We start from the raw sequence: 54,493 nt of genomic DNA on the forward strand, positions 1-54,493 counted from the left end.
ATGAAGGGGATCAGGCGGGGTGTGCCGAACCGGTCGAGTGCCCAGCCGGAGGCCATCATGGCAAGGATGCTGACGACCGTGTAGATCGGAAACATCGCAACCAGTTCAACATGTTCGACGGCCTTGATCTCGGCAAAATGAACCTGGTGGAAGAAGAAGGCGGTGACGAAGGCGGAGGGGCCGAGAAGCGCCGGGATCATGAACCAGAACAGGAAGTGGGTGATGGTCTGGTGGCGGGTCCAGTGGCGGCCTTCCATGCCGAGGGACTGGTCGGACTGGGCCCAGGATTGCGGGGTGCGTTCCTGCCGAAGGAGCAGCAAAACAAGGGGGATTCCGAGGATCGCGATAAGTGCCGCGCCGCCCCAGAGCAGCCGCCAGTCATAGATCGCCATCAGCGCGACGAAGCCCAGCGGCAGCAGTGCCTCGCCCACGGCGAAGCCCAACGTGGCGACCGACAGGGCCTTGCCGCGGCTGGCGATGAACCAGCGGGACATGGCCACCACGGCGATGTGGCTGGTCATCCCCTGCCCCGTGAAGCGCAGTGCGAAGATCACCAGGATCAGCCCCCACCACACCGGGTTCAGCGCCATGGAGAGACACGCAAACCCCAGCAAAACAAGGATGATCGGCGCGAGGACCCGTACCCGGAAATGGTCGGTCAAACCGCCCGCCCAGACCATCACAAGGGCCGAGGCGGTGGTGCCCAGCGTGTAGATGCCGCCCCATTGGCCGTGGGAGAGATCGAAGGCTTCGCGGATGTGGCCGGCGAAGATCGAGATGAAGAAAGTCTGGCCGAAACTGCTGAGGAAGGTCAGCAGGACACCGGCGGTCAGCCACGGGGCGTTGTGGCGGAGGAAGGCGAGGATTGGCATGCCCTTTCGTCGCCCGAAAACGGGGGGAAGTGAAGCGAAATCGGCGAGCGGGGCGAATCAGGGGTTAAGACGCGGATTAACAAGGAAAATCCCGTATCGGTATCGCGTCGGTATAACGTCGGTATTTTGTCGGTGTTTTTGGCGGTGGTTGGCCGGGTTGATGTGGCGTGCGTTGGGGGGTGGCACGAGATGTTGTGCGGGGCGCAACGGGGGTTTCGTGGAGGGAGAGTTTCGTTCCGCCATTGAGTTTTGGCGCTCGCCCGGCGGGTGTGCGGTTCGAGGTCCCGGCTCAGGGCCGGGACGGGGCAGTGGTATGGGGGTGGGTTGGCCCCTGCCCTACGACGGCCGGGGTTTCTCCATCACGAGGAAGGTCATCATGCCGAGGGGCGGGATGGTCTTGCGGTCGGTAACGGAGAGGTCGTCGCGCAGGACGGTGTCGATGTGGAAATCGGAATGCCAGCCGAGCACGTTGGCAAAAGGCGCCGAGATGCGTTCGAGGAAGGCGAGCGGGCCCTTCTCGTGCACGAAGTGGTTGGTGATGACGATCCGGCCGCCGGGGGCGCAGACGCGGGCGATCTCGGCCATGCAGCGCTCGGGCTCGGGGACGACGGAGAGCACGTGCATCGCCGCGACGGTATCGAAGCTGTCGTCGGGAAAGTCGAGCGTGCGGGCATCCATCTGGCGGAGCGCCTCGACATGCGACAACCCGCGCGACTTGACCTTGGCGCGGGCCTTTTCGAGCATCTCGTCGGAGTAGTCGATGCCGGTCACCTGGCAGGCCGGGTCGTAGAGCGGCAGGGCCAGCCCTGTGCCCACGCCCACCTCGAGCACCCTGCCCGGCCGTTCGTTGATATACTTCACCGCGCGGCGGCGGCCGGCATTGGTGACCGCGCCGAAGGTGGCGTCATAAACCGGCGCCCAGCGGGCATAGGAGTTTTCGACGGCATTCAGTTCCATGTCAGCGCTTCCTTGTCAGGTGTCGGCGGGAGGCGGTAAGCGCCGCCCAGAGGACTGTGGCGAGGTAGATGCCGCAAAGGACGATCATCGTGACCCATTTGAAGATGAAAAACGCGCCCGCCAGCAGGATGAGCCCGGCGGCGAGCAGCACGGCATTGCCACGGGCAAAGGGCAGGCCCTTGAGCGAGAGCGTGGGGATGCGGCTGACCATCAGCCCGGCGATGAGCAGCAGGTAGACGCAGATCGCGAGGTCCGGCAGGATCGGCCGGTCGGTGAAGGCGAAGGCCATGAACATCGGCACCATGGCGAGCGTGGCCCCCGCGGGCGCCGGGATGCCGACGAAGCGGTTGCCATCGTCCGGCAAGGTGCCGGCGCGGTTGCCGACGTTGAACCGGGCGAGGCGGATGACGCAGCACAGCGCGAAGATCAGCACCACGATCCAGGAGAGCACACGCATTTCCTGCAGCGCCCAGAAATAGACGACCAGCGGCGGGGCGACGCCGAAATTGAGGAAATCGGCCAGCGAGTCGAGCTCGGCCCCGATCTCGCCATCGGTGCCGAGCATCCGGGCAACGCGGCCATCCAGCCCGTCGAGCACCACGGCGACCAGAACGAGCAGGACGGCAGGCCCGTAATGCGCCTCGAACCCGAGGCGGATCGCGGTCAGCCCGGCGCATATCGCGGCCAGGGTCATCAGGTTGGGCAACATCCTGATGAACAGCATTTCGCGTAGGGGTTTTCCGTGCCTGTGTGGCATTCAGTTCCGAATGTCAGCTTTCGATTGGCGTGCCGGTCTCTGCGATGACGGTTTCGCCGGCGATCATGGTCTGCCCCGGTTTTGCCAGGAGCCTTGCGCCCTCGGGCAGGTAGACATCGAGCCGTGACCCGAAGCGTATCAGCCCGAAGCGTTCGCCCCCGTTTAACCGATCGCCTTCCGAATTGAAACTCACAATCCGGCGGGCGACGAGGCCGGCGATCTGTACGGTGACGATATCGCGGCCGTCCTCCATCCGGATGACGAGGCCGTTGCGCTCGTTGTCTTCGCTGGCCTTGTCGAGCGAGGCGTTGAAGAACTTGCCCGGACGGTAGGCCATGCGGGTTATGGTGCCGCTGACCGGCGCGCGGTTCACGTGGCAGTTGAATACCGACATGAAGACGCTGACCCGTGTGAGGGGGGTGTCGGGCAGGCCGAGCTCGGCCGGGGGGATGCCCGGTTCGATGAGCGAAACAATGCCGTCGGCCGGGCTGAGGATGGCGTCAGGGCGGTCGGGGGGGTGACGTTCTGGGTCACGGAAGAAGTAGTAGCACCAGATGGTGAGGCCCACGCCGAGCCAGCCGAGCACGTCCCAGATGAGGAAGAGGACCAAGGTGATGGCCGCGAAGATCGCCACGAAGCGGCGGCCCTCGGGGTGCATCGGCTTGATGAAGGTGGACATCATGTTCATGGCCGGACCTTCCGGTTATGGGCGGGATGAAACACCGGTCAGAGCACGTAGCGGGAAAGGTCGGCGGAGCGGGACAGTTCGCCCAGGTTCGCCTCGACGAAGGCGGCATCGACGGTGATGCTCTCGCCGGCGCGGTCGGGGGCGGTGTAGCTGAGCTCCTCGAAGACGCGTTCCATGACGGTATAGAGACGGCGGGCGCCGATATTCTCGACCGACTGGTTCACCTCGGCCGCGATGCGGGCGAGCGCGGCGATGCCATCCTCGGTGAAGGTGACGGTGACATCCTCGGTGCCCATCAGGGCGGTATACTGGCGGGTGAGGGCGTTGTCGGTCTCGGTCAGGATGCGGACGAAATCCTCCTCGGTCAGGGCGCGAAGCTCGACACGGATCGGCAGGCGGCCCTGAAGCTCGGGCAGCAGGTCGGAGGGTTTGGCGATGTGGAAGGCGCCCGAGGCGATGAAGAGGATATGGTCGGTCTTGACCGCGCCATACTTGGTGGAGACGGTCGTGCCCTCGATCAGCGGGAGCAGGTCGCGCTGGACCCCCTCGCGGGAGACGTCGCCGCCGCGGGTGTCGGTCTTGGCGCAGACCTTGTCGATCTCGTCGAGGAAGACGATGCCGTTCTGCTCGACCGCCTCGACCGCCGTGCGGTTGACGGCCTCGTCATCAAGCAGCTTGTCGGCCTCCTCTCCGATCAGGATCTCGTAGCTTTCGGCCACGGTCATCCGCTTGCGGGTGGTGCGGCCGCCGAAGGCCTTCCCGAAGATGTCGCCGAGGTTCATCATGCCCATCTGGCTTCCGGGCTGGCCGGGGATGTCCATCATGCCCATGGGGTTGGAATTGTCGGCGATGTCGAGCTCGATCATGGTGTCGTCAAGCTCGCCGTTCTTGAGCTTCTTGCGGAACATGTCGCGCGTGCCCTCGCGGGCATCGTCGCCGGCGATGGCGGAGATGACGCGTTCCTCGGCATTGGCGTGAGCCTTGGTCTTCACGTCCTCGCGCATCCAGTCGCGGGTCTGGTTGATGGCGGCGTCGACGAGATCGCGGATGATCTGTTCGACATCGCGGCCGACATAGCCCACCTCGGTGAACTTGGTGGCCTCGACCTTGATGAAGGGGGCGCGGGCGAGTTTGGCCAAGCGTCGGGAGATCTCGGTCTTGCCGACACCGGTGGGGCCGATCATCAGGATGTTCTTCGGGTACACCTCTTCGCGCAGGTCATCGGAGAGCTGCTTGCGGCGCCAGCGGTTGCGCAGGGCGACGGCGGTGGCGCGCTTGGCATCCTTCTGTCCGATGATGAAACGGTCCAGCTCGGACACGATTTCGCGCGGGGTGAGGTCGGTCATGTGGGGCTCCTGTCAGAGGTTGGACGGAACGTAAGCACGGGGGGCGAAAACGCAAGCAAGTGTGTCGGGTTACGCCGATGGCGGCAGCCGGTCGAGCGGCAGGAAGGGCATGAGCCGGAGCAGCCGCGCGCGGATCTTTTCCCAGAAGGCGCCGAGGATCAGCAGGACGATGCCGAGCGAGAGGACGGTCGTGGGGGCGCCGTCGCCGCCGAGGACGGTGAAGGCCAGCGCCACCGAATAGCCGATCGCCGCCAGCAGGAAGGAGCGGCGGTCGATCACGATGGCGACCAGCGCGAAGAAGGCCAGCACCGCCATCAGCAGGATGTTGGAGCCGGCGGTGTCGCGGTCGAGCAGGGTGAGGGCGATGGTGTTGACCAGCGCCGGCGCCGCGACCACGTGCAGCCAGAAGCCGTTGGCCGAGCGGCGGGTGACGCGGTGCGGGTCGCTCATGTCGAACCACATCGCGACAAGGAACACGGCGAAGCCCAGGACCAGCGTGATGAAGGCGAAGGGGCCGCCCGCCGACAGGAGGAACAGGTCGTCGAGGCTGTCGGGCGTGCCGGCGGAGGTGGCGGCGAGTAGCATGGCCACCGCGAAGAGCCCGATGGCGATCATCGCCATGGCGAAGGGCACCCGGAAGCGGAGCCAGAAGACGAAGAGCGCAAGCGTGGCGAGGAATGTGGGGAGCGGCAGGCTGGAGTAATCCTCCTGCGCGAGCATGAAGATTTCCGAGAAGCTGGCCGCCAGCCCGCTGACCGCGTTGCCGAAGAAAAGGATCGACAGCGCGATGGCCGGGGCCACCATGCGGCGGCGGCGGATGAAGTATTCCGACAGGAGCCAGAGCACGCCCGCGCCGACGGCGGCCATGGTGATGACCTGCGTGCGGTAGTTGACGATCTCGGTCAGCATGGTGGCCGCGTTCACCGCGATCCAGCCCGAGGCGAGGATGACGAGGCCGACGACGATGAAGATCTCGTTGAAGCCCTTGAAGAGCTCGAACGGTTCATCACCCGGCGCCAGGTTCTCGCGTGCGCCCCGGCGGCTGTCGGCGAGGCTGGCCAGCGAGGCGGCCTGCGCTTCAGAGACGATTCCAGCCGAAACACCGGCGCGAAGATCGTCGCGCCCGATCATTTGCCGATGGTTTCCACGGTCAGGTTGCCATTGGTGTAGACGCAGATATCGGCCGCGATGGCCATCGCCGCACGGGCGATCTCCTCGGCCGATTTGTCACTGTCCATCATGCCGCGCGCGGCGGCGAGGGCAAAGTTGCCGCCCGAGCCGATGGCGGCGACGTCATGTTCGGGTTCCAGCACGTCGCCCGCGCCGGTGATCACGTAAAGCTGTGCGCCATCGGTGACGATCAGCATCGCCTCGAGCTTTTGCAGGTACTTGTCGGTGCGCCAGTCTTTCGCCAGCTCGACGCTGGCGCGCTGCAGTTGGCCCGGGGTGGCCTCGAGCTTGGCCTCGAGTCGTTCGAGGAGCGAGAAGGCGTCCGCCGTCGAGCCCGCGAATCCGGCGACCACGTCATAGCCGCCCGGGCTGAGCCGGCGGACCTTGCGGGCGGTCCCCTTGATGACGGTCTGGCCAAGGCTGACCTGCCCGTCGCCGGCCACGACAACCTCGTCGCCTTTGCGGACGGCGATGATGGTGGTGCCGTGCCAGCCGGGGAATTCTTTGGTCATGGGGGCCTCCGCTTTGTTCTCGGGGGTATATGGAAGGGGCGGGCGCGGGGTGCAAGGGCGGATCAGCCCAGCAGGTCGCGCGCCACCTGTTCGAAGATACGCACGCCGGGGGCGATCAGGTCGTCGGGGAAGTCGTAATCGGGGTTATGCAGCGCGGCATGGGTTTCGCCTGCGCCGAGGAGGAACATGGCGGATTTGGCGGTATGGCCGAAGCGGCCGAAATCCTCGGACGCGCGCCAGGGCTGGCCGGTGGTGTCGTGGGGAATTTGCAGCGTGTCGAGGGCGCGGCGCAGGAGGGCGGTGGCCTCTTGGTGGTTCTCGGAATGGAGGAAGATGTCTTCGAAACGATGCGACGCGGTGAGCCCGTGCTGATCGGCCGTTTGGGCAATGAGCGTGAGCGCGTCGTTTACGAGGTCGTCCATCCCGTCATCGGTGAGGGTGCGAAGCGTGGCGTAAAGCGTGGCCTCGCCCGGGGCGATGCCGAAGGCGGGCTCGCCCATGCGCAGGTGGGTGACGGTGACGAGCTTGAAGCCGGGCTGATCCAGCGTGCCCTGGCCGAGGGCTGTGAGGGCGGGCATGAGCGAGGCGACCGCGGCCATCGGAGAGGTGCCGCTTTCGGGGTTGGAGGCATGGGCGGATTTGCCGGTGAGGGTCAGGTGCAGCCCGCGCGAGGCGCAGTTGACCGGGCCCTCGGCCAGACCGATCGCGCCGAGGGGCAGGCCGGGCATGTTGTGGAGCGAAAAGGCGTAATCGGGTGAAACAGGGTCGAATTTCGGATCGGCGATGACCGCGGCCGCGCCGGCGCCGGTTTCCTCAGCTGGCTGGTACAGCAGCACGGCGCGGCCCTTTGCGGGCCGCTGGCGGGAGAGGCGGCGCGCGAGGCCGGTGAGGATGGCCATGTGCCCGTCATGCCCGCAGAGGTGCCCCTTGCCATCGGTTTCGGAGCGGTATTCCGGCTGTCCGGTCTCATGGATCGGCAGCGCGTCGAGCTCGCAGCGAAAAAGCACCGTGGGCCCGGGCGCGACCCCTTCGTAGATCGCCGCGATGCCATGGCCGCCAAGGCCGGTGATCAGCGCGTCGGGGGCGAAGGGCGACAGGGCGAAGAGGATACGCTTGGCCGTCGCCGCCTCCTCGCCCGAGAGTTCCGGCGTGCGGTGCAGGTCGCGCCGGAGGGTGATGAGCTCGGCGATATCGGAATTGGTCAGCGTCATGGCCCGTAAAGAACCACTCCCGCCGCCAAAAGAAAAGCCGCCCCCGTGCTTCTTCTGGCCGGAAATATCCCGGGGTCTGGGGCAGAGCCCCAGAAAAAACGGGCCGCCAAAAGGCGACCCGTCTCTGTCCAATCCGTAAAAGGCAGATCAGATGCTGTCTTCTATCCAGCTTTGCAGCGCGGCCTTCGGCGCGGCGCCGGCGCGGTTCGAGATTACCTCGCCGTTCTTGAAGATGAACAGCGCCGGGATGCCGCGGATGCCAAGTTGGGTGGCGGTGTTGGGGTTCGAATCGACATCGACCTTGGCGATTTTCACCTTGCCGCCCATTTCGGCCGAGATCTCTTCCAGCGCGGGGCCGATCTGTTTGCAGGGGCCGCACCATTCGGCCCAGAAATCCACCACGACGGGGATGTCGGAATTCTTCACTTCGGCGTCGAACGTATCGTCAGTTACGGCAACTGTGGGCATTTCGGTTCTCCCGGGAAAGAGGTGAGGCTTGGGATCGCAACCTAGGAAGCGGGACCGGGCGCGTCAAGGTATATGGGTGTTGCACAGGGCGGCCGTCACAAGATCGTGTGGCAGGTGCATGAGCTGGGCGGTTTGCGTCCAGAGCAGGGCCGTTCGGATTTCACGGTCGGGGTAGAGCTGTTGGAGCGCGTGTGCATAGGCGCCCATCTGGCGGAGGAGGCCTTCGGGGCAGGCCTCGGGCGTGGCGGGGACGATGGCGTTGGTCTTGTAGTCGATGGCAGTGACGTGGGTGGGGGTGACGATGAGCCGGTCAATGATGCCGTGGATGCGGGCGCCGTTCAGGGCGTCGAGCCGGGCGGTGATGGGCACTTCGAGCAGGGCGTCGGGTGTGAAGATGTCGGCCAGGGCGGGGGCCTTGAGGACGGTGCCGGCGGCGGTGGTGAGGGCGGTGAGCTCGTCGCCGGTGGCGGCGTCTTCGCCTTGCGAGAGGATGCGGGCCGAGAGATCGGGCCAGCCGTCTTCTGGCGTGCCGGCGAGGGTTTCGAGCAGCAGGTGGATCTGGCGGCCGCGGCGCTTGGCGGTGTCCTCGTCGAGACCGGCTTCGCCCGGAAGGGCCTTGGCGCCGCCGAGGTCGGTGGAGGGGCTGAGGGGGGGTGCCGCGACCTGGAGCTCGGGCGCCATTTGGGTGAAATGGGGTGGAACAGAGACTGTTTCGGTGTCGTCAAGTCGTTCGGTCTCGGTGGACGAGGAGGGCCAGTCGCCGATCTGGTAGCGGAGGCCGGGGCCGTGATCGGTCAGCAACGGCACCGCGCCGGTCTTCTCCAGCCCGGTGCGAACCTTGTCGTGCCAGCTGAGCCCGTCCTTGCCGAGATCACCGGCCGCCGCGACGATGAGCCATTGTTCGGCCCGGGTCATGGCGACGTAGAGCAGCCGGTCGCGCTCGGCCTGCTGGGCGAGCTTCGCGTCGTCATCGGCCGCGCGCTGGGCCGGGGGTGCGTCGGCGGCGCCCATGCGCCAGACGAGGGTGCCGCCGGTGGGTGCCGTCTGATTGCGATGCTGCAGACGCCATTGATTGGTGTCGGGCAGGATCACCACGGGGGATTCGAGGCCCTTGGCGCCGTGGACCGTCATCACCCGTATGCGGTTGCCGGCATTGTCCATCTGGCGCTTGATCTCGAGGTCGTCGGTTTCCATCCAGACGAGGAAGCCGGTGAGGCTGTCGACGGCGTTGCGTTCATAGGCGAGCGCCTGGCTGAGCAGGGCGTCGATGCCGTCTTCGGCCTCCTGCCCGAGACGGGCGAGGAGTTTGCGGCGGCCATCGTGGCGGATGAGGATGCGCTCGATGATCTCGTAGGGGCGGAGGTAGTCGGCCTGGCGGCGCAGATCGCCGAGGATCGCCATGGTGTCGGGGAACTCCGCGGCGCGATTGCGGAGCTCGGCCCAGAGGTAGTTTTCGACCCTGTTATGGGCCAATTCGTAGAGTTCCGCCTCGGACCAGCTGAAAAGCGGCGAGCGCAGGGCGGTTGCCAGCGCGAGGTCATCCTCGGGCGTGGCGAGGAAGGAGAGGAGCGCGGCGAGGTCCTTCACCGCCAGTTCCGCGCCGACCTTGAGCCGGTCAGCCCCGGCGACGGGGAGGCCCAGCGCCTTGCATTCGCGGATGACGTCGTGGAAGAGGGCCGAGCGGCGGCGGACGAGGATGAGGATGTCGCCCGCCTCGATCGGCCGGGCGGTTTCGCCGGTCTGGTCGGGGAGCGGCGTGCCGATCATGGCCTTGATGGACTGTGCCAGCGTCTTGGCCAGAACGCGGGCCGGATCGTCGGGCGCCTTGACGTCGACTGGGTCGAACCAGTCCGGGTCTTCCGGCTTCTCGGGCGCCTCGATCAGCGGCCAGAGGTCGACGCGGCCGGGCATCTGCTCCTTGAAGGCCGTGTGTCCGGAACCGTCACCGAACCCGCTGGATTCGTGATTTTCGAAGGTGGCGTCGACCGTATCCAGAATGGCGCGGGAGGAGCGGAAGGAGAACTCCATCTCCATATCCTGCAGCGGGGTTTCATTGTTCGAGAGACGCGCCGCGAACTCGGATTTCATCCGGTCGAACTCGCGCGGGTCGGCGCCCTGGAAGGAGTAGATCGACTGTTTCTTGTCGCCGACGACAAAGATGGTGCGGGGCGTGTCGGGGCGGGTGCCCTGGCCGCTGGTGAATTCCTGGGCGAGGCGTTCGATGACCTGCCATTGGACGGGCGAGGTATCCTGGGCCTCGTCGACGAGGATATGGTCGAGCCCGCCGTCGAGCTTGAAGAGCACCCAGTCGGCGACCTTGCGATCGGTCAGCAGGTCGCGGGCCTTGAGGATCAGGTCGTCGAAATCGAGCCAGCCGCGGAGGAGCTTGGCCTGTTCATAGGCCGGGAGGAAGACGCGGGCGAAGGCGTGGAGGGCGGCGGTACGGTCCTTGGCCTGAAGCGCGATACGCCGGGTGCGGGCGGTTTCGACGCGGGCCATGAATGGGTCCAAAGCCGTGATTAGAGACGCATTTGCTGTGCGGAAGCCCTGGGTCGGAAACGGCTGTTTAGAATGCTCCGGTGTCTTGGCGCAGAACGCGTTCTCGCCAGACTTAAGAAGAAAGACGTCCTCCAGCACGGCGAGGGCGTCTAAGCCGGGCGCTGTGACAGTGGCGAGTTTGAGGCCCGCTTTCTGGTCGTTCGATCCGCTGGCCGCCAGCGCCGCGCAGAGCGACTCCAGCAGGTCCATTTCGCCGCCAAAGAAGACGCTGGCGGCGATGCTGTCGCGGGTGGTGCCGGGGGGGAGGTCGAAGAGGTTCTCGAGCCATTCGTCGGAGGCGGGGGTCTCGAAAGCGGCCCTGTTGTTGACGATTTCCTGCGTCAGCTCGTCGAGCGTTTCGCCGGTGTGGTGGCGGGCGAGGGTGTAGAGCGTGTCGGCATGGGGGCCGGAGGCGAGGGCCTCGACGATCTCCGCGCGCAGAAGGGTGGCGGCGCGATCTTCCATCTCGGTGAACTGGGGGGTCACGCCGGCCTCGAGCGGGAAGCGGCGGAGGAGGGCGGAGCAGAAGGAGTGGATCGTCTGGATCTTGAGCCCGCCCGGCGTCTCGATGGCGCGGGCGAAAAGCTGGCGGGACCAGTTGAGCCTGTCCTCTGTGATCACAAAATCATGGCCGAGGGTCTGAAGCTCTTCGGTCAGGTCGGAATCGGGCAGCATGGCCCATTTGCCGAGCTTGTCGAAGAGCCGGTTCTGCATCTCGGAGGCGGCGGCCTTGGTGTAGGTGAGGCACAGGATGTGCTGGGGGTCGACCTGTTCGAGGAGGAGGCGGGCGACGCGGTCGGTCAGTACCTTGGTCTTGCCGGAGCCGGCATTGGCCGAGAGCCAGGTGGAGCGGTCGGGCATGGCGGCCCGGATCTGGCGCAGGGTGGCTTCGTTATGGCGGGTCATTGGCCCACCTCCCGCGGGTCGGGGTCGTCGGTGATGTCCCATTCGCCGAAGCGGGCGAGCTGGTCGTAGTCTCCTGTGTCGGCGGTACGTTCCGGGGCGCGGCGGGAGGTGTAGCCGAGGTCGGGGGACATGTAGCGGGCGATCAGCTCGCGGAACTCGTTCCAGACCTTTTCAGGCGGTTCAGTGTCTAGTGGCGCCGGTTCCTCGGGCTTCCCGCTGCCAAGGCTGATGAAGGTGGCGCGGGCGACTTTGGCCGGGGCGATGGGAGCGAAGCCGGATTGGGTGGCGATGGCGGCGGAGAGGAGGAGCTGTTTGTCGAAATGCTTCTGTTGGTCTTTCGAGGGGGCCTTGCCGGTCTTGTAGTCGTAGAGGTGCAGGTTGCCGGCGGGGTCGATGTCGATCCGGTCGGCCTTGGCGGTGAGGCGGAAGTCGAGCTCGGGGATATCGGCGGCGCCTTTGGCCTCGAGCGCGGCGGGCTGGGCGAGTTGGCGGCGGGCGTGTTCGCCCTCGATGAAGGTATCGGCGGCGCGTTCGAGCTTGGCCTGCCACATGGCGCGGGTGTCGGCCCAGGGGACGGCCTCGGCCAGCACGGTGGCGGTTTCGGCGATGAGACGCTCGCGGGTGATTTCCTCGGGGGTGTCGCGGGTGGCGAGGATGAAGCGTTCGAGCGCCTCGTGGATGACGGTGCCGCGGAGGAGGGCGTCGGGCACGCGCATCAGCGGGTCGAGCGGTTTGAGGCGGAGGACGTGGCGGGCGTAGATGGCGTAGGGGTCGCGGATCAGTCTCTGAATCTGCGTAACAGAGAGCTGTTTTGGGCGCGCGGCGGTGGGGGGCCTGGGCGAGGGGCGGGTTTCGGCGGGGGTGGTGCCGGGGTCTTCGAAGGCCTTCGCGAGGTTGAGCCAGTGCCGGCCGCGTTGGCGCATCTGCTCGAGCGCCGCCCTGCCGCCCTGCTCGGGGAGGCCGGAGAGGAGGTTCTGCAGGCGGTTGAGCCAGCGGGAGGGCACGGTTTCGGTGTCGTCGGAGCGGATCGAGCGGGTGATCCAGACTTCGGGGGCGAGGAGGGCCTGCTGGAAGTCGTGCGCGGCGAGGCCGATGCGGCGTTCGGGGAGGAGGAGGCCGGCGGCGGCGCGCATGTCGCGGTTCAGCCAGGGGTCGGGGCTGGGCGCTTCGGGCCAGCTGCCTTCGTTGAGGCCGGCGAGGATGAGGAGGTCTGCGCCCTGAACGCGGGCCTCGAGCGTGCCCCAGATCCTGATGAGGGGGTGGGCCTTGAGGCTCTTGCGGACGTCGCCGCGGGAGAGGATGGCGTGGAACAGGGTGGCGTAGTCGCGGGCGTTGACGGCGCCGCCGTGGGGGGCGTTTTCGGCGAAATCAGAGACTGTTTTCAGGGCTTGCGCGCCATCGTCGTCGGCCCAGAGCTTGCCGGTGGTTTCGCCGCCTGCGCCGCGGGCGATCTGTTCGGCGAGGGCGATGTGGCGGGTGGTGCGGTCGTCCAGCGCGACCTTGCCCGGGAGTTCCTTGTCGGTGAAGCAGGCGATGAGCCAGGCGGCCCAGGGTTCGGCGTGGGGATCCTTGGAGGCGGCGGCCCAGGCGTGGAGGTCTTGTGCGGTCGGGTAGGGCGGGCCGTGGCGGCGGATGTGGAGCTCGAGCTCGCGGGTGAGGCGGAGGTGGGGGCCGCGATCGGTGCCGGTGTGGGTGAGCGGGTGCTTGAGGAGGGTGAGCAGCGCCTCGGCGGAGAGGGGGAGGTGGAAGAGTTCGGCCACGTGGCGGAGGAAGCGGCCGACCGGGGCGAGGTGGAGGGGCATGCCGGCGCTGTCGTCGGGGAGGATGCCCCAGCGGTCGAGCGAGGCGGTGACCTGGCGGCTGAGCGTGCGGTCGGGGGTGATGAGCGCGGCGCTTTGCCCGGTTTCGGCGGCGTCGCGGAGGCGGAGGGCGATGGCGAGGGCCTCGGCGCGGGGGGAGGGCGCTTCGAGGAGGGTGACGGGGGCCATAGCAGGCTCTATTCCCGCCAGGTTCGGCCCGTCGCGGCGCCATTGGTCGGTAATGGGCGCCGGGCGGAGGGCGAGGGAGACGAGGCGGTTGCGCGCCGGGCTGGCGGGGGTGTCGTCGGACCAGTCGGGGATGTCTGAGGGGGAGAGGTCGAGCGCCTGGAGGAAGGCGGCGAAGCGGTATTGCGGGTGGTCTTCGGAGGTTTTCGGGTCGTTGAGGCGATCCCACACGTCCGGGGGCTTGTCGCGGTCGAAGCCGGGGAGGATGACCGCGCCCTGGGGCAGGCGGGCGACGGTTTGCATCAGGAGCTGCGTGGCGCCGCGCGAGCCGGTGGAGCCGGCGACGATGATCGGGTGCTGGGGCGGGTTTTCGGCCCAGAGATCGGCGAGGGTTTCGACGACGAGGCGCTGGCGGGTTTCGACATCCGGCAGGGTGGTGGCATCTTCGAAATAGTGTCTGACAATGCCCAAAAAGGCCTGGATGCGGGCCCAGTGGCCGGATTGGTCGGTGACGTCGAGCGCGGCGATCGTGTCAGGGGAGACGCCTTCGCCGTGCATCTCGTCCATCAGGCCGGCGAGGCTGTCGGCGAGGTCGTAGAGGGCGCTGCGGGGGGCGAGGTCGGGCTGGGCGTCGAGGAGCCTGGAGACCAGTTGCAGGAGTTCGAGCCGACGGCGGAGAGGCGAGACCGGGTCGGGGATATCGGCCATCAGGGCGTGTTCGCCGAGGTCGGTGACAAGGCCGATGCGGGGGAGCAGGCTGGCGGGGCCTTCGTCGTAGATCGAACGGATGCGGCGGGCCATGCGGCGGGTGTTGACGAGGAGGCGGGCGTGGGCGAGCGCCTCGGGCGGGTGGCCGGCGGTGCGGGTGGAGAGGCCGCGGACGAGGGCCGCCGGGAAATCCACCCCGAGCGGGACGGCGAAGACGCGGGGGGTGGTGGACGGCTCAAACATGGCCGTATTGAAGCATGTCCTCGGCCAGTTCGATACCCTCGGGGCGGCCCACGTCGCACCATTTTCCGGGGTAGGTGGTGGCGAAGAGACGGTTGGATTCCAGCATCACGTCCCAGAGGCGGTTGAGGGAGAAATGGGCCTCGGGGATGGTGGCGAGGTCGTCTGTCTTGACGATCTGGAGGCCGGAATAGATGGCGCCGGGGCCGCGGCGGGCCGGGCCGGTGCCGGTAAACTCGAAATCGCCCTTGCCGGTGTGGCCGACCGCGTTCTCGCGGGGGATGCAGAGAAGGAGGCCGTCCATCCTGTCGGGATCCCAGGCCCTGGCGAGATGGGCGAGCGGGTTGGGGCCGGACCAGACGGCGTCGGAATTCATGGTGTAGACGGGACCGGGGCCGAGAAGCGGCAGGGCGTGGCGGAGGCCGCCGCCGGTCTCGAGGATGTCGGGCTGTTCCTCGGAAAACAGGATGTCGGTATCGGAGAGGTATGACCGCAGTTGATCGGGCCTGTAATGCAGGTTCATGACGATACGGGTGACGCCCGCGTCATGGACGAGGCCCAGCGCGTGATCGATCAGCGGCTTGCCGGCGACGGGGATCATCGGCTTGGGCCGGTCCGCGGTCAGGGCGCCCATGCGGGTGCCGAAGCCCGCCGCGAAGATCATCACAGGGAGGGGATCGTCGCGCATTTGTCTTTCAGCCTTTGGAGGATGTCGGGGCTTGGGGCGGGGAGCGTGTCGAGCATCGGGCGGACGGGGGCGAGGGCCGGGTGGGCGAGGTCGCGCTGGAGGAGGGTCCAGACGCGGGGGATCATGTCGACATACCATGCCTTGCCGTCGCGGACGCAGAGGCGGGCGAAGACGCCGAGGATGCGCAGGTTCCGCTGGGCGCCGAGGAGGTTGTAGGCGGTGCGGAAGCTGTCATCGTCCTGCCTCGTGGCCTCGATGTAGCGGGCGAGCATGGCGGCTTCGGTGGCCTCGGCCACGTCGCGGCGGGCGTCCTGCAGGAGGGAGACAAGATCGTAGGCGCGGTGGCCGATCATGGCATCCTGGAAGTCGAGCAGGCCGACGCGGGCGGTGCCGGAGCGGTAGGGGAGCCAGAGGAGGTTCTCGGCATGGTAGTCGCGTTGGATGAGGACCGATTGGGCGGTGTGATCACAAAGGAGCTGGTGGAAGGCCTCGCGGAAGTGCTGGCGGGCCTCTGGGGCCTTTTCGCCGGTGGCGGCGAAGGCGTACCAGTCAAAGGCGAGGGCCGCGAGATCGGTCATCAGGGGCGGATCGTAGGGGTCGAGACCGGCGGGCGGGTCGTTCTCGTGCAGCTCGGCCAGGAGGTCGGTTGCGGTGGAGTAGAGACTGTTTTCGAGCTCGGGCGAGGTTTCGAGGACGCGGGCATAGAGGGCGTCGCCGAGGTCTTCGAGGAGGAGGAAGCCGCTGGTTTCGTCCTGTTCCAGAATCTCGGGTGCGGAGAGGCCGAGGCCGGTGAGATACTGCGCGATCCGGACGAAGGGGCGGATGTCTTCGCCCTTTTCGGGGGGTGCGTCCATCAGGACGGCGGTGCCGGTGTCGGAGGTGAGCCGGAAGTAGCGGCGGTTGGAGGCGTCGCCGGCGAGGAGGGCGCATTGCGCGGCGGACCAGCCGGCCCGGTCGATGAAGGCGTCGATCAGGTCGGAGCGGTCAGACATTGGCGAGGCTTTCGAGTTTGGCAGGCCACTTGGCATCGGTCCAGGTGAAGGTGAGGGTTCGGACATCCTCGGCCCCGGGGGCGGTGAAGGTGATGGTCAGCGCGTCGGGCGGGGTGAGCGGGCCGAGCCGGTCGGGCCATTCGATGAGGCAGATCGCGTCGGTGAAGGCCGCGGAGAGCCCCAGCTCCTCGATCTCGGAGGTGTCGGTGAGGCGGTAGAGGTCGGCGTGCCAGAGCTCGCCGGGCGTGGCGTGGTAGGTCTGGACGAGGGTGTAGGTGGGCGAGGGCACATCCTCGGGCGCGTCGAGCAGGGAGAGGATGGTGGCGCGGGTGAAATGGGTCTTGCCGGCGCCGACATCGCCGGCGAGCAGGATGGTGTCGCCGGGGGCCAGGTGCTGCGCGAGCGTACGGGCGACGCGGCTGGTCGCATCGGGGCTGTTGCAGGTGAGGGTAAGAGGCGCGGCGGACATGGGGGGAAATTACACGCGCCGCCGCTGCCTGCAACAGCGATCAGGCCGGGGGCAGCTCCGGTATGCGCATGGGCGAGACGGAGAGCATGGCGAAGCCGCCGGTGAGCGGGGCGAGTTCGAGTTCGACCTGGCCGGTGGCCGCGTCGCCCGCGTGGCCCGAGAGCGAGGTGTGGCCCGAGCCGGCGAGGAGCTCGGCCCAGAGGGCGTCGTTCGGGTAGAGTTTGCGGCCCTTCTGCACGAGCTCTTCCAGCGTGATCTCCTTGAAGGTGTCGTCGACCACGGCGAAGCGGTCGCGGAAGGGCTGGTTGCAGAGGATGAGCGTGCCGTCGGAACCCAGGACGGCGATGGCGTCGTCGAGCCGGTCGAGCACGGCCTGGCGGATCTCGAGCTGGCTTCGGGTGCGGCGGGTGAGGGAAATCTCGTCGGTGATGTCCTCGAACAGGAAGGCGATGGCGCCGTCGGGGTGGGGGCGTCCGGTGACCCGGTAGGTGAGGCCGCAGGTGAGCGACCAGGCCTCGGCATAGTGGCCGCCCGCGGCGGTTTCGATCATCTCGTTGATCTGGGCGCGCCAGGAGGCGTAGTTCTTGGGCTCCGGCAGGACCTGGCGGTCGCGCAGGCGGTCGAAGAAGTCGAGCAGGCCGGGCCGGGCGCTGAGGAATTCGATGGGCAGGCCGGTGAGATCGACCAGCGCCGGGTTGAAGAGGGCGAGGCGCTGGCCCCGGTCGAAGACGGCGAGGCCGGTGGCGAGGTCGGCGAAGGTCTTGGTGAGGGTCTGGATGAAGCTGCTGCGCATGGCATCGGTGTTGACGAGGTCGGTCACGTCGGCGGCGTAGAGGATGCGCTGGTTGCCGGCGCCGGTGAGCGTCAGGTTGATGTGCCGGGACTGGCCGGTTCCGGGATCGGTCAGGGTAACGGTGTCGGCGCCTGCTTCGTCCGGGTGGCTGGCGGCGTGGAGCAGGCGGGCTTCGTCGGCGTCGGAGAATTCCTGGAACACCGCGTTGCGCCAGGCGATGTTGCCGTCGCGATCGAGGGTGCAGATGGCGATGGGTGCCGTTTCGGCGGCCTTGCGGAGGAGGCGCTTGGCGGCGAGGCGGGTGAGGGCGTCGTGCCAGTCGGCGGGCGATGGCAGGGCCGGGTCGATGAGCGTGATGCGGTGGCCCTGGCGGATGGCGGCGATGGTGACGACGGCGGGATCGTTGCGGTCCTGAGACGGGTAGGTGGTGATCCGGCCGGCCGAGATCGGCGGCAGTTCGGTGGGCAGGCCGGGAAAGCGCGGGTCGAGCCAGCGGCGCAGGTCGGGCCATTCGGTGACGCCGGTGAGCGGATCGTCGGGGCGGCCGGACGGGCCGGTATCGTGGTCGATCAGGACGCCGTCGCGGAACAGGAAGAAGTTCGTCGCGCCGCGGCCTGACCTGCGTTTCGTGCCGGACCTGCGCCGGCGCCACATGGGCCACCGGGCCACCGCCCACATCACCAATCCGGCCGTCAGCCCCGAAAGCATGACGGCGACCGGCATCCCCTGCACGATGCCCTGCATCCCCGATCTCCTGTCTTCCCCGGATCAGGGTTGCGCAAGTCGGTTAACGGGAGGTTAACAGATTCAACCTTTGGCCGAGTACCGTGGCGTCATGCCCGGATCGGTTGGTTCTCTCCGAGCGGCAGGCCGGGCAGCGTGTCGGAGGCGATGGCGGCGCGGGGCCAGCGGACCTCGACGAAGGCGCCGGTGCGCTGGGCCCGGTCGAGCCGGTGGCGGAAGCTGTCGCTGCCGTTGGCGAAGCTGAGATCGGCGCCGGAGCGTTCCAGCAGGGTCTTGGCGATGAAGAGGCCCAGCCCCATGCCTTCGTATTCCGGGCGGCGCGGGTCGCGCCCGCCGCCGCGCCGGCGCATCAGCGGGTCGCCGATCCGGCCCAGCAGGTGCGAGGGGTAGCCGCGCCCGTCATCCATGATCCGCACGGTGACCTCATCATCGGACCAGAGGGTTTCGACCCAGACATTCTCGCGGGCGAAATCGACCGCGTTCTGCACGAGGTTTCGCAGGCCGTGGATCACCTCGGGACGGCGGAAGATCTCGGGCTGGAAGGCGCTGCTTCCCTCGGCGGGGGCATGTTCGAAGTGGATGAACTTGCCACGGTCGATATGCGGGTCGGCGGCCTCTTCCACAACGGCCGAGAGCGGCGCCCTGCGCAGGTGCAGGTCATCCTTGCCGGCGCGGCCCATCGAGCGGAGGATGTCGCGGCAGCGGTCGGCCTGTTCGCGGATCAGCAGCGCGTCGGCGCGCAGGTCGGGATTGTCGTCGAGCTCCTCTGCCAGTTCGGAGCTGGCGAGCTTGATGGTGGCAAGGGGCGTGCCGAGTTCGTGCGCCGCCGCCGCGACCACGCCGCCCAAGTCGGTCAGCTTCTGTTCGCGTGCCAGCGCCATCTGGGTGGCTTGCAGCGCCTCGGCCATGGCGCGCATTTCCGAGACGATCCAGCGGGAATAGACCCCGAGGAAGATCACCGCGATGACGATGGCGAACCAGTTGCCGAACAGGAAGATCTGCGGCACGCGCAGCAGGAACCCCTCGGCCGTGCGCAGGGGCAGGTGGAAGGGGATGAGCAGGGTGACGATGAGGATCGACATCACCCCCAGGAGGAGCGTCGAGCGTGACGACAGCGCCGAGGCCGACACGGTGACCGGCCCGACGATCAGGATCGAGAACGGGTTGTGCAGCCCGCCGGTGAGATAGAGCATCAGCGCCAGCTGCAGCATGTCGAACAGCACGACCAGAAAGGTCTGGGACTCGGTCAGGCGCTTGTTCTCGGGGAAGACGAAGCCGGCGACGAGGTTGGAGATGACCGAGGCGCCGATGGCGAGGTAGCACAGCCCGACCTCGAGTTCGAGATTGTAGAGCCGCTGGGCGACGATCAGGGCCGAGATCTGGCCGATGATCGCCCACCAGCGGAGCAGAACCAGCGTGCGCAGCCGGATCCAGTTGTCGCTGTCGCTCGTGTCGGCCGGGGCCGTTCGATGTTCCGCCATGGGAGACCCGGAGGACGTTGCAGTTTCCACCCGCGATGTTAGATGTGCGGCAACGCGAAAAGAACCCCGGAAATGAAAGGGTCTCCCATGACACGGATCATCGCCATCGGCTCTGCCGTCGTGCTGGCTGTTCTGCTCGGTGCCATCTACTGGATCACGAAGCGGGGCGATGGGGGCGACCAGTTCGCGCAATGCCGGGGCGGCAATGTCGCGGGCGGTGCGGGGGCCATCGGCGGGCCGTTCGAGCTGGTGAGCGAGACCGGCGAGACGGTGACCGAGAAAGAGGTGATCGACCAGCCCGCGCTGATCTATTTCGGCTATACCTTCTGCCCGGATGTCTGCCCGATCGACGTGGCGCGCAATGCGCAGGCCGTTGATATCCTTGAGGAAAGAGGCGAGATGGTGAAGCCGGTCTTCATCTCGGTCGACCCCAAGCGGGACACGCCCGAGGTGGTCGACGACTTTACCGCGAACCTGCATCCGCGGATGCTGGGCCTGACCGGATCGCCGGAACAGGTCAAGGCGGCGAGCCAGGCCTACCGGACCTATTACAGCGCCCATGACGACGAGGATGACGAATATTACCTCGTCGATCACTCGACGATGACCTATCTTGTCCTGCCGGAGACCGGGTTCGTCGATTTCTTCCGCCGGGATGCCTCGGCCGAGGAGATGGCGGACCGGGTGCAATGCTTTCTGGACGCCGGCTGAGCCCGGTGCGATGGTTTGACGCAGCGATTGGCGGGCGATAGAGATGGTCGCCACGCCGGGCGCGTTCACGGGAGGGACCGAATGGCCGAAGATCAGCGTGACATAGGCGAGGACAAATCCCTGTTGCTCGTCGATGACGACGAGCCGTTCCTGAAACGGCTGGCCAAGGCGATGGAGAAGCGCGGCTTCGAGGTGGAGACCGCCGGTTCGGTGGCCGCGGGACAGGCCATCGCCACGGCGCGGCCGCCGGCCTACGCGGTGTGCGACCTGCGGCTGGAGGATGGCAACGGGCTCGACGTGGTGGAGACCATCCGCGAGAAGCGGCCCGATGCGCGGATCGTGGTGCTGACCGGGTACGGCGCGATTGCCACCGCCGTGGCGGCGGTGAAGATCGGGGCGACGGATTACCTGTCTAAGCCGGCGGATGCGACGGATATCACCAACGCGCTTCTGGCGACGGAGGATGAATTGCCGCCACCGCCCGAGAACCCGATGAGCGCCGACCGGGTCAGGTGGGAGCATATCCAGCGGGTCTACGAGCTGTGCGACCGGAACGTGAGCGAGACGGCGCGGCGGCTGAACATGCACCGGCGGACCTTGCAGCGGATTCTGGCGAAGCGGTCGCCGCGCTAGGGCCTAGAGGTCGAAGCGCTTGGAGACGCGGTCGACGGTTGCGCCGCCGGGCAGGGGCACGTTCTTGCGGATATCATAGGTCTCGAACCCGCGGCTTTGGTAATAGGCGAGGCCGCCGGTGTTGTCGGCGCGGATCGTCGCGTTGATCCAGCTGTAGCCGAGGGATCTTGCCGCGTCGCGCGTATGCTCGAAGAGGGCGGAGCCGATGCCGAGCTTGGCGCGGCCGATCTGAACGAAGGTGGCGATATCGCAGGCCTCCGGCGGCAGGCCGTCCCTGGGCTGGATCCACTGGAAGCCGAGGACGGTGCCGGTATCATCCTCGGCGAGGTGCCAGGCGGCGGCGCCGGGCGCGGCCTGCATCCAGTCCTTGAGCATGGCGGAGGTCACCGGGTCGGTCATTGCCGTGGTGCCGCCGGCGGCGATGATGGCGTTCAGGAGGTCGGCCATGGGCGCGGCGTCGATCGGGCCGGCGGGGCGGATATGGATCATCCCATCTCCCTCAGCAGTTCCGCGTGGCGGGCGGTGTAGGCGGCGCGGGTTTCGGTGGGCGGCCGGAGGTGGATATGGAGGCCGTCGGTCATGGCGGGGTCGGGCTTGCCGAAGAAGCGGTTGGCCTCGGGTTCCGAGAAGCCGGCGATCTGCGTGGCTTCCATCCAGGCGCTGATCTTGTCGGCCTTCTTGATCTGTTTCTTGACGGTGACGGGAATCGCGGCGGGCAGGCCGAAACGCAGGTGGACGGCGGCGGCAAGGCGCTTGTCGAGCTCGTCATAGCCGGGCCCGACGGCGGCCTTCACCGGCGAGATCATGTCGCCGATGACGTATTCGGGCGCATCGTGCAACAGCGCGGCAAGGCGCCATTTCGCCGGGGCGGAGGGGGCGAGCCGGGCGTAGAGCCGTTCGACGAGCAGGGAATGCTCGGCCACGGAATAGGCGAAATCGCCCAGGGTCTGGCCGTTCCAGCGGGCGACGAAGCTGAGCCCGTGGGCGATATCCTCGATCTCGATATCGACCGGGGTCGGGTCGAGCAGGTCGAGCCGGCGGCCCGAGAGCATCTTTTGCCAGGCGCGGGGTGTGGCCACTTGGGTCTCCGGTCAGGTGGGTGAAATGCGGGCAGTCATAGCGGCGGGACGGTGAATTTGTAAAGTCTTGCACAGTCGGTCCGGACGCCGGGGGATTCCCGCATTGCCCGCGTGGGAACCGGGTGCTATCTGGCGTGCGACTGTCGGATTTTTAAGGAGCCGCCACATGGCAAAGGATTACCTGGTCAAGGATATCAATCTTGCCGCCTACGGGCGCAAGGAACTGGACATCGCCGAGACGGAGATGCCGGGGCTGATGGCCCTGCGGGAGGAATATGGCGAGGCGAAGCCGCTGAAAGGCGCGCGCATTGCCGGGTCGCTGCACATGACGATCCAGACCGCCTGCCTGATCGAGACGCTGGTGTCGCTTGGGGCGCAGGTGCGCTGGGCGAGCTGCAACATCTTTTCCACGCAGGACCACGCGGCGGCGGTGATCGCCGAGGGTGGCACGCCGGTCTTCGCCGTGAAGGGCGAGACGCTGGAGGAGTACTGGGACTACGCCGACCGGATCTTCCAGTTCGAGGAAGGTGGCGCGAACATGATCCTCGACGATGGCGGGGATGCGACGCTCTACGTTCTCATCGGCGCCCGCGTCGAAGAGGGCGAGACCGACCTGATCGAGAATCCGCAGAGCGAGGAGGAGCAATACCTCTTCGCGCAGATCAAGAAGCGGATGAAGGAAAGCCCGGGCTGGTTCGTCAAGCAGCGGCACATGATCAAGGGGGTGTCCGAGGAGACCACCACGGGTGTTCACCGGCTGTACAAGATGATGGAGAAGGGGCACCTGCCGTTCCCGGCGATCAACGTGAATGACTCGGTGACCAAGTCGAAATTCGACAACAAGTATGGCTGTAAAGAGAGCCTCGTCGACGGCATCCGCCGCGCGACCGACACGATGATGGCCGGCAAGGTGGCCGTGGTCTGTGGCTACGGTGACGTGGGCAAAGGATCGGCCGCCTCTCTGCGCGGTGCGGGCGCTCGCGTGAAGGTCACGGAGGTCGACCCGATCTGCGCCCTGCAGGCGGCGATGGACGGGTTCGAGGTGGTGACGCTGGAAGACGTGGTGAAATCGGCCGATATTTTCATCACCACGACCGGCAACAAGGACGTCATCCGGATCGAGCACATGCGCGACATGAAGGACATGGCGATCGTCGGCAATATCGGCCACTTCGACAACGAGATCCAGGTGGCGAACCTGAAGAACCACAAATGGACCAACATCAAGGACCAGGTGGACATGATCGAGATGCCGAGCGGTGCTCGGATCATCCTGCTTTCCGAGGGGCGCCTGCTGAACCTCGGCAACGCCACCGGGCACCCGTCTTTCGTGATGAGCGCGTCGTTCACCAACCAGGTACTGGCGCAGATTGAGCTTTGGACCAAGGGCGATCAGTATGACAACAACGTCTACATCCTGCCCAAGCATCTCGACGAGAAGGTCGCCCGCCTGCATCTCGAGCGGATCGGCGTTAAGCTGACCGAGCTGCGGGAAGATCAGGCGGATTACATCGGCGTGAAGCCGGAAGGGCCGTACAAGCCGGAGCACTACCGCTACTGAGCCGCGGGTGCGGAACGGAAAAGAGCGCGCTGCCGGAAACGGCGGCGCGTTTCGCGTTTCAGTCGACCCGGCACGACCGCGGGAGCGGGGGAGGCGTTCTTGACATTTCGGCCCCGGTGCGCCGTGACCGATCGCAGGGTCCGGGCATTGACAGGCCGGTTTCGGGCCGCCCGCGGCCGCGCGGGAAAGCGGCGAGGTTTCATAGGGTTGTCGGCTGTGCGGCGAAACCCGTTGCGGACCGCGCGGACGGGGCCGGTTTCGGACGGGTTGCGGCGTTGCATCAACAGGACTTACCGATCGGGCTCAAAAAATCTGTTTCAGGCGGGAACCTGCCTGTCGGAAGTTGGTCAAATGGCGCACAATCGCCGGAAAAATGCTGGATGGGCCGGCACGTATAGGCGACGCCCAAACCCCTCCTATCTCGATTTGCACGTTGTGTGAGAAAAGGAGGCACATCATGACCCTGAGTAAGTTTCTGACAACGGCCGCTGTGGCCGCGCTTCTGACGGGCGCTGCATCGGCGCAGGACACGACCACCGACACCGGCACCGACATGGGCACCGGCACTGAATCCACCGGCATGGCCGATACCGGCACTGGCATGACCGACACCGGCACGGGCTATGCCGAGAGCAATGCAGCCGCCCAGGCGCCGCAGTCGCTTGAAGAAATGACTGTCGGCCAGGTGATCGGCCGTTCCGTCGTCGACCCCGAAGGCAACACGATCGGCGAGATCGACTATGTGATCGAGCAGCCGGAAGGTATTGCCGGGGTGATCGGCATTGGCGGCTTCCTTGGTCTTGGCGAATACACCGTCGCCATCCAGATGGAAGAGTTCGAGTACTCGCCCGAAGAGGCGACGTTCATGCTGGACACCGACAAGGAGACGCTGAAGCAGCGCCCCGAGTTCGATGAATCGAACGCCGAAAGCCTGCCGGATGACACGCAGATGGCGAGCATCCTGCCGACCGAAGACGAAACCTCGGCCGAGGATTCCTCGGACATGAGTTCGGATTCGGCCGCTTCGACCGACACGGAAACCGACACCGAGACCGAAGGTGCCGCCGCCGATACCGAGGCATCGGATGATGCAACGGAAGAAGGCGCCGCCGCCACGGAGTCGGAAGACGCGACGGAAGATTCTTCGGCCGATACCGGCGCTGCTGATGCGACGGAAGAAGACGCTGCCGCCGATACCGGTGCTGCCGATGAAGCCACCGAGGAAGAAGGCGCGAGCGCCGAAGATCCTGCGGCTGATGAAGAGCAGGACGCTGCTGCCGGCGAAGATGCCGACGCGGCAGAAGAAGACGCAGCCGCAACGGAAGAAGTCGAAGAAGAGACGGACGCCGACCAGTCGTAACGACATGGTCCGACCGAACGAAAGGCGCCGGGGCGAGGCCTCGGCGCCTTTTGGTGTGTGTGGGTATCCGGTGCTTGACGGGCAGGGCGCGCCGGCGTCTGATCGGGGCGGGAGATGCCGTTCCGGCAGGAGGGCCGATGCGAATCCAGTCCCTGTTTCGGGCAATAACGGCCATTCTGGTGGCTATCCTGGTCGGCAGCCTGCCGGCGTTTGCCAACCCCACCATCAAGGAAGACTGGGAGACCTACCCGGTCGATGCCACGACCGCGCCGGAGATCCTGCGCCAGATGGAGGAGCGCGGGCCGGACGGGTACTGGGCCTACGCGCGGTGGTACGTGCGCTGGAGCGAGGCGTGCGAGGTGCGGCTGAGGATCGAGTACACTATGCCGCGGCACGTCAACCCGGCGCTTCTGGACGAGCCGCTCAGGCTGAGCTGGGAGAAGATGGTGGTGGCGCTGGGCAAGCACGAGGCGCAGCACGGGGCGCACGGGGTGGGCGCCGCCAACGAGCTTGTCGACGCGGAATGCCACGACGCGGACGCGATCGTCGCGCGTTGGTCGGAGCAGGACCGGATCTATGATCGCGAGACGGATCACGGGCGGTTCGAGGGGGTGATCTTTCCCCATCCGGAGGCCTTGGCCGGGCCGAAAATCTCGGGTGGCGGGCCGGGAGACCCGGTGGCGCAGGGCCGGCGGCCGCCGAAGTGAGCCACGCGGCCCGAGGATTTTTCTTTGTACGTATGCGAACACTCGCTATCGTTGTGGCAGCCATTGAGGGCTGCCAAAAAAACCTTTGAAGGCCGGCGCGGGCGCCGGTGAATTCGGGAGACATATTATGGGACGTCGTGACGAACTGATCGCAACCTATGCCGAGGACCTGCGCAGCAAGTGCGGGATGCAGCCGGACATGGACCTGTTGACCAAGGTGACCATTGGGTGCGGGCCGGCGATTTACGATGCCGACGCCTCCACCGTGGCCGCGGGGCAGGAGCATGAGCTGGAAACGGTGAAGGACAATTTCCTGGTCAAGAAGCTGGGGCTTTCGGACGGGCCGCAATTGATGGATGCGATCCGGCAGGTGATCGAGACCTATGGCGTGTCGGAGCGGAACAAGTACCGGGCGGTGGTGTATTACATGCTGACCAAGCATTTCGGGAAGGAATCGGTTTACGGCTGAGGTCGGGCCGGTTCGGATCTTGTGAAAGCCCGCTCGGTCGAGCGGGCTTTTTGCGTTGGCGCGCTATCTTTGGGCCATGAGCGTGACGAGGGAGCGGATTGCCGAGGAGGTCGTGCGGCTGTGCGAGGCGCGCGGGCCGGGCAAGACGGTGTGCCCGTCGGAGGTGGCGCGGGCGCTCGAGGCCGGTGAGGCGGCTTGGCGGGCGCTGATGCCGGAGGTGCGGGAGGTGGCCGTGGCGCTGGCCCGGGAGGGGCGGATCGCGGTGTACCGGAAGGGGCGTGTCGTGAGCGATCCCGAGGCGGGTGGGCCGATCAGGCTGGGGCTGCCGCGGGGGTAGCCGGGGTCATTGCCAGCGGCTGCACACGCCTTCGGAAATCAGGAGATTGCCGATGTCGCGCCCGTCGGCGAGGTGGCAGGTGCCGACCTCGCGGTCATGGGAGCGTTTGCCGGTGAGATTGCAGGCCAGCGGCCCGGCACTGGCTAGGCGGAGCATCACGCGGGTGGCGCGTTCGCCGTCGGGGGTGCCCTTCTCGGCGCAGTCGAGATTGGCGATGCGGACGGGCACGCCGGAGATTTCCACCGTGTCGCCGTCGCGCACCCTGGTGACGGTGCCGGCGATGCGTTTCCCGGCCAGCGCCAGTCCTTCCTCGCGCGAGACGGGGCGGATACCTGTCATGGCGTTGCCGCCGCGCAGCCCTTCCGGGCGGGTCCGGGTGTCGTCTGTTTCCTGAAATGCCGGGGGCGTGTCCTGCCGTGGTGCGTACCACGCGGAGACATGGGGGACCGTCATCAGGGCCAGCCCGACCAGTATGGCCGATCGGACCGAGTAAATGATGCGCCCCAATACGGAACCCGGGCTTGGTCGGAACAGGAACAACATGCGGAAGAGGGTAGGTTACCTCTTCGGCAAAAGTATGGCCCGGTGCGGAGATTCTTGCGTTGATTGAGTGGGTTGAGAGGCGAGGACGCCGGATTCGCGACTTGCGCGAAGGGGATCACAACCGTAACAATCAGAAGGTATAGACAAACAACCATTGGGGCAACGGCATGATTTTCCTGAGAGTTTTGATGCTATGGGCCATTGCGGCGGGTGCGCTGGCCCTGCCCGGAGAGGCGGAGGCGCAGCGGCGGCTCGACCTCGATCCGAACCGGCATTACGTGATGATGCTCTATACTGGCACGCGCGATCCGATTCTGCAGCACGGGGTCTTTTGCAAGGCCCGCAACGGGGAGGTGCCGCTGACCGCGTCGGCGCATTTCGCCATGTGCGGGCAGAACGAGATGTATGCGCTTGGCGCCCCGTCGACGGGCACGCGGTACCTGGACCATGACGAGTTCATCGGCAGCGCGTCGCTGATGACGCTGTTCTACCGGACCCAGCCGCTGTTCGGGCGGATGTTCCTGCGGGGGATCCGGGGCACCAGCTACGGCCCGCGGAACGGGGGTGCGGTGCTGTTCTTCGATTCCAAGCCCGGCACGATCACGGTGATCCCGGTGAAGCGGCAACCGGCACAGGAGGCGCTGGCCAAGGCGCGCGAGGCGCTGGAGGTGCATGGCTATGCCGACGTGGCGGACCGGTTCAAGCTGGAGCTGATCCGGGCGGCGGTGGTGACCTGCGGGCAGAAATCGGGGCGGGCGGCCTGTGTATTGGGGCAGGAGGTGCCCTATCCGAAGATCGTGATCGTGCCAATCATCATTCCGCTGCCGTTCTGAGGGGGTGATCGGGAGGAGCGCTGATACGGGGATTGCGAGTGCGCGGTGGCTTCGAGGCCAAACCTGACCTATCGATGATGTATTGAACTGCTATTCCTCCCTGGAAAGCGTTCTTCCGAAAGCCTCAATTGCGGGCAAAGACTGCCTTCGCCAACTCCAGTTTGCTGCAACATGGCTCCAAAAAGACCGTTCAGCATTCTTTGCGAAATCCGAGAAATGCTCTTCGGACTTGAAAAGCACTGCATCCGGCTTTGGTTTATACTGAACGAAGGACTGTGCCAGCTGTTCTTCGGCCCATGCGATGTCGTCTTGGTGTCTCTGGCAGATATCTTGGAGTAACTCAGGTTCGATCCCGAACTCATGGGTGCCAAAACTCAAGACTTCCCGACGGCCAAACGAAATCCTTGCGCGCTGGTAAAACGACAAGTTGCCTGCATTCAGCCTTCTGTTCCATAACTGTTGAACGGCTATCGCTTCGGCTGACTGTGCTGTGTTGTGCCTCTCATTTCCGGCACTATCCACGCGAACGCCAAGACGCTCCGCGAAATCCAGAACGACATTGCCATCAGGGAAACGAGACGGATCATATGCGACCAAAGTGACATTTTCGGCGCCCAATGCGTCAATCCAAGGCTGAAATCTTTGCCTGTAATGCGGAGAAACAAGTTCAAGGTCGAACAAGTAGTCCGAAGATTGCATGCATTGCTGCAAAGAACTGACCATGTAGTCCTCTGGCGCTCTGACATAGGCGATGAAGTGAACTTCATCGAAATGGGGCCTCAAGAACTTCAAAAGTTCATCCCGGCCATCCAGTATCCTGAGGCTGGAAAGATACTCTGACGATATCAGGACATCGCGCGTATTGCTTTGCAGGAAGGCTTCAAAATGCTCTGCAAGATTTCGCGCCTTTCGATGAAATTGTTTGGGGATTTGTCGGGCTGGTACCGACTCCAGGCGGTCCTTCCCGTCCTCGCCGAACAAATACTCTATTGCAAAATTATGATTGCCCAGGATCAACGGGGCATAGACAAAATCGGGTGAGCTGGATTCAAAAAAGGTTTCCTGAATTGCGGTTGAACCGGTTTTCGGCATGCCACCATGTAGAATGCACTTTTTTCTCATGTAGGAATCCAATTATCGGGAGATTTACGCCGCGTCGGTACTGAGCCGAGCCATGTCCTCGGTCAGCGCGCTCGCATCAGGTTTGGGATCGGCGCTCTGCACGGCCACGTCGAACGCCTCGTGCTGCGCGGCCCGATTGGCCGTCTGCACGTCCTCGGGAAGGAGGGTCAGATCAAGGGATCTGAGCGCGTCAAACATGACCATTCCCTATCAGAACGGCCCTGTTTTTGCACCGCATTTGGCAAAATTATTGTTGGCCTGAGTTACTCTGCCGCACCCGTGATGATGCCGGAAAGGGTCACTTTTCCAAAGGTATGCGCAGCTTGACAGCCGAGGCGGAGAACAGGCCAAGCACGCGCCAGGGTGGACAGGCGGGTGGCTTGAGGTTCGAAAATCTCGCCCGATCTGTCTTTATGTAAGGATTTTCATTGGGGAACTGGTGCCGCTGAAGGGACTCGAACCCCCGACCCCATCATTACGAATGACGTGCTCTACCAGCTGAGCTACAGCGGCCCCGTGGGGCGGGGCTATAGCACCGGGACGGGGGCGGGGGAAGCCCTAATTTGCGGCTTTTCGGTCCTCTTCCGGGGTGGGATCCTCGACGATTTCGGCGTCGGCGATCTCGGTGTCCGAGGGGGTCCCGGTGGCGTCGGGCGCGGGGTGCGTTGTGTCCTCGCGCGAGCGGTCGTCGAGGGAGCCGACGATGAGGGGCAGCATCTCGACCCCGGTGGAGCTGGAGACGGTGGCCGCCGGGGGCGAGCGCCATGTCAGCGTGTCGAAGGACTGGCAGTTTTCGCAGGCCGGCACCCATTGCGCGTGGATGTGGTGGCAGTTGTCGCAGACCCATTGCGGGCCGCGAGGCGCGGCTAGGGCACGGGTGAGCCAGCCCTTGACCACCGCGTCGGAGGAGCCTTCGCCGCGTTCGATGGCGGCCATCAGGGTGAGGGTGCGGGCATCCGGGTCGTCCTCGGCGAGGGTGCCCAGCGCGCGACGGGCGGCGGGGAAATCCTCGGCCGCGATGTGGAGCTCGGCCTCGACCAGTTTGGTTTCGCGGTGGTCTGGGTTGATCTTGAGCAGCTTGGCGAAGCGCTTGAGCCGGTCTTGCGGGGTTTCGCCCGGCTCGATCTCGGCGAAGGCGGCGGCGAGGTCGGGGTGGGGCTGGGCCTCCCATGCCTTGCGGATCACGCGGGAGGCGTAGCGCTTGGAATCGGTGCGGATGTAGCTGCGGGCGGCCATGACGGCGGCGGGGATCAGGTCTGGCGAGAGGCGGTTGGCCTCGATCGCCTGTTCCTTGGCGGTGATGTCGTTGCCCTCGTCGAGGATGTCCTGCGCCTCCGATAGGGCCAGCACGGCATCGCGGCGCTTGTGCACGTCGCGCGGGAGGGAGCCGTATTTCAGCTTGGCGCGGAGGGTGTCGCGGGCGCCGGACCAGTCGTGTTTCTGGGCCTGCAGCTTGAGCAGTGTATCCTGCACCTCCTCGTGGCGGGGTTTGAGGGCGAAGGCGGTCTGGGCCAGTTTCAGCGCGGTGTCGGTGTCGCCGTCGGAGAGCTTCTGGCGCATGATGCCGCGGACGCCGACGAAGCGCGTCTTCTCGTTGGCGAGCAGGCGCTTGTAGACCTCCTCGGCCTTGCGGCGGTCGCCCGCCATCTCGGCGGCCTGGGCGGTGATCAGGTTGGTGAGCGCCGGCTTGCGGAGGTAGCGTTCGGCGCGGTTGGCCTTGGCCATGGCCACGTTGCCCTCGCCCGAGGCGAGCGCCATCAGCCCCTCGGAAAGCGCGCGGTAGCCTTTTTCCTGCCGGTTCCTGTCGAAATAGCGGGAAATCGCGGTTTCATCGCCGTTGATGAAACGCAGGACGGCGATGAGCAGCGAGGCGAGCTTGAGAAGCAGCCAGATTGCCAGCATCAGCAGGATCAGGGCGATCACCGCGGTCAGGGGCGTGAGGTTGAATTCCTGCCCGGCCATGACGATGCGGACACCGCCCTCGAGTTCGAGGAGGTAGATCGCGGCGAAGCTGGCGCCCGCGACGAGGGCGACGAAAACCGCGATCTTGATGATGGACCATAGCATTGGCACGCGCCCTTTCGGTGTCAGTTCAGTTCTTCGCTCAGTTGCTGTGCCGCCGCGACGGCCTCGAGGCGGCGGGCGGCCTGGCCGGCCCAGTCGGAGAGTTCGGCACGGGCCACTTCCGGCAGCGCCTCGATCTCGGCCAGCGCGTCGGTGAGGCGGCCGGCATTGGTGGCGGCCTCGGCGCGGGAGAGGATGGCGTCGGGGTCGTCGCCCTCGCGCGGTTCGAGCGAGCGGGCGCCGAGCTGGGTGCGGATGAAGGCCGAGAGGCCGCCGGATTCACCGGCCTCGGCAGAGGCGTTGCGGGCCGCGGCCAGTGCGGCGCGGGCGGCGTCGGGGAAGCTTTCCTGAAGCTCGGGCAGGGTGGCGACGCCGCTGTCGGCGCTGCGAGTGAGGGGCTCTGGCACCTCCATGCCGGTTTCCTGCAGGTCGGCCAGCGCGTCGGCATAGCCGCCGCCGGCGTCGAGCGCCGTCAGGATGCGGGAGAGGGCGGCGCGTTTCAGGGTGGCCTGGGCGGTAGTTGCGGCCTCGGTCTCCATGTCCTCGGCGCGGGCGACCATCTGCTCGATCTCGGCGCGCTGGGCGGCCATGGCGTCTTGCAGCTTTTTCAGCTCGGCCTCGTAGGCGGCGGTGGCGGCTTCGGAGGCGCCTTCGGTGAGGGGGCGGGATTCGACCTCGTCGAGGCGGGCGGAGAGGGCGGAGACGGACTCGCGGGTCTCGGCGAGGCGGTCGGAGAGGGTGGTGAGCGTGTCCTGCAGCTCGGCCTGGCCCTGTTCGAGGGCGGAAAGGTCGGGGCCGTTCTCGAGCTGTCCGGCAAGCGCGTCGAGGCGGTCGGACTGGGCCTGGAGGGACTCGTCTGTTTGAGTCCGGTAGGTGTCGAAGGCGGAGGTGTCGGCGGGTTGGGCGAAGAGGTAGTAGGCCGCGCCGAAGCCGATGGCGCCGGCGGCCACGCCCCCGAGAAGCATGGGGAGGAAGCCGCCCTTGCGGACGACGACCTGTTCCGACGGGGTCGGTTTGCCGTGCGGTTCGGGCCTGGTTTCGGTGGGCGCGTCGCCGGTGTCGCCAGCGGTGGCCATGGCGGCGGTGTCCTCGCCCCAGGGGCCGCTGTCGTCGGCCGGGGATTCGGTGGTGCTGTCGCCTGAAGTGGCGGGCTCCGGCGAGGCGACCTTGGCGCCACCGAGGGGTTTGGGCTCGGGCGTGGCGGGTGTGTCGGTGGCGTCGTCGGCCTTCGGCGTGTCGGCATCGTCGACCGAGGCGGAGAGGGCCGCCGACCCTTCGGAGGTATCGGCCGGGGATTCGGGCGTGTCTTCCTTCGGGTCCGGAGCCGCGATTGCCTCGCTCGTCTCCGCCGCGTCCTTGTCGGACGTCTTGCGTTTCGAAGACGTTGTCTTTGACGTTGTCTTTCTCGCCACCTGTCTCACCCCTGTCGATTGTCCGGTGTGTCGGGTCTTGATGTGACCTTACTTTGCCGGATTTCCACTCTCAACCCGGTAGGGGGCTTACGCAAGGGCTTCGACGGCGTCGAGCATCGCGTCGGCGGTGGGGGCGGCGGCGATGGCGATATGCTGCGCGCGGTGGGGCGGGACGGTTTCGGCGACGGCGGGGCTGATGGCGGCGATTTTCAGCCGGGCTGTCGCCGGGGCGGCGTCGAAGAAGAGGCGGGCGCTGCGGGCGGAAAATAGCGGGGCGATCACGGGGGTACCGGAGGCGAGCAGGGTTTGGGCGGCGTCGGAGAGGGGAGTGGCAAGCTGGCGGTAGACCACCAGTTCATCCGTCTCTATCCCGGCCTGAGAGAGGGATTTCGCCAGATCGGCGGCGACATGCTCGCCCCGGAGGTAGAGCAGTTTTCCGCCGGGGCGGTCGGCGATCAGCCGCTTCAGGAGATGCTCTGCCGTGCCGCCGCCGTCGATGGCGTGAAGCCCTGCGCGTTCTGCCGCCGCGGCGGTGCCGGGGCCGACGCAATAACAGGCCTGGCCGCTGGCGTGATGGGCAAGCGCCGGCAGGGCGTGGGCGGAGGTGAGGATCAGGACGTCGGATGCGCTGATCTGTCCCGGGGCGGGGGGGAGATGGTCGATCTGAAGGATGGGGGAGACGAGGATCTCGGCCCGTGCGCCCAGCCTGTCGCGCAGCCTGGCCGCGAATCCGCTGGCGGAGGGTTCGGGCCGGGTGATCAGAATCGTGTTCGCCATGCCTTGCCCGGAGTTGTTTGCGCACCATACTGGTGTTAACCGCCGATGGATCAACGCGCAACGGGCCGGCCGATGGATAAATCTCTGACAATTCTGGGGCTGGAAAGCAGCTGTGACGACACCGCGGCGGCGGTGTTGCGGGTGGCGCGGCCGGGCGAGGCGGAGATCCTGTCATCGGTGGTGTTCGGGCAGGCGGAGCTGCATTCGGCCTTTGGCGGGGTGGTGCCGGAGATCGCGGCGCGCGCGCATGCGGAGAAGCTGGATATCTCGGTGGAACAGGCTCTGACACAGGCGAATACGCGGCTTTCGGAGGTTGATGCCATCGCGGTGACGGCCGGGCCGGGGCTGATCGGCGGGGTGCTGTCTGGGGTGATGTGCGCCAAGGGGCTGGCTGCCGGGGCGGGGGTTCCGCTGGTGGGGGTGAACCACCTGGCGGGGCATGCGCTGACGCCGCGGCTGACGGACCGGGTGGCGTACCCTTACCTGATGCTGCTGGTGTCGGGCGGGCATTGCCAGTTGCTGATCGTGCGGGGGCCGCAGGATTTTTCCCGGCTGGGCGGCACGATCGACGATGCGCCGGGCGAGGCGTTCGACAAGGTGGCAAGGTTGCTGGGCCTGCCGCAACCGGGCGGGCCGGCGGTGGAGCGGGAAGCGGCGAACGGCGACGTGGCGCGGTTCCGGTTCCCGCGGCCTTTGTTGGATCGGCCGGGGTGTGACATGTCGTTTTCGGGGCTGAAGACCGCCGTGCTTCGGGCGAGGGACCAGGTCGTGGCGGAGAAGGGCGGGCTGACCCGGGCCGACCGGGCGGATCTGTGTGCCGGGTTCCAGGCGGCGGTGGCGGATGTGCTGGCCGAGAAGACGCGGCGGGCGCTGGAGGTTTACGCGGAAGAGGCCGGGGAGGCGCCGGTGCTGGCCGTGGCTGGCGGCGTGGCGGCGAACGAGGCGATCCGGGGCAAGTTAGAGGCTGTTTCAGCGGAATTCGACACGCAGTTCGTGGCGCCGCCATTGCGGCTGTGTACCGATAATGCGGCGATGATCGCCTATGCCGGGGCGGAGCTGTTTTTCGCCGGGGTGCGGGATGACATGACGCTGGCGGCGCGGCCGCGCTGGCCGCTGGATGGCGCGAGCCCGACGATGCTGGGCAGTGGCAAGAAAGGGGCGAAGGCATGATCCGGGTGATGGGCGCGGGCGCGTTCGGCACGGCGCTGGCGGTGTCGCTGGCGAAGACGGGCCCGGTGACGCTCTGGTGCCGGGATGCCGAGCATGCGCGGGAGATGCGCCGGGACCGGGAAAATGGACGACGCCTGCCGGGGGTGACCCTGCCGGAGGAGATCGCGATTGCCACGGGCGAGCTGCCGGCGACGGATGTGGATGCGACGCTGCTTTCGGTGCCGATGCAGAAGCTGCGGGCGTTCTGCGAGGACAACCAGCGTTTGCTGAGCTCGGGCGGGCCGTTGGTGGCGTGCTGCAAGGGGATCGAGCTGTCGACGGGCAAGCGGCCGACGCAGGTGATCGAGGATGTGCTGCCCGGGGCGATCTGTGCGATCCTGACGGGGCCGTCCTTTGCCGATGACATTGCCAGGGGGCTGCCGACCGCGCTGACGCTGGCCTGCGAGGGGGAGGCGACGGGCGCGGCGCTTCAGGAGCGGCTGACGACGCCGAATTTGCGGCTCTATCGCAGCACGGACGTGATCGGGGCCGAGCTTGGCGGGGCGTTGAAGAACGTGGTCGCCATCGGCTGTGGCGCGGCGATGGGCGCCGGGCTTGGCGAGAGTGCGCGGGCGGCGTTGCTGACCCGCGCCTTTGCCGAGATGAAGCGGGCCGCGGTGCAGATGGGAGCCGAAAGAGAGACGCTTTCGGGGCTTTCGGGGTTCGGTGACCTGGTGCTGACCTGTACCTCGGGCCAGTCGCGGAATTACCGGTTCGGGGTAAGCCTCGGGAAGGGCGAGGATTTCGAGCCGGGGGTGACGGTGGAAGGTGCGGCAACCGCAGAGGCGGTGTGCCATCACGCCGAGAGCGCCGGGCTCGACCTGCCGGTGATGCGGGCGATCATGTTGCTGGTCACCGGCCAATTGCGGGTGGAACAGGCAATGGATATGCTGCTGTCGAGACCCTTGAAGGAAGAATGAATGCTGATTGCCCTGATTGCCCGCGACAAGCCCGGCGCCCTGCAGACCCGGACCGACAACCGCGAGAAACACCTCGCTTACATCAAGGAGACCGGCGTGGTGAGCCAGGCCGGGCCGCTTCTGAATGAGGGCGGGGAGATGTGCGGATCGCTGGTGATTCTCGATGTCGAGGACATGTCGACGGCGGAGGGCTGGGCCGAGAACGACCCCTATGCCAAGGCGGGCCTTTTCGAGAGTGTCGAGCTGATCCCGTGGAAGAAGGTGATCTGAGCGATGCGCTATTGGCTTTTCAAGTCCGAACCGTCGACCTGGAGCTGGGATGACCAGGTGAAGAAGGGCGACGAGGGCGAGGAATGGGACGGTGTGCGGAACTACCAGGCGCGGAACTTCATGCGCGAGATGGAGGTGGGCGACCGGGGGTTCTTCTATCACAGCCAGTCGGAAAAGGCCGTGGTGGGCATCGTCGAGGTGATGAACGAGGCGCATCCCGACAGCACGACCGATGACGAGCGCTGGGAATGCGTGGACATCAAGGCGGTGAAGCCGGTGGAGCGGCCGGTGACGCTGGACATGATCAAGGAGGATCCGCGGCTGGCGGAGATGGTGCTGGTGAAGAACTCGCGCCTGTCGGTGCAGCCGGTGACGGAGGAGGAGTGGACCATCGTGTGTGAACTGGCCGGGGTGAAGGCCTGACGGAATCACGTATCCGGGGAGGATCGGATGGGATATCTGGGTGTGCTGGTGGCGGCGGTGGCCGCCTATGCCTTCGGGGCGGTGTGGTACATGGTGCTGGCGAAACCGTGGGTCAGGGCGGCCGGTGTCGAGACCGACAAGAATGGCAAACCGGTGAACGCCTCGAACCCGATGCCGTATATCGTGGCGTTCGGCTCGGCGGTGCTGGTGGCCGGGATGATGCGGCATATCTTTGCGCTGAGCGGCATAGATACGGTGGACAAGGGTCTGGTTTCGGGCCTGGGGATCGGGCTTTTCCTGGCCAGCCCGTGGCTTTTGACCTGTTACAGCTTCGGTGGCCGGCCGTTCCGCCTGACGCTGATCGACGGCGGGTACGCGACGATCGGCAGTGCGATCATCGGCGTGGTTCTGACACTGATCTGAAGGGTCGAGCAGATTTTACGGAGGGTACCGACCGGATCGCGCGGCACCCTCCGTCACCCCCAGTGCTCCCACAGCACCGCACGTGTATCTCGAAGGTCGCGGCCATCCTGGCCTGTGACCGGACCTTAGGCCATTCCGGTGCGCGAAGGCAAACGGCAAGTGCCTAGAATCCATCTCAAATCTGCGGGTGTGCCGGGAGTTGACGCCGCAAAGGTTAATCGCCAAAACTTTATCCGTTAAGCCGCCGGTAATACGCCCCGGGCTATGCCTGTCGTCGGGTGAGAGAAAAGGTGGTGAAGATGAGTGCGTCTGGCAACAATGCCGCGCCGGTCATCATCAAACGGAAAAAGATCGTCAAGGGCGACGGGCACCATGGTGGGGCCTGGAAGGTGGCGATAGCATTTTCCTTTAGCCTTTTGGCGCTTTGCGCCAGTGAAACGTCCCGCCCCCCGCGGGAGACGGCCTCAAGCTGTCTTTCTGACATGTGCAGCAGGCGTTCCGGCCTGCCGCGCCACCCTCACTGGAATGCAGGGGCAACATGGCGCCGAGGTGCTAATGGAGTGCTAAGCCGCGCCGGGCATGTCCGGTGGATTTGACACAAATCGGCTCACGCCCGTTTCTCGACCTTCCGCACCACGGCGCCTTCGATCGTGTGCCTGCGCCCGGATTCGTCATAGGTGTCGAAGGAATGGCGAAGCTGCCGAAGCGCGGCCATCCGGCCCGCGACCTGGCGAATCCCCTGTAACGCGCCATCAAGCAGGGTCTGGTTGCGCATGACCTTGCCCCGGATATCCTCGAGGTCGGGCTGCTGTTCCGGTTCGAGCGCGTTCAGGGCGTCGATCAGGTCGGTCTTGTGGCCGAGCAGAACCGCCATCTGGTCAAGGTCGCCCGTCAGCAGAGCAGACCGCTCCTGTTCGAGCAGGTCATCGAGGGCGTGCAGTATGTCGGTTGCGGTTTCAGGTACCATCCGTCTTCTCCGTCATTGCGTTGAAGAAGTGTTCCGCCAGGCCGATTCCGCCAGCGCGGACCATCCGTTCGGCAATCGCCTCTCGGTGGAACGAGGCAAACTGATCCTCCCCCGCGCCGCCCGAGAACGTGCTGACCTGTGTGCCGAATCCCGCGGCCTTCAGCATTTCCGACAGAAAGCTTGCCTCCAATGCCATGGCGGCCTTCCGCGCGCGGGTATTCTCGGCCGACAGGTCGTTTCCGTGGCCCGGCCGGACAGGGGTAAGTGATGAAATTTCCGTCACCCAAACGCCTCCAATTCTATGCAACTCGGGGTCAGTTTGCGGGGAAAGCAGTAAACATTCGGTAACCGGCATCTGTCATGGTCCCCCCGATCGCGGAAGAAATCCCGGAGCATGCGAATGTTTTCCACATTGAACGATTCCATTCTGAAACTCGTCCTGCCTGGCGGCGGGGCGGCCGGGCCTGACGGGATCCGGGCGGCGGCGGACCGGTCTGTAGAAAGGGACTTTCGCGAGGTTCTCGGAAGCCTGGCGCGGGCTGCGGGGCGTGAGGGAGCCGGGCCGGGCGGGACCGGACCGGTCGAATCGGTCGGAGCCGGGGAGGCGGCAGACGAGGGCGATGTGGCCGAGGATGCGGAGGACGCGGATATTGACGAGAATGTTGTACGGTCAAGCGACGCGGACGGGACACCTGATGCCGAGTTCGGTGAGGACATGTTGCGGTCGAGCGATGCCGGCGACGAGGATGGAGTGTTTCAGGGCCGCGTTGGGCCCGGGCCGGACGACGGGGCCGAGGGCGACTCGGACCTTGAGGCCGCGGGCCGGCTGAATTCAGGCCCGATCGATCAACCGGTTGTGCGCTGGTCGGACAAGGATAACAACGACTTTCCCGCCCCGCGTATCGACCGAGACGTGGCGGATCGCGACCGGGGATCGGGCCGCAGTTATCCTGCCGTGGAAACGGCTGAAATGACGTTCGCCGGCACAGGAAGACGTGCTGAGCTGGCGCCGAGCAATGCGGCTGCGGAGGAAGGGGAAACCGGCCGCAAGGCGGCACGGTTGGATCCGGGCCCGGGCGAGGCGCGTCTGCCGCTTGGTGTGGTTGACGCCGCCACCGCCGCATCAGGCCGAGAGGCGCAGCGGGTTATCCCGACCCGGGAAGGGCGAGCGCCACTCCCGACGAAACGGATGATGCCCGAGCAGGCCGTTCTTCCGGTTGGCGCCACGCAGGGTGCTGCAATTGCCGCGGAACGGGCCGCAACCCCGGATGCACCAGGGCCGCTGCATGGTGTTCGTGGCGACGTGCCGACCGGTTCGGGCGAGCAGTTCTTCGGAGCGCCACGCGGGCCTCTGACACCGGCAGATGCGGATGGTTCCGGGCGGGTGCACGTCGAGACGGGATCTGGTCAGCCCCGGTTTGCCGGTTTGCCGGGGGAGGGAGATCAAGACAGGACCGCGCTGCCCGAAGCGCGGGGCGTGGAGCGCCGAACCAGGCTCGAGAGCCCCACGGGCGCCAGTTCTGCGGGTGAAAGCCTTCCGCGTCCGGAGGGGCGGGGTGCCACGGGGATTCGCGTGGAAGCTGGATCGTCGAGAGAGGGCGACAGGCTGATCCTGACCGGGCGAGGCGGCGGCGATTCGACAGAGCGGCCGGTGCCCGAATCGCGGAATGAGCCGGCCGGGCCTTTTGTGCGAAGGTTCGATCCTGCGGACTGGGGGCGTCAGACCCCGTCCGGGCCGGTGGCGGATTCGCCGGGACATGCTGCATCGGAGCATTTGCCTCGATCCGGGGCCGCTGCGGTGCAAGGCGAGGCACGTGTCGGCAATGGTCGAGATGGAACCGAAGTACCGGCTTTGCCGTTCGGCCGGCGCGGGGAACCGTTGATGCGTCAGCAAGGCGAGCATCTGGCCGCGCCTGCTCCGGGAAAACGGGAGGCGGCACCGATTTTCGCTTCCCTCGATCAGCGAGGGACGGGCAGCGCCCCCGTGAACCAGACCAGACAACCGGTCGCCGTCTCCGTTCCTGTTGCGGAACCGGCGGGAAAGACCGGTTTGGTCAGCGAGCCACGGATACCGGCGTTGCCGGGGCAGAACGGGATCCGGCCGGCCTCGCGAGATAATGCGCCGTCCCGATCTTTGGACGGACCAGCACCCCGAGACGTAAGGATCATCCCGGCAGGGCCCGTGCCGCGCGATGCCCCCAGCACCGCCGGACCGAGCGTGGTCAACCCTGTCCTGCGGTCGCTTGGTTCCACGGCAGAACCAGACAGGGAACCGGCGGCCCAGGTTCACGGGGAGGCGCCGACGGTAATGCGCGCAACTGCGGTCACGCCGGGCACTCCGCCTCCGCCGGCCCCGACGCAGGGCACGCCGCCTCAGGTGATGCAGGTTTCGGCCGCGATCCGTGGCGGTCTGGAAGGGTCAGTCGACATTCACCTCAACCCGGCCGAACTGGGCAAGGTGCGGATCCTGCTGACGCCGTCGGAGACCGGCATCCTGGTCAATGTCATGGCCGATCGGCCCGAAACGCTCGACCTTCTGCGACGTCACGTCGACCTGCTGGCACAGGATTTCCGCGACATCGGTTATGACGACGCCTCCTTCTCCTTCGGTGCCGGAGGGCAGGGCGAGGCCGGTGGCCAGCGAGAGCATGCACTGCCCGAACGGGAAGAGGCGGGACGAGACGATGCACATGAGCCGGTGGAGCCACCGGTCGGCCCCGGCGGGCGAATGTCGGGTACCGGCCGGATGGACCTGCGCGTTTAAGAGGGGTTAGTTCTTTGGATATTCAACCAACATCGGGATCAGCGGGTCAGACGGGCGGTTTTGCTGCCGGAGGAGCGCCGTCATCGGGCGGGGGTCTCATCAATTCCGATTTCGAGACCTTCCTGATGATGCTGACGGCCCAGATGAAGCATCAGGACCCGCTGAATCCCGTGGATTCGACGCAGTTCGCGACCCAACTTGCGACGTTCTCCAGTGTCGAGCAGCAGGTCCGCACGAACGAGCTTCTGACCGCGCTCGGGGCTCAGATGGGTGCGCTGAGTGTTTCTCAGCTTTCGGGATGGGTGGGCATGATCGCGAGGGCAGAGATGCCGGTGCATTTTGATGGCCAGCCCGTCACGATAAGCACGCGCGCGGCTGACCTTGCAGACAGGGCGGAACTGGTGGTCAGGGACGAGTCCGGCACAGAAATACAGCGCCTTCCGATCGACCCGGGACGGCAGGAGCTGGACTGGGCCGGTGTCTCTGACAGCGGCGCACCGCTGCCGGCCGGTATCTACGAGCTCTCAGTGGACTCTTACGCGGTGGACGAACTGATTGCGAGTGACGGGGTCTTCGTTCATGCGCGAATCGTCGAGGCGCGCAACGAGAATGGCCGGCCGATCCTCGTCATGGAGAGCGGTCAGGAGGTCGCGGCGGGCGATATCGTGGGTCTCAGACAGGCCCAATAGAACCGCGAAGGGCATAAAAACGCGCCAGAACCACCCATGGCAGGGGGCAATGGCGTTGTATTTGTGCATTACATCGCCGATAGCCGGAGAAGGGCCTTTATCGGTCCGCCCACTTGAAGTAAAGATGTTCTGAACGTAAGTTTCACCCATGGGGCGTAATGCCCCGAAAACGTTTTGGAGATGGCTATGACGAAATTCATGACCCTGATCGCTGGTGCCGCCCTGGCGGGCGCGACCGCGATGCCCGCCTTTGCGAATGATCCGTTTGTGTCGTCGCAAAGCGGTGAAGACAACAGCATCAACACCGAAGGTGCTGTGGCACTCGGTGCGGCCGGTCTTGCCGCTGCCGTCATCATTCTGAACGACGACAGCTCGTCGTCGTCGAGCTCGGGCACGGGCGGCGCCTTTACCCCCGGCGGCAGCTAAGCCCAACAGTCTGTACAATCGAATTTTGAAAGGCGGGCCCACTGTGGCCCGCCTCTTCCGTTTCCGGGGTGCCGTGTTGGCCGCCGCTACCGGAGCAACTGGAACGTGGCGAATCCCAGGGTGGGGCCAACCCATTGCCGTGATTGCAGGATACGGCCGCTGTTGCTGACTAGGAAGAGATCGACAAACTGACGGTTCTGGGCGACGCAGCTCGAGAACATTTGCAGGGCCGGCTGGCGGACCTGGCCGTATTCGACGAATTTCTCAAAACCACGGCTGACGACGCAGCTTGTCTTGGCCTCGATCTCCTGATGGTTGCCGTCGAGGTACCGCTGGGTATAGAGAACGGTCCCTTCCTCGCGGCGCGAGACAAGGGCCAGCACGCCATCGACATCCGCCGACATCAGATCGGGCGGAATGGCCCGGGTGGCGGTGATGATGCCGTTCTTGGTGGTGATGGTTCGCCGATCGGTCGAGCCCCAGGCCGCCCAGGTGCTGTAAGGCCCGTTCGTCTCGATCACCCGCAGCACACTCTGCCCCTTGACCGAGGGAAGCTGTACGGTCGCCAGCGGCTCGTCGGGCCCGGTGCTGGCCAGGGCTTTCTGCGCCGTACGCGACAGCTTGACCGGGTCGAGCTTCAGCTTGGGTGGGCTGATGGCGGCCCTGGCCAGCTTGCCGGCAGACAGGAACGTCAGGTCTGACTTCTGGCTGGTGCAGCCGGGAAGCGCGAGCATTGCAACGACGGCAACGCCAACGAGGAGCCGGGTCACGATCATCTCCAGAATTTCCCCCAGCTTTCGGCGACACTCGGCCGGTGCGCATCGTTGACCACGTCGTAAAGCCGGCCATCGACATTCAGGCGCTGGCCGCCGTCCCGTTGCAGCGGGCGTATCGTATCACTGTAGGTCTGGCGGGTCGGCTGACCGATAAGCCAGGTGAGCGGTATCGAGAAGAAGATGCCCTTGTCGAACGAGCCTTCACCGAAGGTTGCCGAGGACACGTTTGTCTTTGTCGCAAAGGCCCCGAACCGCCAGCCGTTCGAGAAGCTGCGCGCAACCTCCAGCGTGGCGCCCCAGTCGCCAGCGAGGTAGCGGCCGGCGTGGACCGTTGCGTCGAACCCGTTCTGGAAGTCGTAATATGCGGACACATGACCGTTCCAGTGCGGGATCACCCCGCCGGGCGTCTGCCGGGTACGAAGGCCGAAGAGCTGGTCGAAATCACGCGGATGAACGAAGTTGACCTCGGCCCCGAAGGCGAGGCGGCTGTCGACCGGCTTCCAGAGCACCTCGCCCGATACGCCGGCATACATCATTTCGAGATAGCCCGCGGTGAGACGGCTGTAGATGTTGGGCCCGTGGCGCGAGTATTTCGCGATCGTCAGCTGGTCGATCGTCGGACCGGCCTTGGCGTTGTAGAGCGCGGCGTTCGACCGGACATGCGGCATGAGCGAGTTGCTGACCCGCGTGACATGGTCGAGGTTGCCAAACAGCTTGACCGAGCTCGATCCGGTCACGATCCAGCCCTTGCCGAGGTGCCAGTCGGCCCGGGCGCGAAGCCGGACGTCGGCGCGGAACGGCTGGTCGGGGTCGAACGTATAGGTCCGGGCGAACGGCGCGATCTTCCATTCCAGCTTGGGATAGTAACCGGGAAGCGGAGCCGGGATGTCGCCGAATCGCAGGCTGTCCGTCATGACAGCCGCGGCAAGCGCATCGCGGGCCGGGGCGTTCTCGAGCCGTTCCAGATCGGTCCGGCGGAACGTCGTCGTGCTCAGCGGCAGACCGTTGCGGGTGACGGTGACATGCAACGTCTCTACCGAGGCGGGCATCGTGCGGCTGAGCACGCGGAAGGTGCGGCCCAGCGCCTGCGCGTCGGCGATGTAGATATCGTTCTCGATCAGCGCGTGCGCGCTGCGCTCGGAAATGTTCAGACCGATCAGTTCGATCTGTTCCTGCGCGAGCAGGGTTGTGAAATCGCGATAGGATTTCTGCTGCGCGTTCTGGTCGAGCGTCCATCCCAGATCGTTGATAGCTGCCGGGTCACGCACGGCGACCGGCAAGGGGGCCTGTTCCAGGCTGGGCGTCGCCGGCTTCTTCACGTTCAGGGAAAGCGAGACGCTTGCCCCGATCTCCGTGCCGGCGACCGAGTACAGCCGCACGTCCACACCCTCGGCGGCCCGGTAGGTCAGGCCGAAGTTCCACGGCGACTTGTGATTGAAGCTGATGGCGGCGGCCGGGTTGGCCGTTTGCCGTTCTTCGAACTCGTACGCGTCGGAGGAGTATTCCGCCGAGACGCTGATCTTGTCGGTGATGTCGTAGGTCAGACCGCCAAAGAACGCCATCCGGCCGCTGAAATAGTCGGAAAAGCGGAAGTTGCCGCCCGTGCCCACCCCGGCAAAGGTAAAGGGCTGTCGGTTGCGCCAGCTTGCAAAGCTGTTGTAGCTGCCCAGACGGCCCCAGCCTATGCCGCCGGTCACCCGCAGGCGGTTGTTGAGCTGTTTCGTGGCGACGATGTATTCACCCGAAAGAACGCCGGTGCCGAGAAAATCCTGCAGGCCCACGGCGACGGCGGGCAGATAGTCGGTTTCCTCGAGAAGCCGGATGCGCACGTCGAAGCTGCGGTCGTAATAGATGCGGAATGCCGGCGACAGGCCGTCGATGCCCGAATAGCGGAAGCTTCCCGACAGCCAGGGCAGGATCTGGAAGGTTGCCGTGCTCTTGGTGTAGCCGGGCATGTGCGCGACGGTGAGCGAGAATTCCGAGTCCGGTGCCATTTCGGCCGTCGGCATATCGATCAGGCCGCTGGGAACGCCGTAGTTGTTGGTTTTCGTGGTGGTCAGGCTGTCCGCCAGGCTCGCGCCGGGCATCAACAAGGCCGCCAACATGGTCGCAGAAAGAAATTGCTTCCGGATCACGCTCAGCTTCCCCACAAGATATCGTGCTCACTTCGGGTCACTCTAGCGAAACGTATTGCCGGCAACAACGAAACATTCGGCCTTTTTACGCCTGCGGCGGAAGGTTGCGAGCATGTGCGGCGCCGCGGTCACTCAAAACAGTTCGATGGCGGCCAGAACCGTGGCCGCGCCGGCGGCAAATCCGATGATGGCCCATCCCAGGTAGACGAGCCGTGAGGGGCGCTCGGGCGGGTGCGGCGGCTGCGACTGGCGCACGAGGGCGTTCTCGACGATCTGCGGCAGGCGGGGGCCGTACCGGCTGAGCACGGCCAGGGTGCGTGACAGGTCGCGCAGCGCGGCGCGGGGGCCCACGTTCTTGCGGATGTAATCCTCGACCACGGGGCGGGCGACCTGCCAGATGTTGATCTGGGGGTTGAGCGAGCGTGCCACGCCTTCGACCACCACCATTGTCCGCTGGAGCAGGATAAGCTCGGTCCGGGTTTCCATGCCGAAGCGTTCGGTAACCTCGAAAAGATAGCTCAGGATCCCGCCCATCGACATCTTGCTGGCGTCCATGCCGAAGATTGGCTCGCCCACGGCGCGCAGGGCGCGGGCGAATTCGGTGACGTCGCGGTCGGCGGGTACGTAGCCGGCCTCGAAATGCACCTCGGCGACGCGCTGGTAGTCACGGCGGATGAAGCCATAGAGGATCTCGGCATAGACCTTGCGGGTGTACTCGTCGATATGGCCCATGATGCCGAAGTCATAGGCGATGATGTCACCGTTCGGCGCGACCTTGAGATTGCCCTGATGCATGTCGCCGTGAAAGAACCCGTCGCGCAGGGCGTGGTTGAGGAAAAGCTGCAGCACCCGTTCGCCCAGGACCACCCGGTCATGCCCCGCCGCGTCGAGCGCCGCGTTGTCGCCCAGCGGCACGCCGGCGGCCCAGCCCATCGTCATGACCCGGCGGCTCGACAGGTCCCACTTGATCTCGGGCAGCTCGAAGCCGGGGTCGTCGGCCGTGTTGGCGCGGAATTCGGAGGCCGAGGAGGATTCGAGGCGCAGGTCGAGCTCGCCCAGGACGACGCCCTCGAAATGCGCGATCACCTCGGTCGGCCGCAGGCGGCGCGAAGCGGGCGAGAGGAACTCGATCATCCGGGCCGCGAAATAGAAGGCGTCGATATCCTTGCGGAACGCCTTCTCGATCCGCGGGCGCAGCACCTTGACCGCCACCTCCTCGCCGGTGTCCTTTAGCCGGGCCTTGTGGACCTGCGCGATGGAAGCGGCGGCCACGGGCTCGCTGAACTCGAGGAACATCTGGTCGACCGGGCGGCCCAGTTCGCGCTCGACGCTCTGCTTGGCGACGGTGACCGGGAAGGGCGGCAGCTTGTCCTGCAGGATGCGCAGCTCGTTGGCGAGGTCGTCGCCGACGATATCGGGCCGGGTCGAGAAGACCTGCCCGAACTTGATATAGGCGGGGCCAAGCGCCGTCAGCGCGCGCAGCGCGGGCGGCATGTTGGGGTCGCCGCGGTAGCCCAGCCACTGGAACGGCCATGCGAGGAAGCGCATCGTGCCCCGCACCAGCGGCGGCGCGTCCATCGCATCCATGATCAGGCCCATGGCGCCGGTGCGTTCCAGCGTGGCGCCGGTGCGGATCAGGCGCAGAAGGTTGTGCGGCCCGCGCATCGGCTAGATCTTCCAGCCCGAATGCAGACAGGCCACGCCCATCGTCAGGTTGCGGTACTTGGCGTTCTCGAACCCGGCCTGCCGCACCATCTGCAGGAAGGTCTCCTGGTCCGGGAAGCGGCGGATCGACTCGACGAGGTACTGATAGCTGTCTCGATCGTTGGCGATGGCCTGGCCCATGCGTGGGATGATGTTGAAGGAATAGAGGTCATAGACCTTCTGCATCAGGTCGTTGGGGATCTGGCTGAACTCCAGCACCATCAGCCGGCCGCCGGGTTTGAGCACGCGGAACGCTTCGTTCAGGGCATCCTGCGGGCGAGTGACGTTCCTGATGCCGAAGCTGATCGTGTAGACGTCGAACGTGTTGTCGGCGAAGGGCAGTGCCATCGCGTCGCCCACCACCCAGTCGAGGCTGTCGCCAAGGCTTTCCGCCTCGGCCCGTTTCCGGCCTTCCACCAGCATCGGCTCGGTCAGGTCCAGCACGGTGGCATGGCCGTGGCCCGCGCGCTTAAGGAAACGGAAGGCAATGTCGCCGGTGCCGCCCGCCACGTCGAGCAGGCGCTGGCCGGCACGCGGCGCCAGCCAGTCCATCATCGCGTCTTTCCAGACCCGGTGGATGCCGAAACTCATCGCGTCGTTCATCACGTCGTATTTCGACGCGACCGAGCCGAAGACGCCCCGCACGCGGCCGGCCTTCTCGTCCTCGGGGATGTCCTGAAATCCGAAATGGGTGGTTTTCTCGGTCATCTTGGCTTTCCGGCCCTTGCCGTTCTGGGTCACCGCCCTTCTTATAGGGCGCCCGGGGCGGGTTACAATGCGGCGAAACAGAGTATTGGTGAGTTGATGAAATTCCGTACCGCAACTTGGCTGCTGCTCGCTACTCTTGGTGCCGTTTTTGCCGTTTCGACCCTGAAGCATCGTTACGACATTGTTTTAATGGGTCCAATCATCGAAGACGTTTTCTTTAGCATTGCGATTATCCCGTTTTGTTTTTGGTTGTATGCATTGCTGGAAGTCGGACGCAGAAAGGCGGAAGTGCTCCCTTCGGGCGGATTCCGTGGTCGCATGCGGTGGGGCGCTTATCTGATTTTTCTGGGAGGAGGCGGCCTTTTCATTTTTATTTCCCTCATTGGCATTTCCGCAGCATGGCCGCCCGCTTCGTTGGGAGATGCAGGCATTATTGGCATTCTGTTTGGTAGTTTTGGGCTGGTGGGCGCATACTCCATGGCTCAAGCCTTTCTTGGCGAGCTGAGTTGGAACGACAAAATGCTTACGGCAACGACTCGACTGCTTCGGCAAAAGACTCACCGTTGGAGTGATTTGCGTCGAGTGACGGATTCCGACGAGTACGAAACGATCCTCCATTTCGAAGGTACCGGGAAGGCCCGCATCCATAGTTTTTATGAAGGCCACGATGAAGTCCTTCAAAAGGCACGGGACATCCTGAACAATGCCTGAACTTCCCGAAGTAGAGACCGTTCGCCGCGGGTTGCTGCCCGCGATGGAGGGCGCGACGATCACCCGGGCCGAGGTGAACCGGCCCGACCTGCGCTGGCCCTTTCCGGAGCGGATGGCCGAGCGGCTGTCGGGGCAGCGGGTTCTGAACCTGCGCAGGCGATCGAAATACATCCTGGCCGACCTGTCCTCGGACGAGACCTTGCTGATCCATCTCGGCATGTCGGGGCGCATCCTGATTTCGGGCGATCCGCTGGGGCAGTTCGTGCATGACCATCCGGCGCCGGAGAAGCATGACCACGTGGTGTTTCACATGGAGAACGGTGCGCGGATCACCTTTAACGACCCGCGCCGGTTCGGTGCGATGGACCTGATTGCCACGCCCATCGCCGACCGGCACCCGCTGTTGCAGAAACTGGGGCCCGAGCCGCTGGGCAATGCCTTTCACGAGGGGCACCTGGTGGCCGCGCTCAAAGGGCGAAACACACCGATCAAGGCGGCGCTGCTGGATCAGCGAATCGTGGCGGGGCTGGGCAACATCTATGTCTGTGAGGCGCTTTACCGGGCGCGGATATCGCCGAAACGCCGGGCCGGGGCGATCTCTGCCGCGCGGGTCGCGGGGCTGGTGCCGGTCATCCGGGAGGTGCTGAACGATGCCATCGCCGCCGGCGGCTCCTCCCTTCGCGATTACCGGCGGGCGGATGGCGAACTCGGTTATTTTCAACACAGTTTCGACGTGTACGACCGCGAAGGGCAACCCTGCCGCAGCCCGGGATGCAAGGGTCATGTGCGCCGTATCGTACAATCCGGCCGCTCCTCCTTCTATTGCGCGCAATGCCAAAGATAGGTTGAACCGGCGCGTCAAATTGTTAAGGAATCGTCTTTGACCGAAACAAGCGAAAGCAGATTTCATGGCCTATGAGACGATCATCGTCGAAGTAGAAGACCACGTCGCCCTAATCACCCTCAATCGCCCGGATGCCCTGAACGCCCTGAACGACCAGCTTCTCAAGGAGCTGGGGAAGGCGTTGAAGGAGTGCCAGAAGAACGACAAGGTGCGGTGCATCGTCCTCACCGGCTCGGACAAGGCGTTTGCCGCCGGGGCCGACATCAAGATGATGAGCGAGAAATCCTTCACCGACGTGTTCACCGAGGATCTCTTCGGCCCCGAGCCGGAGGTCTTCCAGAGCGTGCGCAAGCCGGTCATCGCGGCGGTGGGCGGCTATGCCCTTGGCGGCGGCTGCGAGCTGGCCATGATGTGCGATTTCATCATCGCGGCTGACACGGCCAAGTTCGGCCAGCCCGAGATCAACCTCGGCGTCATGGCGGGGCTTGGCGGGTCGCAGCGGCTGACCCGGTTCATCGGCAAGTCGAAGGCGATGGACATGAACCTGACCGGGCGCTTCATGGATGCCGACGAGGCCGAGCGCTCTGGCCTCGTGTCACGCGTGGTGCCGGCCAAGAAGCTCAAGGAAGAGGCGCTGGCCGCCGCGACCAAGATCGCCGAGAAATCGCAGATCGCGGTGATGGCGGTGAAGGAGTCGGTGAACCGATCCTACGAAGTGCCGCTGCGCGAGGGGCTTCTGTTCGAACGCCGGGTGTTCCACTCGCTCTTCGCGACGGAAGACCAGAAGGAAGGCATGTCGGCCTTCATGGAGAAGCGCGAGGCGCAGTTCCGCGACAAGTAAAGGCAGGCAGGGCCGGAGACCCGGCGGGATCGTCGTGGTCTGGCCCGGGCCACGGCCGGGCTTGCGCGTGGGCCATCTGCAAGCCAGGGTTGTCGGGATTGCCGGAGGAAGACAGTCCTGCAAGCCGGCCCAGGCATGTTCCAGTGAGTCGCGCGTTTGTGTCCATTGCGTAACAGGTTTATGAAAATCAGCCTGGCACGGGTCTGGATCATGGGGCCGAAGCCGGGGCCGGGGAATCGCCTCTGGCGCGAGTGATATAGCGGTTTGCATTTCCGCCGATTTCGGTTATACGCCCCCGTCATACATGCGCGTGCGGCCCGCTCTGGCCAGAATCATCCCGGTTGTGGACCTGCCGGTTCGGGTTTGCCGACGTGCTATCGAAACACTGAGAACCCGAGTAAAGGTCTGAAATACAATGGCAAATACACCTCAATCCAAGAAGCGCGCCCGCCAGAACACCAGCCGTCTGGCCGTCAACAAGGCGCGCCGGTCGCGCATCCGCACCTATCTCCGCAAAGTCGAAGAAGCCATCGCCTCGGGCGACAAGGATGCCGCGATGGCCGCACTGCGCGCCGCACAGCCCGAGCTGATGCGCGGCGTCACCAAGGGCGTCTTCCACAAGAACACCGCCTCGCGGAAAATGTCGCGTCTGTCGGCACGGGTAAAAGCGCTGGGCTGACGAACCGAGCCTAAGCCGTTGACTCTTAAAGGCGCCCTGAATGCGGGGCGCCTTTTGCTTTTTCCGACCGTTGCGAATGTGACAGATTCTTTTCAGGCAAAGAACCTGTCAAGCGCGAAGATAAGTTGCCGCCGCCGCGGGGCTGTTGCTAATTTTGCAGAGCGATTCCGCTAGGGGGGAAAGGCTGCCACTGCTGCTCCGACGGGCTTAACTGCTGATGCCACCGGTGCAAATCCGTCGTCATTGACGACTGGCCGAAACCCGAAAGTGTGTGTACGCGACATGAACTGACCGGCCCGCATGTGGGGGACATCGTGCGTGGCCGACGGCAACATGTAAACGCGGCACCATACAGGTCCGAAGGTGGACACTTCCGCCCGTTGCCCCGCGCAACGGAACGGATAAGGTGTTTCCGCTCGGTCCCCGGCGTGATCGTCGACGGCGTACAGAGGGGTGCGCCGGCGAAGTTCGAAAGCAATAGTCGCGGAAATGGGGACAGATGACTAAAGAGCAATGGGGCCAGCTGAAACAGGAACTTCTGGGGACCGTCGGGAAGCACAACTTCGCCAACTGGATCGAGCCGCTGGAACTTTCGGATGTCAGTGATGGCGTGGCGACGTTCAACGTGCCGACCACCTTCACGGGCAATTACGTGTCGCGCAACTTCGGCGACCTGATCCTTTTCCAGGTGAATACCGTGTCGCCGGATATCCGCCGGGTGCATTTCAGGGTGCCGGCGAATGTCACGGCCCGCCCGGAACCGGCTGCCCCCAGGCCCAGACCTGCACGCGCCCAGCCGCAGGCGGCGGCGTCGCCCGCCGAGGGGCTGGTGCCGGCCGCCCCGCTCGACGAGCGGTTCACATTCGACAATTTCGTTGTCGGCAAACCGAACGAGCTGGCCCATGCCGCCGCGCGCCGCGTGGCCGAGGGCGGGCCGGTGACCTTCAACCCGCTGTTCCTCTATGGCGGTGTCGGCCTTGGTAAGACGCACCTGATGCATGCCATCGCGTGGGAGCTGCAAAGCAAGCGCCCCGACCTCAACGTCGTCTACCTTTCGGCGGAACAGTTCATGTACCGCTTCGTGCAGGCCCTGCGCGACCGCAAGATGATGGATTTCAAGGAGATGTTCCGTTCGGTCGACGTGCTTATGGTCGACGACGTGCAGTTCATCGCCGGCAAGGACAGCACGCAGGAAGAGTTTTTCCACACCTTCAACGCGCTGGTCGACCAGAACAAGCAGATCGTCATCTCGGCTGATCGCGCGCCGGGCGAGATCGAGAACCTCGAGGACCGGATCAAGTCGCGCCTGCAATGCGGCCTTGTCGTCGACCTGCATCCGACCGATTACGAGTTGCGGCTCGGTATCCTGCAGTCGAAGGTGGATCGGTTCCGCAACGATTACCCGGGCCTGAAAATGGCCGAGGGCGTGCTCGAATTCCTGGCCCACCGGATCAGCACCAATGTCCGCGTGCTGGAAGGGGCCTTGACCCGGCTTTATGCCTTTGCCTCGCTGGTCGGGCACGAGATCACGCTGGAGCTGGCGCAGGACTGTCTTGCCGATATCCTTCGCGCCTCCGAGCGCAAGATCTCGATCGAGGAAATCCAGCGGCAGGTGTCGGAGCATTACAACATCCGCCTGTCCGACATGATCGGCCCCAAGCGGGTGCGCAACTTTGCGCGGCCCCGGCAAGTGGCCATGTTCCTGTGCAAGCAGATGACCAGCCGGTCGCTGCCGGAGATCGGCCGCCGCTTCGGGGGCCGGGATCATACGACGGTGATGCACGGCGTGAAACGCATTGACGAGCTGCGCAACCAGGATGCGCAGATTGCCGAAGACCTCGAGATACTGCGCCGCACGCTCGAAGGGTGATCGCGGCCTGTCCCGAAAATGCAACCGGCCCGGCCTTTGGCTGGGCCGGCCTTGACCCTGCCCCGGAATGGGCCGACAACAGCATGAAAAGGCTTGAGCGTTAAGGGGAGTTTGCTACGGTGCGCTTCCCGGCACGCAGATCAGGGAGCGAGGGCATGAAACTCAGCATCGAACGCGGGACGCTGCTCAAGGCAGTGTCACAGGCCCAGTCGGTCGTCGAACGCCGCAACACGATCCCGATCCTGGCCAACGTGCTGATCGAGGCCGACGGAGACACGGTACAGTTCCGCGCCACCGACCTGGATATCGAGGTGGTCGACAAGGCGCCCGCCAAGGTCGAGCGGGCAGGCGCCACGACGGTGTCGGCCGTGACCTTGCACGAGATCGTCCGCAAGCTGCCCGACGGGGCGCTGGTGACGCTGACCGACGATGGCGCCTCGGGGCGTATGTCGGTCGAGGCGGGGCGGTCGAACTTCTCGCTGGCGACCCTGCCGCGCGAGGATTTCCCGGTGATGGCCTCGTCTGAATATTCCTGCAATTTCAGCGCCGATGCCCCGGTGCTGCGGCGGCTGTTCGACAAGTCGAAATTCGCCATCTCGACCGAGGAGACGCGCTATTACCTGAACGGCGTCTACATGCATATCGCCGATGGCGAGGGCGGCCAGATGCTGCGCTGCGTGGCCACCGATGGCCACCGGCTGGCGCGGATCGACGCGGACCTGCCCGAGGGTGCCGCCGACATGCCCGGCGTGATCGTGCCCCGCAAGACCGTGGGCGAGCTGCGCAAGCTGCTGGACGATGACGAGGCCAAGATCGCCGTCTCGGTGTCGGAGACCAAGGTGCGCTTTGCCACGCCCGACATCACCCTGACCTCGAAGGTCATCGACGGTACCTTCCCCGACTACACGCGTGTCATTCCCACCGGCAACACCCGCCGGCTGGAGGTCGATGCCAGCGAATTTGCACAGGCCGTCGACCGGGTTGCCACCGTCAGCTCGGAACGTTCTCGGGCGGTGAAGCTGGCGCTGGACGAAGACCGTCTGATCCTGTCGGTCAACGCGCCGGACAGCGGCAATGCCGAGGAAGAACTGGCCGTGGCCTATGGCGATGAGCATCTCGAGATCGGCTTCAATGCCAAGTACTTGCTGGAGATTGCCAGCCAGGTCGACCGCGAGAATGCGGTGTTCCTGTTCAACTCCTCCGGCGATCCGACGCTGATGCGCGAGGGGAACGACACCAGCGCGGTCTATGTCGTGATGCCGATGCGGGTGTGATCGGCTTCGCCGATGCCTTCGGCGAGAGTATTTCCGGAAAGATGAAAGGGCTTGTATGCCCGGGCTCTACCTTTCCCGCCTGACCCTGTCGCACTACCGCTCGCACAAGGGGGCGGCGCTGGCGCTGGATGCGCGGCCGGTGGCGATTTACGGGCCGAACGGGGCGGGGAAGACCAACTTGTTGGAGGCCGTTTCGCTGTTTTCGCCGGGACGGGGATTGCGGCGGGCGGCGGCGCAGGAGATGGCGCGGCGGCCGGAAAGCCTTGGCTGGAAGGTCACCGGGCACCTGCATTCCCTGCACCAGATCCACGAGGTCGAGATTTGGTCGGAGGAGGGCCAGCCGCGGCAGGTGAAGATCGACGGCAAGGCGGCGAGCCAGGTGGCGCTGGGGCGGATCGCCAGGGTGCTGTGGCTGATCCCGTCGATGGACCGTCTGTGGATCGAGGGGGCCGAGGGGCGGCGGCGGTTCCTGGACCGGATGACGATGAGCTTCGAGCCCACGCATGCAGATGTTTCAGTGGCTTACGAGAAAGCGATGCGGGAGCGGAACCGGCTGCTAAAGGATCAGGTGCGCGACGGGCATTGGTACGTGGCGCTGGAGCGGCAGATGGCGGAGGCGGGGGTGGCCATTCACCGGAACCGCCAGAAGGCGCTGGAGGAGTTGCGGGCGGCGCAGGAGGCGGCGGAGACGGCCTTTCCAACGGCGGAGCTGGAGCTGACCATGTCGGAAGGCGAGATGCCCGAGACGGAGGAAGATTTCCGCGAAGCGCTGCATGAAAGCCGGTTCCGTGACCTGGCCGCCGGGCGCACGCTGGTGGGGCCGCACAGGGCTGATTTATATGGGGTTTTCGCGGCCAAGGGGGTGCCGGCGAGGGATTGTTCGACGGGGGAGCAGAAGGCGCTTCTGATCTCGCTGATCCTGGCCAATGGCCGGGCGCTGGCACGGGAGTTCGGGGCGCCGCCGATCCTGCTCTTGGACGAGGTGGCGGCGCATCTTGACGCGGGCCGGAGGGCGGCGCTTTATGACGAGGTCTGTGCGCTGGGGGCGCAGGCGTGGATGACCGGGACGGGGGCGGAACTGTTCGAGGAACTGGGCGACAGGGCCCAGATGATCGAGGTGACCGAGGCGGAAAGTATCAGCAAAATCAGTGGGAAAGGCATGGCATGACCAACCCTCAACGCGTGACTCTCATCACTCTTGGCGTGGCTGACCTGGACAGGGCCAAGGCGTTTTATGGCGCTTTGGGGTGGAGGCCGGCGGAGGAGCAGGAGGGGGTCGTCTTCTACCAGATGCACGGTATGGTGCTGGGATTGTTCGGAAAAGAGGCGCTGGCGGAGGACCAGGGGCGGGGTGGAAACGAGCTTGGCACCGGGGCGATGTCTCTGGCGCAGAACTTCCCGACCGAGGCGGAGGTGGATGATGCCTTCGACAAGGCCGTGGCGGCGGGGGCCAAGGCGTTGAAACGGCCGGGGAAAGTGTTCTGGGGCGGGTATTCGGGATACTATGCCGATCCGGACGGGCATGTCTGGGAAGTGGCGATGAACCCGTTCTGGCCGCTGGCGGAGGACGGGAGTTTGACCTTGCCGGGGGCGGGGTAAACGGATCGTTGAGACGGGGCGTTTCGGGCCAATTTCGCGCAATTGCCGACAGGAAGGGTTAACGGCCTTGTTTTACTGGGGTTTCAACGTCGGTATCACGTCGGTATTTCGTCGGTATCGCGTCGGTG

54 protein-coding genes, 1 tRNA gene and 1 pseudogene (1 of these 56 running past the window's edge) are annotated in these 54,493 nt (G+C 65.6%); 25 read left to right on the plus strand and 31 right to left on the minus strand.

Annotation, left to right across the window (positions count from 1 at the left end; all coding sequences use genetic code 11):
• The 16 genes from ACO07J_RS14040 to regB form a co-directional block, all read right to left on the minus strand.
• Nucleotides 1-872 carry the 5' portion of an MFS transporter gene (locus ACO07J_RS14040; protein WP_422030015.1) on the minus strand. Its footprint begins 352 nt before the window's first position, so the window shows 872 of its 1,224 coding nt (coding positions 1-872); its start codon is at nt 870-872; the stop codon falls past the left edge of the window.
• 336 nt (nt 873-1,208) lie between these two features.
• Entirely contained in the window at nt 1,209-1,829 is a 621-nt protein-coding gene (locus tag ACO07J_RS14045) for a class I SAM-dependent methyltransferase (protein WP_422030017.1), read from the minus strand.
• A gap of 1 nt (nt 1,830) precedes the next feature.
• Entirely contained in the window at nt 1,831-2,586 is a 756-nt protein-coding gene (gene pssA / locus ACO07J_RS14050; protein WP_422030019.1) for a CDP-diacylglycerol--serine O-phosphatidyltransferase, read from the minus strand.
• Nucleotides 2,587-2,599: 13 nt separating this feature from the next.
• Nucleotides 2,600-3,274, minus strand: a complete 675-nt coding sequence (locus tag ACO07J_RS14055) for a phosphatidylserine decarboxylase (RefSeq protein ID WP_422030021.1) — start codon at nt 3,272-3,274, stop codon at nt 2,600-2,602.
• A gap of 38 nt (nt 3,275-3,312) precedes the next feature.
• On the minus strand, nt 3,313-4,620 hold the full coding sequence (gene hslU / locus ACO07J_RS14060; RefSeq protein WP_422030023.1) for an ATP-dependent protease ATPase subunit HslU: 1,308 nt from the start codon (nt 4,618-4,620) through the stop codon (nt 3,313-3,315).
• A gap of 69 nt (nt 4,621-4,689) precedes the next feature.
• Nucleotides 4,690-5,751 (minus strand): hypothetical protein, encoded by a 1,062-nt coding sequence (locus ACO07J_RS14065; RefSeq protein ID WP_422030025.1) that lies wholly within the window; start codon nt 5,749-5,751, stop codon nt 4,690-4,692.
• Nucleotides 5,748-6,302, minus strand: a complete 555-nt coding sequence (gene hslV, locus ACO07J_RS14070; protein ID WP_422030027.1) for an ATP-dependent protease subunit HslV — start codon at nt 6,300-6,302, stop codon at nt 5,748-5,750. The genes ACO07J_RS14065 and hslV overlap by 4 nt, the downstream gene beginning before the upstream one ends.
• 62 nt (nt 6,303-6,364) lie before the next feature.
• Entirely contained in the window at nt 6,365-7,513 is a 1,149-nt protein-coding gene (locus ACO07J_RS14075) for an amidohydrolase (RefSeq protein ID WP_422030029.1), read from the minus strand.
• A 147-nt stretch (nt 7,514-7,660) separates the two neighbouring features.
• Nucleotides 7,661-7,981, minus strand: coding sequence for a thioredoxin (gene trxA, locus ACO07J_RS14080; RefSeq protein WP_422030031.1), 321 nt, complete (start codon nt 7,979-7,981; stop codon nt 7,661-7,663).
• 63 nt (nt 7,982-8,044) lie between these two features.
• Complete coding sequence (addA, locus tag ACO07J_RS14085; protein ID WP_422030033.1) at nt 8,045-11,425, minus strand: double-strand break repair helicase AddA; 3,381 nt, start codon at nt 11,423-11,425, stop codon at nt 8,045-8,047.
• A complete protein-coding gene (gene addB / locus ACO07J_RS14090; protein WP_422030035.1) occupies nt 11,422-14,361 on the minus strand; it encodes a double-strand break repair protein AddB in 2,940 nt (979 codons plus the stop codon). Before addB ends, addA begins: the two co-directional genes overlap by 4 nt.
• Complete coding sequence (locus ACO07J_RS14095) at nt 14,354-15,046, minus strand: nucleotidyltransferase family protein (protein WP_422030037.1); 693 nt, start codon at nt 15,044-15,046, stop codon at nt 14,354-14,356. The genes addB and ACO07J_RS14095 overlap by 8 nt, the downstream gene beginning before the upstream one ends.
• The gene (locus ACO07J_RS14100; RefSeq protein ID WP_422030039.1) at nt 15,022-16,038 is read right to left on the minus strand and encodes an aminoglycoside phosphotransferase family protein; all 1,017 of its coding nucleotides are present in this window, start codon (nt 16,036-16,038) and stop codon (nt 15,022-15,024) included. The genes ACO07J_RS14095 and ACO07J_RS14100 overlap by 25 nt, the downstream gene beginning before the upstream one ends.
• Complete coding sequence (gene tsaE, locus ACO07J_RS14105; RefSeq protein ID WP_422030041.1) at nt 16,031-16,507, minus strand: tRNA (adenosine(37)-N6)-threonylcarbamoyltransferase complex ATPase subunit type 1 TsaE; 477 nt, start codon at nt 16,505-16,507, stop codon at nt 16,031-16,033. Before tsaE ends, ACO07J_RS14100 begins: the two co-directional genes overlap by 8 nt.
• A gap of 40 nt (nt 16,508-16,547) precedes the next feature.
• The gene (locus ACO07J_RS14110; RefSeq protein ID WP_422030043.1) at nt 16,548-18,044 is read right to left on the minus strand and encodes a PAS-domain containing protein; all 1,497 of its coding nucleotides are present in this window, start codon (nt 18,042-18,044) and stop codon (nt 16,548-16,550) included.
• 89 nt (nt 18,045-18,133) lie between these two features.
• A complete protein-coding gene (gene regB / locus ACO07J_RS14115) occupies nt 18,134-19,525 on the minus strand; it encodes a sensor histidine kinase RegB (RefSeq protein WP_422030045.1) in 1,392 nt (463 codons plus the stop codon).
• Between the two features lie 87 nt (nt 19,526-19,612).
• Between regB and ACO07J_RS14120 the strand changes: the two genes are divergently transcribed.
• Both ACO07J_RS14120 and ACO07J_RS14125 read left to right on the plus strand, forming a co-directional pair.
• Nucleotides 19,613-20,236 (plus strand): SCO family protein, encoded by a 624-nt coding sequence (locus tag ACO07J_RS14120; RefSeq protein ID WP_422030047.1) that lies wholly within the window; start codon nt 19,613-19,615, stop codon nt 20,234-20,236.
• An 81-nt stretch (nt 20,237-20,317) separates the two neighbouring features.
• Nucleotides 20,318-20,869, plus strand: coding sequence for an ActR/PrrA/RegA family redox response regulator transcription factor (locus ACO07J_RS14125; protein WP_422030049.1), 552 nt, complete (start codon nt 20,318-20,320; stop codon nt 20,867-20,869).
• A gap of 3 nt (nt 20,870-20,872) precedes the next feature.
• Here the strand turns inward: ACO07J_RS14125 and ACO07J_RS14130 are convergent, their stop codons facing one another.
• Together ACO07J_RS14130 and ACO07J_RS14135 are read right to left on the minus strand one after the other, a co-directional pair.
• The gene (locus ACO07J_RS14130) at nt 20,873-21,358 is read right to left on the minus strand and encodes a GNAT family N-acetyltransferase (RefSeq protein WP_422030051.1); all 486 of its coding nucleotides are present in this window, start codon (nt 21,356-21,358) and stop codon (nt 20,873-20,875) included.
• The gene (locus tag ACO07J_RS14135; protein ID WP_422030889.1) at nt 21,355-21,921 is read right to left on the minus strand and encodes an HD domain-containing protein; all 567 of its coding nucleotides are present in this window, start codon (nt 21,919-21,921) and stop codon (nt 21,355-21,357) included. The genes ACO07J_RS14130 and ACO07J_RS14135 overlap by 4 nt, the downstream gene beginning before the upstream one ends.
• Before the next feature lie 193 nt (nt 21,922-22,114).
• Between ACO07J_RS14135 and ahcY the strand changes: the two genes are divergently transcribed.
• From ahcY to ACO07J_RS14160, 5 genes are all read left to right on the plus strand, one after another.
• Nucleotides 22,115-23,509 carry an adenosylhomocysteinase gene (gene ahcY, locus ACO07J_RS14140; protein WP_422030053.1) on the plus strand — a complete coding sequence of 465 codons (1,395 nt, stop codon included), beginning with the start codon at nt 22,115-22,117 and terminating at the stop codon, nt 23,507-23,509.
• A gap of 457 nt (nt 23,510-23,966) precedes the next feature.
• The gene (locus tag ACO07J_RS14145) at nt 23,967-24,869 is read left to right on the plus strand and encodes a hypothetical protein (protein ID WP_422030055.1); all 903 of its coding nucleotides are present in this window, start codon (nt 23,967-23,969) and stop codon (nt 24,867-24,869) included.
• A gap of 137 nt (nt 24,870-25,006) precedes the next feature.
• Nucleotides 25,007-25,576, plus strand: coding sequence for a DUF922 domain-containing protein (locus tag ACO07J_RS14150; RefSeq protein WP_422030057.1), 570 nt, complete (start codon nt 25,007-25,009; stop codon nt 25,574-25,576).
• Between the two features lie 127 nt (nt 25,577-25,703).
• A complete protein-coding gene (locus ACO07J_RS14155; protein WP_422030059.1) occupies nt 25,704-26,045 on the plus strand; it encodes a DUF2853 family protein in 342 nt (113 codons plus the stop codon).
• 55 nt (nt 26,046-26,100) lie between these two features.
• A complete protein-coding gene (locus tag ACO07J_RS14160) occupies nt 26,101-26,382 on the plus strand; it encodes a DUF3253 domain-containing protein (protein ID WP_422030061.1) in 282 nt (93 codons plus the stop codon).
• Nucleotides 26,383-26,388: 6 nt separating this feature from the next.
• Here ACO07J_RS14160 and ACO07J_RS14165 read toward each other — a convergent pair whose 3' ends face one another.
• Complete coding sequence (locus ACO07J_RS14165; RefSeq protein WP_422030063.1) at nt 26,389-26,835, minus strand: thermonuclease family protein; 447 nt, start codon at nt 26,833-26,835, stop codon at nt 26,389-26,391.
• A 278-nt stretch (nt 26,836-27,113) separates the two neighbouring features.
• On the opposite strand from ACO07J_RS14165, the gene ACO07J_RS14170 reads away from it, so the two are divergent.
• A complete protein-coding gene (locus tag ACO07J_RS14170) occupies nt 27,114-27,758 on the plus strand; it encodes a hypothetical protein (protein ID WP_422030065.1) in 645 nt (214 codons plus the stop codon).
• 90 nt (nt 27,759-27,848) lie between these two features.
• On the opposite strand, the gene ACO07J_RS14175 is transcribed toward ACO07J_RS14170, so the two are convergent.
• The 6 genes from ACO07J_RS14175 to ACO07J_RS14200 all read right to left on the minus strand — a co-directional run bounded on the left by ACO07J_RS14175 (nt 27,849) and on the right by ACO07J_RS14200 (nt 33,133).
• Entirely contained in the window at nt 27,849-28,880 is a 1,032-nt protein-coding gene (locus tag ACO07J_RS14175) for a hypothetical protein (RefSeq protein ID WP_422030067.1), read from the minus strand.
• Between the two features lie 24 nt (nt 28,881-28,904).
• Nucleotides 28,905-29,078 (minus strand): hypothetical protein, encoded by a 174-nt coding sequence (locus ACO07J_RS14180; RefSeq protein ID WP_422030069.1) that lies wholly within the window; start codon nt 29,076-29,078, stop codon nt 28,905-28,907.
• 239 nt (nt 29,079-29,317) lie between these two features.
• A tRNA-Thr gene (locus ACO07J_RS14185) sits at nt 29,318-29,393 on the minus strand.
• 45 nt (nt 29,394-29,438) lie between these two features.
• Entirely contained in the window at nt 29,439-30,947 is a 1,509-nt protein-coding gene (locus tag ACO07J_RS14190; RefSeq protein WP_422030071.1) for a heme biosynthesis protein HemY, read from the minus strand.
• Between the two features lie 20 nt (nt 30,948-30,967).
• Nucleotides 30,968-32,356 (minus strand): hypothetical protein, encoded by a 1,389-nt coding sequence (locus tag ACO07J_RS14195; protein WP_422030073.1) that lies wholly within the window; start codon nt 32,354-32,356, stop codon nt 30,968-30,970.
• 87 nt (nt 32,357-32,443) lie between these two features.
• A complete protein-coding gene (locus ACO07J_RS14200) occupies nt 32,444-33,133 on the minus strand; it encodes a uroporphyrinogen-III synthase (RefSeq protein WP_422030075.1) in 690 nt (229 codons plus the stop codon).
• Between the two features lie 72 nt (nt 33,134-33,205).
• Between ACO07J_RS14200 and tsaD the strand changes: the two genes are divergently transcribed.
• From tsaD to ACO07J_RS14230, 6 genes and pseudogenes are all read left to right on the plus strand, one after another.
• Complete coding sequence (gene tsaD, locus ACO07J_RS14205; protein WP_422030077.1) at nt 33,206-34,303, plus strand: tRNA (adenosine(37)-N6)-threonylcarbamoyltransferase complex transferase subunit TsaD; 1,098 nt, start codon at nt 33,206-33,208, stop codon at nt 34,301-34,303.
• On the plus strand, nt 34,300-35,262 hold the full coding sequence (locus tag ACO07J_RS14210) for an NAD(P)H-dependent glycerol-3-phosphate dehydrogenase (protein ID WP_422030079.1): 963 nt from the start codon (nt 34,300-34,302) through the stop codon (nt 35,260-35,262). The genes tsaD and ACO07J_RS14210 overlap by 4 nt, the downstream gene beginning before the upstream one ends.
• Complete coding sequence (locus tag ACO07J_RS14215; RefSeq protein ID WP_422030081.1) at nt 35,263-35,532, plus strand: YciI family protein; 270 nt, start codon at nt 35,263-35,265, stop codon at nt 35,530-35,532. It begins immediately after the preceding gene.
• A gap of 3 nt (nt 35,533-35,535) precedes the next feature.
• Entirely contained in the window at nt 35,536-35,955 is a 420-nt protein-coding gene (locus ACO07J_RS14220; RefSeq protein ID WP_422030083.1) for an EVE domain-containing protein, read from the plus strand.
• Between the two features lie 27 nt (nt 35,956-35,982).
• A complete protein-coding gene (locus ACO07J_RS14225; RefSeq protein WP_422030085.1) occupies nt 35,983-36,378 on the plus strand; it encodes a DUF1761 domain-containing protein in 396 nt (131 codons plus the stop codon).
• A gap of 299 nt (nt 36,379-36,677) precedes the next feature.
• Nucleotides 36,678-36,779, plus strand: a pseudogene (locus tag ACO07J_RS14230) (chemotaxis protein MotB); the annotation flags it as partial.
• A 206-nt stretch (nt 36,780-36,985) separates the two neighbouring features.
• Here ACO07J_RS14230 and ACO07J_RS14235 read toward each other — a convergent pair.
• Nucleotides 36,986-37,345, minus strand: coding sequence for a flagellar protein FlgN (locus ACO07J_RS14235; RefSeq protein WP_422030087.1), 360 nt, complete (start codon nt 37,343-37,345; stop codon nt 36,986-36,988).
• A complete protein-coding gene (locus ACO07J_RS14240; RefSeq protein ID WP_422030089.1) occupies nt 37,335-37,700 on the minus strand; it encodes a rod-binding protein in 366 nt (121 codons plus the stop codon). The genes ACO07J_RS14235 and ACO07J_RS14240 overlap by 11 nt, the downstream gene beginning before the upstream one ends.
• A 45-nt stretch (nt 37,701-37,745) precedes the next feature.
• On the opposite strand from ACO07J_RS14240, the gene ACO07J_RS14245 reads away from it, so the two are divergent.
• From ACO07J_RS14245 to ACO07J_RS14255, 3 genes are all read left to right on the plus strand, one after another.
• Nucleotides 37,746-40,109, plus strand: a complete 2,364-nt coding sequence (locus ACO07J_RS14245) for a flagellar hook-length control protein FliK (protein ID WP_422030091.1) — start codon at nt 37,746-37,748, stop codon at nt 40,107-40,109.
• Between the two features lie 14 nt (nt 40,110-40,123).
• Complete coding sequence (locus tag ACO07J_RS14250) at nt 40,124-40,798, plus strand: flagellar hook capping FlgD N-terminal domain-containing protein (protein WP_422030093.1); 675 nt, start codon at nt 40,124-40,126, stop codon at nt 40,796-40,798.
• A 186-nt stretch (nt 40,799-40,984) separates the two neighbouring features.
• Nucleotides 40,985-41,224: a hypothetical protein gene (locus ACO07J_RS14255; RefSeq protein WP_422030095.1), complete on the plus strand. Its 240-nt coding sequence runs from the start codon at nt 40,985-40,987 to the stop codon at nt 41,222-41,224.
• Nucleotides 41,225-41,310: 86 nt separating this feature from the next.
• Here the strand turns inward: ACO07J_RS14255 and ACO07J_RS14260 are convergent, their stop codons facing one another.
• The 4 genes from ACO07J_RS14260 to ubiE all read right to left on the minus strand — a co-directional run bounded on the left by ACO07J_RS14260 (nt 41,311) and on the right by ubiE (nt 46,547).
• Nucleotides 41,311-42,000: a YjbF family lipoprotein gene (locus ACO07J_RS14260; protein ID WP_422030097.1), complete on the minus strand. Its 690-nt coding sequence runs from the start codon at nt 41,998-42,000 to the stop codon at nt 41,311-41,313.
• Nucleotides 41,997-44,087, minus strand: coding sequence for a YjbH domain-containing protein (locus ACO07J_RS14265; protein ID WP_422030099.1), 2,091 nt, complete (start codon nt 44,085-44,087; stop codon nt 41,997-41,999). Before ACO07J_RS14265 ends, ACO07J_RS14260 begins: the two co-directional genes overlap by 4 nt.
• A 180-nt stretch (nt 44,088-44,267) precedes the next feature.
• Nucleotides 44,268-45,800, minus strand: a complete 1,533-nt coding sequence (gene ubiB, locus ACO07J_RS14270) for a 2-polyprenylphenol 6-hydroxylase (RefSeq protein ID WP_422030101.1) — start codon at nt 45,798-45,800, stop codon at nt 44,268-44,270.
• Between the two features lie 3 nt (nt 45,801-45,803).
• Nucleotides 45,804-46,547: a bifunctional demethylmenaquinone methyltransferase/2-methoxy-6-polyprenyl-1,4-benzoquinol methylase UbiE gene (ubiE, locus tag ACO07J_RS14275; protein WP_422030103.1), complete on the minus strand. Its 744-nt coding sequence runs from the start codon at nt 46,545-46,547 to the stop codon at nt 45,804-45,806.
• Here ubiE and ACO07J_RS14280 point away from each other — a divergent pair.
• From ACO07J_RS14280 to ACO07J_RS14315, 8 genes are all read left to right on the plus strand, one after another.
• Nucleotides 46,527-47,258 (plus strand): hypothetical protein, encoded by a 732-nt coding sequence (locus ACO07J_RS14280; protein ID WP_422030105.1) that lies wholly within the window; start codon nt 46,527-46,529, stop codon nt 47,256-47,258. The two genes, ubiE and ACO07J_RS14280, sit on opposite strands and share 21 nt — an antisense overlap.
• A complete protein-coding gene (gene mutM / locus ACO07J_RS14285; protein WP_422030107.1) occupies nt 47,251-48,102 on the plus strand; it encodes a bifunctional DNA-formamidopyrimidine glycosylase/DNA-(apurinic or apyrimidinic site) lyase in 852 nt (283 codons plus the stop codon). Before ACO07J_RS14280 ends, mutM begins: the two co-directional genes overlap by 8 nt.
• Nucleotides 48,103-48,166: 64 nt before the next feature.
• A complete protein-coding gene (locus ACO07J_RS14290) occupies nt 48,167-48,943 on the plus strand; it encodes an enoyl-CoA hydratase (protein ID WP_422030109.1) in 777 nt (258 codons plus the stop codon).
• 415 nt (nt 48,944-49,358) lie between these two features.
• Entirely contained in the window at nt 49,359-49,622 is a 264-nt protein-coding gene (gene rpsT / locus ACO07J_RS14295) for a 30S ribosomal protein S20 (RefSeq protein WP_422030111.1), read from the plus strand.
• A gap of 499 nt (nt 49,623-50,121) precedes the next feature.
• Nucleotides 50,122-51,492 carry a chromosomal replication initiator protein DnaA gene (dnaA, locus tag ACO07J_RS14300; protein ID WP_422030113.1) on the plus strand — a complete coding sequence of 457 codons (1,371 nt, stop codon included), beginning with the start codon at nt 50,122-50,124 and terminating at the stop codon, nt 51,490-51,492.
• Nucleotides 51,493-51,647: 155 nt separating this feature from the next.
• On the plus strand, nt 51,648-52,766 hold the full coding sequence (dnaN, locus tag ACO07J_RS14305; protein WP_422030115.1) for a DNA polymerase III subunit beta: 1,119 nt from the start codon (nt 51,648-51,650) through the stop codon (nt 52,764-52,766).
• Nucleotides 52,767-52,821: 55 nt separating this feature from the next.
• Nucleotides 52,822-53,934, plus strand: coding sequence for a DNA replication/repair protein RecF (recF, locus tag ACO07J_RS14310; RefSeq protein ID WP_422030117.1), 1,113 nt, complete (start codon nt 52,822-52,824; stop codon nt 53,932-53,934).
• On the plus strand, nt 53,931-54,365 hold the full coding sequence (locus ACO07J_RS14315; RefSeq protein WP_422030119.1) for a VOC family protein: 435 nt from the start codon (nt 53,931-53,933) through the stop codon (nt 54,363-54,365). Before recF ends, ACO07J_RS14315 begins: the two co-directional genes overlap by 4 nt.
• The last annotated feature ends 128 nt before the right edge of the window (nt 54,366-54,493 follow it).

Source organism: Roseovarius sp. (assembly GCF_965228755.1).
In the GTDB taxonomy this organism is placed as follows: Bacteria; Pseudomonadota; Alphaproteobacteria; order Rhodobacterales; family Rhodobacteraceae; genus Roseovarius.

What these genes read in the sequence shown, in the direction of transcription:
- regB (WP_422030045.1), bottom strand. Translation starts at nt 19,525, where the DNA reads ATGGCGGAACATCGAACGGCCCCGGCCGACACGAGCGACAGCGACAAC.
- ACO07J_RS14240 (WP_422030089.1), bottom strand. Translation starts at nt 37,700, where the DNA reads ATGCCGGTTACCGAATGTTTACTGCTTTCCCCGCAAACTGACCCCGAG.
- pssA (WP_422030019.1), bottom strand. Translation starts at nt 2,586, where the DNA reads ATGCCACACAGGCACGGAAAACCCCTACGCGAAATGCTGTTCATCAGG.
- ahcY (WP_422030053.1), top strand. Translation starts at nt 22,115, where the DNA reads ATGGCAAAGGATTACCTGGTCAAGGATATCAATCTTGCCGCCTACGGG.
- ACO07J_RS14055 (WP_422030021.1), bottom strand. Translation starts at nt 3,274, where the DNA reads ATGAACATGATGTCCACCTTCATCAAGCCGATGCACCCCGAGGGCCGC.
- dnaA (WP_422030113.1), top strand. Translation starts at nt 50,122, where the DNA reads ATGACTAAAGAGCAATGGGGCCAGCTGAAACAGGAACTTCTGGGGACC.
- ACO07J_RS14125 (WP_422030049.1), top strand. Translation starts at nt 20,318, where the DNA reads ATGGCCGAAGATCAGCGTGACATAGGCGAGGACAAATCCCTGTTGCTC.
- ACO07J_RS14170 (WP_422030065.1), top strand. Translation starts at nt 27,114, where the DNA reads ATGCTATGGGCCATTGCGGCGGGTGCGCTGGCCCTGCCCGGAGAGGCG.
- ACO07J_RS14110 (WP_422030043.1), bottom strand. Translation starts at nt 18,044, where the DNA reads ATGCAGGGCATCGTGCAGGGGATGCCGGTCGCCGTCATGCTTTCGGGG.
- dnaN (WP_422030115.1), top strand. Translation starts at nt 51,648, where the DNA reads ATGAAACTCAGCATCGAACGCGGGACGCTGCTCAAGGCAGTGTCACAG.
- tsaD (WP_422030077.1), top strand. Translation starts at nt 33,206, where the DNA reads ATGGATAAATCTCTGACAATTCTGGGGCTGGAAAGCAGCTGTGACGAC.
- ACO07J_RS14200 (WP_422030075.1), bottom strand. Translation starts at nt 33,133, where the DNA reads ATGGCGAACACGATTCTGATCACCCGGCCCGAACCCTCCGCCAGCGGA.
- ACO07J_RS14180 (WP_422030069.1), bottom strand. Translation starts at nt 29,078, where the DNA reads ATGTTTGACGCGCTCAGATCCCTTGATCTGACCCTCCTTCCCGAGGAC.
- ACO07J_RS14065 (WP_422030025.1), bottom strand. Translation starts at nt 5,751, where the DNA reads ATGATCGGGCGCGACGATCTTCGCGCCGGTGTTTCGGCTGGAATCGTC.
- tsaE (WP_422030041.1), bottom strand. Translation starts at nt 16,507, where the DNA reads ATGTCCGCCGCGCCTCTTACCCTCACCTGCAACAGCCCCGATGCGACC.
- ACO07J_RS14175 (WP_422030067.1), bottom strand. Translation starts at nt 28,880, where the DNA reads ATGAGAAAAAAGTGCATTCTACATGGTGGCATGCCGAAAACCGGTTCA.
- ACO07J_RS14220 (WP_422030083.1), top strand. Translation starts at nt 35,536, where the DNA reads ATGCGCTATTGGCTTTTCAAGTCCGAACCGTCGACCTGGAGCTGGGAT.
- ACO07J_RS14215 (WP_422030081.1), top strand. Translation starts at nt 35,263, where the DNA reads ATGCTGATTGCCCTGATTGCCCGCGACAAGCCCGGCGCCCTGCAGACC.
- ACO07J_RS14045 (WP_422030017.1), bottom strand. Translation starts at nt 1,829, where the DNA reads ATGGAACTGAATGCCGTCGAAAACTCCTATGCCCGCTGGGCGCCGGTT.
- hslU (WP_422030023.1), bottom strand. Translation starts at nt 4,620, where the DNA reads ATGACCGACCTCACCCCGCGCGAAATCGTGTCCGAGCTGGACCGTTTC.
- ACO07J_RS14255 (WP_422030095.1), top strand. Translation starts at nt 40,985, where the DNA reads ATGACGAAATTCATGACCCTGATCGCTGGTGCCGCCCTGGCGGGCGCG.
- ACO07J_RS14260 (WP_422030097.1), bottom strand. Translation starts at nt 42,000, where the DNA reads ATGATCGTGACCCGGCTCCTCGTTGGCGTTGCCGTCGTTGCAATGCTC.
- ACO07J_RS14165 (WP_422030063.1), bottom strand. Translation starts at nt 26,835, where the DNA reads ATGACGGTCCCCCATGTCTCCGCGTGGTACGCACCACGGCAGGACACG.
- ubiB (WP_422030101.1), bottom strand. Translation starts at nt 45,800, where the DNA reads ATGCGCGGGCCGCACAACCTTCTGCGCCTGATCCGCACCGGCGCCACG.
- recF (WP_422030117.1), top strand. Translation starts at nt 52,822, where the DNA reads ATGCCCGGGCTCTACCTTTCCCGCCTGACCCTGTCGCACTACCGCTCG.
- hslV (WP_422030027.1), bottom strand. Translation starts at nt 6,302, where the DNA reads ATGACCAAAGAATTCCCCGGCTGGCACGGCACCACCATCATCGCCGTC.
- ACO07J_RS14210 (WP_422030079.1), top strand. Translation starts at nt 34,300, where the DNA reads ATGATCCGGGTGATGGGCGCGGGCGCGTTCGGCACGGCGCTGGCGGTG.
- trxA (WP_422030031.1), bottom strand. Translation starts at nt 7,981, where the DNA reads ATGCCCACAGTTGCCGTAACTGACGATACGTTCGACGCCGAAGTGAAG.
- ACO07J_RS14135 (WP_422030889.1), bottom strand. Translation starts at nt 21,921, where the DNA reads ATGCTCTCGGGCCGCCGGCTCGACCTGCTCGACCCGACCCCGGTCGAT.
- ACO07J_RS14120 (WP_422030047.1), top strand. Translation starts at nt 19,613, where the DNA reads ATGACACGGATCATCGCCATCGGCTCTGCCGTCGTGCTGGCTGTTCTG.
- ACO07J_RS14145 (WP_422030055.1), top strand. Translation starts at nt 23,967, where the DNA reads ATGACCCTGAGTAAGTTTCTGACAACGGCCGCTGTGGCCGCGCTTCTG.
- ACO07J_RS14150 (WP_422030057.1), top strand. Translation starts at nt 25,007, where the DNA reads ATGCGAATCCAGTCCCTGTTTCGGGCAATAACGGCCATTCTGGTGGCT.
- ACO07J_RS14315 (WP_422030119.1), top strand. Translation starts at nt 53,931, where the DNA reads ATGACCAACCCTCAACGCGTGACTCTCATCACTCTTGGCGTGGCTGAC.
- rpsT (WP_422030111.1), top strand. Translation starts at nt 49,359, where the DNA reads ATGGCAAATACACCTCAATCCAAGAAGCGCGCCCGCCAGAACACCAGC.
- ACO07J_RS14265 (WP_422030099.1), bottom strand. Translation starts at nt 44,087, where the DNA reads ATGCCCGGCGCGAGCCTGGCGGACAGCCTGACCACCACGAAAACCAAC.
- ACO07J_RS14235 (WP_422030087.1), bottom strand. Translation starts at nt 37,345, where the DNA reads ATGGTACCTGAAACCGCAACCGACATACTGCACGCCCTCGATGACCTG.
- ACO07J_RS14280 (WP_422030105.1), top strand. Translation starts at nt 46,527, where the DNA reads ATGGGTGGTTTTCTCGGTCATCTTGGCTTTCCGGCCCTTGCCGTTCTG.
- ACO07J_RS14100 (WP_422030039.1), bottom strand. Translation starts at nt 16,038, where the DNA reads ATGTCTGACCGCTCCGACCTGATCGACGCCTTCATCGACCGGGCCGGC.
- ACO07J_RS14190 (WP_422030071.1), bottom strand. Translation starts at nt 30,947, where the DNA reads ATGCTATGGTCCATCATCAAGATCGCGGTTTTCGTCGCCCTCGTCGCG.
- ACO07J_RS14130 (WP_422030051.1), bottom strand. Translation starts at nt 21,358, where the DNA reads ATGATCCATATCCGCCCCGCCGGCCCGATCGACGCCGCGCCCATGGCC.
- ACO07J_RS14095 (WP_422030037.1), bottom strand. Translation starts at nt 15,046, where the DNA reads ATGCGCGACGATCCCCTCCCTGTGATGATCTTCGCGGCGGGCTTCGGC.
- mutM (WP_422030107.1), top strand. Translation starts at nt 47,251, where the DNA reads ATGCCTGAACTTCCCGAAGTAGAGACCGTTCGCCGCGGGTTGCTGCCC.
- ACO07J_RS14245 (WP_422030091.1), top strand. Translation starts at nt 37,746, where the DNA reads ATGTTTTCCACATTGAACGATTCCATTCTGAAACTCGTCCTGCCTGGC.
- addA (WP_422030033.1), bottom strand. Translation starts at nt 11,425, where the DNA reads ATGACCCGCCATAACGAAGCCACCCTGCGCCAGATCCGGGCCGCCATG.
- addB (WP_422030035.1), bottom strand. Translation starts at nt 14,361, where the DNA reads ATGTTTGAGCCGTCCACCACCCCCCGCGTCTTCGCCGTCCCGCTCGGG.
- ACO07J_RS14290 (WP_422030109.1), top strand. Translation starts at nt 48,167, where the DNA reads ATGGCCTATGAGACGATCATCGTCGAAGTAGAAGACCACGTCGCCCTA.
- ubiE (WP_422030103.1), bottom strand. Translation starts at nt 46,547, where the DNA reads ATGACCGAGAAAACCACCCATTTCGGATTTCAGGACATCCCCGAGGAC.
- ACO07J_RS14155 (WP_422030059.1), top strand. Translation starts at nt 25,704, where the DNA reads ATGGGACGTCGTGACGAACTGATCGCAACCTATGCCGAGGACCTGCGC.
- ACO07J_RS14075 (WP_422030029.1), bottom strand. Translation starts at nt 7,513, where the DNA reads ATGACGCTGACCAATTCCGATATCGCCGAGCTCATCACCCTCCGGCGC.
- ACO07J_RS14225 (WP_422030085.1), top strand. Translation starts at nt 35,983, where the DNA reads ATGGGATATCTGGGTGTGCTGGTGGCGGCGGTGGCCGCCTATGCCTTC.